At 62.3% G+C, this 52,907-nt stretch carries 64 protein-coding genes (1 of these 64 cut by a window edge); 10 read left to right on the forward strand and 54 right to left on the reverse strand.

Annotated elements, in window-relative coordinates:
• Positions 1-924 carry the 5' portion of an NAD(P)/FAD-dependent oxidoreductase gene (locus tag AC07SZ_RS27965; RefSeq protein ID WP_494916793.1) on the reverse strand. 342 nt of this gene lie to the left of the window's left edge, so only the first 924 of its 1,266 coding nucleotides appear in the window; its start codon is at positions 922-924; the stop codon falls past the left edge of the window.
• Between the two features lie 164 nt (positions 925-1,088).
• Between AC07SZ_RS27965 and AC07SZ_RS27970 the strand changes: the two genes are divergently transcribed.
• Entirely contained in the window at positions 1,089-1,751 is a 663-nt protein-coding gene (locus AC07SZ_RS27970; RefSeq protein ID WP_172373906.1) for a 5-formyltetrahydrofolate cyclo-ligase, read from the forward strand.
• A 132-nt stretch (positions 1,752-1,883) separates the two neighbouring features.
• Here AC07SZ_RS27970 and AC07SZ_RS27975 read toward each other — a convergent pair whose 3' ends face one another.
• Entirely contained in the window at positions 1,884-2,357 is a 474-nt protein-coding gene (locus tag AC07SZ_RS27975) for an Lrp/AsnC family transcriptional regulator (protein WP_010909317.1), read from the reverse strand.
• Between the two features lie 157 nt (positions 2,358-2,514).
• Between AC07SZ_RS27975 and ald the strand changes: the two genes are divergently transcribed.
• A complete protein-coding gene (ald, locus tag AC07SZ_RS27980) occupies positions 2,515-3,630 on the forward strand; it encodes an alanine dehydrogenase (protein ID WP_056567969.1) in 1,116 nt (371 codons plus the stop codon).
• 210 nt (positions 3,631-3,840) lie between these two features.
• Complete coding sequence (locus tag AC07SZ_RS27985) at positions 3,841-5,115, forward strand: outer membrane protein (protein ID WP_494916838.1); 1,275 nt, start codon at positions 3,841-3,843, stop codon at positions 5,113-5,115.
• 227 nt (positions 5,116-5,342) lie between these two features.
• Here the strand turns inward: AC07SZ_RS27985 and AC07SZ_RS27990 are convergent, their stop codons facing one another.
• From AC07SZ_RS27990 to AC07SZ_RS28015, 6 genes are all read right to left on the reverse strand, one after another.
• Entirely contained in the window at positions 5,343-5,810 is a 468-nt protein-coding gene (locus AC07SZ_RS27990) for a DUF1203 domain-containing protein (RefSeq protein ID WP_172375145.1), read from the reverse strand.
• A 179-nt stretch (positions 5,811-5,989) separates the two neighbouring features.
• Complete coding sequence (locus tag AC07SZ_RS27995) at positions 5,990-6,547, reverse strand: OmpA family protein (RefSeq protein ID WP_172373907.1); 558 nt, start codon at positions 6,545-6,547, stop codon at positions 5,990-5,992.
• A gap of 99 nt (positions 6,548-6,646) precedes the next feature.
• Positions 6,647-7,210, reverse strand: coding sequence for a GNAT family N-acetyltransferase (locus tag AC07SZ_RS28000; protein WP_056567979.1), 564 nt, complete (start codon positions 7,208-7,210; stop codon positions 6,647-6,649).
• Between the two features lie 5 nt (positions 7,211-7,215).
• A complete protein-coding gene (sseA, locus tag AC07SZ_RS28005) occupies positions 7,216-8,097 on the reverse strand; it encodes a 3-mercaptopyruvate sulfurtransferase (RefSeq protein WP_056567982.1) in 882 nt (293 codons plus the stop codon).
• Positions 8,098-8,132: 35 nt separating this feature from the next.
• Positions 8,133-8,876, reverse strand: a complete 744-nt coding sequence (locus AC07SZ_RS28010; RefSeq protein ID WP_494916796.1) for an alanyl-tRNA editing protein — start codon at positions 8,874-8,876, stop codon at positions 8,133-8,135.
• Entirely contained in the window at positions 8,876-9,910 is a 1,035-nt protein-coding gene (locus tag AC07SZ_RS28015) for a cysteine synthase A (protein ID WP_494916798.1), read from the reverse strand. The genes AC07SZ_RS28010 and AC07SZ_RS28015 overlap by 1 nt, the downstream gene beginning before the upstream one ends.
• Before the next feature lie 227 nt (positions 9,911-10,137).
• Between AC07SZ_RS28015 and AC07SZ_RS28020 the strand changes: the two genes are divergently transcribed.
• The gene (locus AC07SZ_RS28020; protein ID WP_494916800.1) at positions 10,138-10,959 is read left to right on the forward strand and encodes an SDR family oxidoreductase; all 822 of its coding nucleotides are present in this window, start codon (positions 10,138-10,140) and stop codon (positions 10,957-10,959) included.
• A gap of 93 nt (positions 10,960-11,052) precedes the next feature.
• Complete coding sequence (locus AC07SZ_RS28025) at positions 11,053-12,027, forward strand: alpha/beta hydrolase (RefSeq protein ID WP_172373911.1); 975 nt, start codon at positions 11,053-11,055, stop codon at positions 12,025-12,027.
• A gap of 107 nt (positions 12,028-12,134) precedes the next feature.
• Here AC07SZ_RS28025 and AC07SZ_RS28030 read toward each other — a convergent pair whose 3' ends face one another.
• The 3 genes from AC07SZ_RS28030 to AC07SZ_RS28040 all read right to left on the reverse strand — a co-directional run bounded on the left by AC07SZ_RS28030 (position 12,135) and on the right by AC07SZ_RS28040 (position 14,449).
• Positions 12,135-13,556 carry a DEAD/DEAH box helicase gene (locus AC07SZ_RS28030; RefSeq protein WP_056567996.1) on the reverse strand — a complete coding sequence of 474 codons (1,422 nt, stop codon included), beginning with the start codon at positions 13,554-13,556 and terminating at the stop codon, positions 12,135-12,137.
• Positions 13,557-13,918: 362 nt separating this feature from the next.
• Positions 13,919-14,206 (reverse strand): type II toxin-antitoxin system RelE/ParE family toxin, encoded by a 288-nt coding sequence (locus AC07SZ_RS28035; RefSeq protein WP_494916803.1) that lies wholly within the window; start codon positions 14,204-14,206, stop codon positions 13,919-13,921.
• Between the two features lie 12 nt (positions 14,207-14,218).
• A complete protein-coding gene (locus AC07SZ_RS28040) occupies positions 14,219-14,449 on the reverse strand; it encodes a transcriptional regulator (protein WP_494916805.1) in 231 nt (76 codons plus the stop codon).
• A gap of 63 nt (positions 14,450-14,512) precedes the next feature.
• On the opposite strand from AC07SZ_RS28040, the gene AC07SZ_RS28045 reads away from it, so the two are divergent.
• Complete coding sequence (locus AC07SZ_RS28045; protein ID WP_494916841.1) at positions 14,513-16,045, forward strand: acyl-CoA carboxylase subunit beta; 1,533 nt, start codon at positions 14,513-14,515, stop codon at positions 16,043-16,045.
• 30 nt (positions 16,046-16,075) lie between these two features.
• Here the strand turns inward: AC07SZ_RS28045 and AC07SZ_RS28050 are convergent, their stop codons facing one another.
• Together AC07SZ_RS28050 and AC07SZ_RS28055 are read right to left on the reverse strand one after the other, a co-directional pair.
• Positions 16,076-18,076: a hypothetical protein gene (locus tag AC07SZ_RS28050; protein WP_494916807.1), complete on the reverse strand. Its 2,001-nt coding sequence runs from the start codon at positions 18,074-18,076 to the stop codon at positions 16,076-16,078.
• Positions 18,073-19,611 carry an NAD(P)H-hydrate dehydratase gene (locus tag AC07SZ_RS28055; protein ID WP_494916809.1) on the reverse strand — a complete coding sequence of 513 codons (1,539 nt, stop codon included), beginning with the start codon at positions 19,609-19,611 and terminating at the stop codon, positions 18,073-18,075. The genes AC07SZ_RS28050 and AC07SZ_RS28055 overlap by 4 nt, the downstream gene beginning before the upstream one ends.
• 357 nt (positions 19,612-19,968) lie before the next feature.
• Here AC07SZ_RS28055 and AC07SZ_RS28060 point away from each other — a divergent pair, with 357 nt between their 5' ends.
• Together AC07SZ_RS28060 and glnA are read left to right on the forward strand one after the other, a co-directional pair.
• Complete coding sequence (locus AC07SZ_RS28060) at positions 19,969-20,307, forward strand: P-II family nitrogen regulator (protein ID WP_006205430.1); 339 nt, start codon at positions 19,969-19,971, stop codon at positions 20,305-20,307.
• Between the two features lie 64 nt (positions 20,308-20,371).
• Positions 20,372-21,781 (forward strand): type I glutamate--ammonia ligase, encoded by a 1,410-nt coding sequence (glnA, locus tag AC07SZ_RS28065; protein WP_056568012.1) that lies wholly within the window; start codon positions 20,372-20,374, stop codon positions 21,779-21,781.
• A gap of 893 nt (positions 21,782-22,674) precedes the next feature.
• Here glnA and AC07SZ_RS28070 read toward each other — a convergent pair.
• Positions 22,675-23,715 carry a glutamine synthetase beta-grasp domain-containing protein gene (locus AC07SZ_RS28070; RefSeq protein ID WP_065005076.1) on the reverse strand — a complete coding sequence of 347 codons (1,041 nt, stop codon included), beginning with the start codon at positions 23,713-23,715 and terminating at the stop codon, positions 22,675-22,677.
• A 316-nt stretch (positions 23,716-24,031) separates the two neighbouring features.
• Here AC07SZ_RS28070 and AC07SZ_RS28075 point away from each other — a divergent pair, with 316 nt between their 5' ends.
• On the forward strand, positions 24,032-24,223 hold the full coding sequence (locus AC07SZ_RS28075) for a DUF2735 domain-containing protein (protein ID WP_081294729.1): 192 nt from the start codon (positions 24,032-24,034) through the stop codon (positions 24,221-24,223).
• A gap of 83 nt (positions 24,224-24,306) precedes the next feature.
• On the opposite strand, the gene AC07SZ_RS28080 is transcribed toward AC07SZ_RS28075, so the two are convergent.
• Entirely contained in the window at positions 24,307-26,196 is a 1,890-nt protein-coding gene (locus AC07SZ_RS28080; protein WP_494916812.1) for an MFS transporter, read from the reverse strand.
• On the opposite strand from AC07SZ_RS28080, the gene AC07SZ_RS28085 reads away from it, so the two are divergent.
• On the forward strand, positions 26,132-26,341 hold the full coding sequence (locus AC07SZ_RS28085; RefSeq protein WP_162258900.1) for a hypothetical protein: 210 nt from the start codon (positions 26,132-26,134) through the stop codon (positions 26,339-26,341). The genes AC07SZ_RS28080 and AC07SZ_RS28085 overlap by 65 nt on opposite strands.
• Before the next feature lie 36 nt (positions 26,342-26,377).
• Here AC07SZ_RS28085 and AC07SZ_RS28090 read toward each other — a convergent pair whose 3' ends face one another.
• The 39 genes from AC07SZ_RS28090 to AC07SZ_RS28280 form a co-directional block, all read right to left on the reverse strand.
• Positions 26,378-27,169 (reverse strand): ATP12 family chaperone protein, encoded by a 792-nt coding sequence (locus AC07SZ_RS28090; protein ID WP_494916814.1) that lies wholly within the window; start codon positions 27,167-27,169, stop codon positions 26,378-26,380.
• A 12-nt stretch (positions 27,170-27,181) separates the two neighbouring features.
• A complete protein-coding gene (locus AC07SZ_RS28095; RefSeq protein ID WP_056568077.1) occupies positions 27,182-28,054 on the reverse strand; it encodes a DMT family transporter in 873 nt (290 codons plus the stop codon).
• A gap of 47 nt (positions 28,055-28,101) precedes the next feature.
• Positions 28,102-29,082, reverse strand: a complete 981-nt coding sequence (locus tag AC07SZ_RS28100; protein WP_056568026.1) for an RluA family pseudouridine synthase — start codon at positions 29,080-29,082, stop codon at positions 28,102-28,104.
• Between the two features lie 62 nt (positions 29,083-29,144).
• Positions 29,145-29,519 (reverse strand): fluoride efflux transporter CrcB, encoded by a 375-nt coding sequence (crcB, locus tag AC07SZ_RS28105; protein ID WP_494916817.1) that lies wholly within the window; start codon positions 29,517-29,519, stop codon positions 29,145-29,147.
• A gap of 45 nt (positions 29,520-29,564) precedes the next feature.
• Positions 29,565-29,930: a DUF779 domain-containing protein gene (locus tag AC07SZ_RS28110; protein WP_494916818.1), complete on the reverse strand. Its 366-nt coding sequence runs from the start codon at positions 29,928-29,930 to the stop codon at positions 29,565-29,567.
• A 105-nt stretch (positions 29,931-30,035) separates the two neighbouring features.
• Positions 30,036-31,553, reverse strand: a complete 1,518-nt coding sequence (adh, locus tag AC07SZ_RS28115) for an aldehyde dehydrogenase (protein WP_056568032.1) — start codon at positions 31,551-31,553, stop codon at positions 30,036-30,038.
• 141 nt (positions 31,554-31,694) lie between these two features.
• Positions 31,695-32,666, reverse strand: coding sequence for a helix-turn-helix domain-containing protein (locus AC07SZ_RS28120; RefSeq protein WP_494916820.1), 972 nt, complete (start codon positions 32,664-32,666; stop codon positions 31,695-31,697).
• Between the two features lie 392 nt (positions 32,667-33,058).
• Positions 33,059-33,889 carry an aspartyl/asparaginyl beta-hydroxylase domain-containing protein gene (locus tag AC07SZ_RS28125; RefSeq protein ID WP_056568035.1) on the reverse strand — a complete coding sequence of 277 codons (831 nt, stop codon included), beginning with the start codon at positions 33,887-33,889 and terminating at the stop codon, positions 33,059-33,061.
• Positions 33,890-34,065: 176 nt separating this feature from the next.
• Positions 34,066-34,737, reverse strand: a complete 672-nt coding sequence (locus AC07SZ_RS28130) for a DUF930 domain-containing protein (protein WP_494916822.1) — start codon at positions 34,735-34,737, stop codon at positions 34,066-34,068.
• A 5-nt stretch (positions 34,738-34,742) separates the two neighbouring features.
• Entirely contained in the window at positions 34,743-36,050 is a 1,308-nt protein-coding gene (locus AC07SZ_RS28135) for a replication-associated recombination protein A (protein WP_494916824.1), read from the reverse strand.
• A 39-nt stretch (positions 36,051-36,089) separates the two neighbouring features.
• Positions 36,090-37,583, reverse strand: coding sequence for a DegQ family serine endoprotease (locus AC07SZ_RS28140; protein ID WP_494916826.1), 1,494 nt, complete (start codon positions 37,581-37,583; stop codon positions 36,090-36,092).
• A gap of 181 nt (positions 37,584-37,764) precedes the next feature.
• The gene (gene rplQ, locus AC07SZ_RS28145; RefSeq protein ID WP_010909289.1) at positions 37,765-38,196 is read right to left on the reverse strand and encodes a 50S ribosomal protein L17; all 432 of its coding nucleotides are present in this window, start codon (positions 38,194-38,196) and stop codon (positions 37,765-37,767) included.
• A 104-nt stretch (positions 38,197-38,300) separates the two neighbouring features.
• Entirely contained in the window at positions 38,301-39,311 is a 1,011-nt protein-coding gene (locus AC07SZ_RS28150) for a DNA-directed RNA polymerase subunit alpha (RefSeq protein WP_006205443.1), read from the reverse strand.
• A gap of 104 nt (positions 39,312-39,415) precedes the next feature.
• Positions 39,416-39,805 carry a 30S ribosomal protein S11 gene (gene rpsK / locus AC07SZ_RS28155; protein WP_006205444.1) on the reverse strand — a complete coding sequence of 130 codons (390 nt, stop codon included), beginning with the start codon at positions 39,803-39,805 and terminating at the stop codon, positions 39,416-39,418.
• 140 nt (positions 39,806-39,945) lie between these two features.
• Positions 39,946-40,314, reverse strand: coding sequence for a 30S ribosomal protein S13 (gene rpsM, locus AC07SZ_RS28160; RefSeq protein WP_006205445.1), 369 nt, complete (start codon positions 40,312-40,314; stop codon positions 39,946-39,948).
• A 218-nt stretch (positions 40,315-40,532) separates the two neighbouring features.
• Positions 40,533-41,129, reverse strand: coding sequence for an adenylate kinase (locus tag AC07SZ_RS28165; protein ID WP_056568048.1), 597 nt, complete (start codon positions 41,127-41,129; stop codon positions 40,533-40,535).
• The gene (gene secY, locus AC07SZ_RS28170; RefSeq protein ID WP_056568050.1) at positions 41,126-42,466 is read right to left on the reverse strand and encodes a preprotein translocase subunit SecY; all 1,341 of its coding nucleotides are present in this window, start codon (positions 42,464-42,466) and stop codon (positions 41,126-41,128) included. Before secY ends, AC07SZ_RS28165 begins: the two co-directional genes overlap by 4 nt.
• A 194-nt stretch (positions 42,467-42,660) precedes the next feature.
• Positions 42,661-43,134, reverse strand: a complete 474-nt coding sequence (rplO, locus tag AC07SZ_RS28175; protein ID WP_027051778.1) for a 50S ribosomal protein L15 — start codon at positions 43,132-43,134, stop codon at positions 42,661-42,663.
• A 22-nt stretch (positions 43,135-43,156) separates the two neighbouring features.
• A complete protein-coding gene (gene rpmD / locus AC07SZ_RS28180) occupies positions 43,157-43,354 on the reverse strand; it encodes a 50S ribosomal protein L30 (RefSeq protein WP_006205449.1) in 198 nt (65 codons plus the stop codon).
• 23 nt (positions 43,355-43,377) lie between these two features.
• Positions 43,378-43,941: a 30S ribosomal protein S5 gene (gene rpsE / locus AC07SZ_RS28185; protein ID WP_032933400.1), complete on the reverse strand. Its 564-nt coding sequence runs from the start codon at positions 43,939-43,941 to the stop codon at positions 43,378-43,380.
• 77 nt (positions 43,942-44,018) lie between these two features.
• A complete protein-coding gene (rplR, locus tag AC07SZ_RS28190) occupies positions 44,019-44,378 on the reverse strand; it encodes a 50S ribosomal protein L18 (protein ID WP_010909284.1) in 360 nt (119 codons plus the stop codon).
• A 140-nt stretch (positions 44,379-44,518) separates the two neighbouring features.
• Positions 44,519-45,052 (reverse strand): 50S ribosomal protein L6, encoded by a 534-nt coding sequence (gene rplF / locus AC07SZ_RS28195; RefSeq protein ID WP_013895694.1) that lies wholly within the window; start codon positions 45,050-45,052, stop codon positions 44,519-44,521.
• An 88-nt stretch (positions 45,053-45,140) separates the two neighbouring features.
• Positions 45,141-45,539: a 30S ribosomal protein S8 gene (rpsH, locus tag AC07SZ_RS28200; RefSeq protein WP_006205453.1), complete on the reverse strand. Its 399-nt coding sequence runs from the start codon at positions 45,537-45,539 to the stop codon at positions 45,141-45,143.
• Between the two features lie 12 nt (positions 45,540-45,551).
• The gene (rpsN, locus tag AC07SZ_RS28205) at positions 45,552-45,857 is read right to left on the reverse strand and encodes a 30S ribosomal protein S14 (RefSeq protein ID WP_013895695.1); all 306 of its coding nucleotides are present in this window, start codon (positions 45,855-45,857) and stop codon (positions 45,552-45,554) included.
• Between the two features lie 27 nt (positions 45,858-45,884).
• On the reverse strand, positions 45,885-46,463 hold the full coding sequence (rplE, locus tag AC07SZ_RS28210; protein WP_056568059.1) for a 50S ribosomal protein L5: 579 nt from the start codon (positions 46,461-46,463) through the stop codon (positions 45,885-45,887).
• Positions 46,456-46,770, reverse strand: coding sequence for a 50S ribosomal protein L24 (rplX, locus tag AC07SZ_RS28215; RefSeq protein ID WP_006205456.1), 315 nt, complete (start codon positions 46,768-46,770; stop codon positions 46,456-46,458). The genes rplE and rplX overlap by 8 nt, the downstream gene beginning before the upstream one ends.
• Positions 46,771-46,782: 12 nt before the next feature.
• Positions 46,783-47,151 carry a 50S ribosomal protein L14 gene (gene rplN, locus AC07SZ_RS28220; protein WP_006205457.1) on the reverse strand — a complete coding sequence of 123 codons (369 nt, stop codon included), beginning with the start codon at positions 47,149-47,151 and terminating at the stop codon, positions 46,783-46,785.
• Positions 47,152-47,223: 72 nt separating this feature from the next.
• The gene (gene rpsQ / locus AC07SZ_RS28225) at positions 47,224-47,463 is read right to left on the reverse strand and encodes a 30S ribosomal protein S17 (RefSeq protein WP_010909280.1); all 240 of its coding nucleotides are present in this window, start codon (positions 47,461-47,463) and stop codon (positions 47,224-47,226) included.
• An 11-nt stretch (positions 47,464-47,474) separates the two neighbouring features.
• Positions 47,475-47,675 (reverse strand): 50S ribosomal protein L29, encoded by a 201-nt coding sequence (rpmC, locus tag AC07SZ_RS28230; RefSeq protein WP_006205459.1) that lies wholly within the window; start codon positions 47,673-47,675, stop codon positions 47,475-47,477.
• A 13-nt stretch (positions 47,676-47,688) separates the two neighbouring features.
• On the reverse strand, positions 47,689-48,102 hold the full coding sequence (rplP, locus tag AC07SZ_RS28235; protein ID WP_494916829.1) for a 50S ribosomal protein L16: 414 nt from the start codon (positions 48,100-48,102) through the stop codon (positions 47,689-47,691).
• A gap of 27 nt (positions 48,103-48,129) precedes the next feature.
• Positions 48,130-48,855, reverse strand: a complete 726-nt coding sequence (gene rpsC / locus AC07SZ_RS28240) for a 30S ribosomal protein S3 (protein WP_010909278.1) — start codon at positions 48,853-48,855, stop codon at positions 48,130-48,132.
• Positions 48,855-49,244, reverse strand: a complete 390-nt coding sequence (gene rplV / locus AC07SZ_RS28245; protein ID WP_010909277.1) for a 50S ribosomal protein L22 — start codon at positions 49,242-49,244, stop codon at positions 48,855-48,857. The genes rpsC and rplV overlap by 1 nt, the downstream gene beginning before the upstream one ends.
• Before the next feature lie 2 nt (positions 49,245-49,246).
• Complete coding sequence (gene rpsS / locus AC07SZ_RS28250) at positions 49,247-49,525, reverse strand: 30S ribosomal protein S19 (protein WP_006205463.1); 279 nt, start codon at positions 49,523-49,525, stop codon at positions 49,247-49,249.
• 16 nt (positions 49,526-49,541) lie between these two features.
• Positions 49,542-50,375 carry a 50S ribosomal protein L2 gene (gene rplB / locus AC07SZ_RS28255; RefSeq protein WP_010909276.1) on the reverse strand — a complete coding sequence of 278 codons (834 nt, stop codon included), beginning with the start codon at positions 50,373-50,375 and terminating at the stop codon, positions 49,542-49,544.
• Positions 50,376-50,397: 22 nt separating this feature from the next.
• Entirely contained in the window at positions 50,398-50,691 is a 294-nt protein-coding gene (locus tag AC07SZ_RS28260; RefSeq protein WP_010909275.1) for a 50S ribosomal protein L23, read from the reverse strand.
• A complete protein-coding gene (gene rplD / locus AC07SZ_RS28265) occupies positions 50,688-51,308 on the reverse strand; it encodes a 50S ribosomal protein L4 (protein ID WP_019857964.1) in 621 nt (206 codons plus the stop codon). Before rplD ends, AC07SZ_RS28260 begins: the two co-directional genes overlap by 4 nt.
• Positions 51,308-52,021, reverse strand: a complete 714-nt coding sequence (gene rplC, locus AC07SZ_RS28270) for a 50S ribosomal protein L3 (protein WP_056568062.1) — start codon at positions 52,019-52,021, stop codon at positions 51,308-51,310. Before rplC ends, rplD begins: the two co-directional genes overlap by 1 nt.
• A 61-nt stretch (positions 52,022-52,082) precedes the next feature.
• A complete protein-coding gene (gene rpsJ, locus AC07SZ_RS28275; protein WP_010909272.1) occupies positions 52,083-52,391 on the reverse strand; it encodes a 30S ribosomal protein S10 in 309 nt (102 codons plus the stop codon).
• Positions 52,392-52,460: 69 nt separating this feature from the next.
• Positions 52,461-52,907: EF-Tu C-terminal domain-related protein (locus AC07SZ_RS28280; protein WP_494916830.1), on the reverse strand; the 447-nt coding region annotated here is incomplete at its 5' end.

Genomic DNA, 52,907 nt, shown 5'->3' on the forward strand with positions numbered 1-52,907 from the left:
TGGCCTCAGCACAAGGGCGGCATCGCCGATGACAAAAATCTCCGGGCTGCCGGGAACGCTGAGGTCAGGCTCGACGAGCACCCTGCCCGCGCGGTCCGCCTTCGCGCCCAGCCATTCGGCGGCGGGTGAAGCGGCAACGCCGGCCGCCCACAGGATCGTTCGGGCTGCCAGCTGCTTGTCGCCAAACACAACGCTCTCGGCGTCGCAGCGCGTGACGGCGCGGCCGAGCTCAACCGTCACACCAAGACGTTCCAGCGCCTTGCTGGCGTAACCGGACAGTTTCGGCGCGAAATTGGCAAGGATGCGGTCGCCGGCCTCGATCAGCACCACGCGGGTTTGCCGCGTATCGATATCGCGGAATTCGCCGCGCAGCGTGTCTTGCGCCAGTTCGGCGATGGTACCGGCCAGTTCCACGCCGGTCGGGCCCCCGCCGACGATGGCGATCGTCAGCAGCGCCTGGCGCTTGGCGGGATCGGTTTCGCGTTCGGCCTGCTCGAAGGCCAGGAGAATGCGCCGCCGAATGGTGGTCGCATCCTCCAGCGTCTTCAAACCCGGCGCAAAAGGCTCCCATTCGTCATGGCCGAAATAGGCGTGCCGCGCGCCGGTGGCCAGCACCAGCGTGTCGTAGGCGACCGCGCTGCCGTCATCGAGCAGCACGCGTTTGCCGGCACGGTCGACGCCGGTGACATTGGCCAGCAGCGTCGTCACGTCCTTGCGCTTGCGCAGGAGGTGGCGGATCGGCCACGCAACCTCGGAGGTTGCCAGCGCGGTCGTCGCGACCTGGTAGAGCAGCGGCTGGAAAAGATGATGGTTGCGCTTGTCGATCATGGTGATGCGCACCGATGCGCCGGCGAGCGCACGGGTGAATTCGAGGCCGCCGAAACCCGCGCCGACGACGACGACATGATGGCTGGGTCGGGTCATCTCGTTCACCCCTGACGGCAGGATCGCCTGCGCTAGATGTAGGTATTTTTGTGCAATGCAGCAACAGAAGGGTGGTGCCCGGGACTCGTCGTCCCATGTCGTGAATGCACAAGATGTATCGTGTCGCGAGGTATAGCGTCATCGAACACGCGATGAGGTGACGCATGGCTAACGATCATGACGACCAGGGTCCGGCACAATATGCCTCGCCGCCCTGCTTCATGCATGAACTCGATCCCGCATTCCAGGCGCCGCTATCCGACTGGGCCGATGTGAGACGCTGGCGCAAAGCCGAGCGCGAGCGTCTCATCGCAGCGCGGCTGGCAGTTTCGGCCGACGCGCGAACGGGAATGTCCCATCGCATCGCCGAAGGGCTCGACGCGATCATCGGCGATATCGCCGGCCGCATGGTCAGCCTTTACTGGCCGTTTCGCGGCGAACCGGACCTGCGGCCGTGGATGGCGGCGATCAATGAACGAGGCGGCCGCACCGCGCTGCCCATCGTGGTGGAGAAAGCGCAACCGCTGATCTTCCGCGCCTACAAACCAGGCGACCGGCTGGAGAAAGGCGTCTGGAACATCCCGATCCCGGCCGAGGGCGATCCCGTGCTGCCGGACATCGTCATCTCGCCGATCGTCGGCATCGATCCGACGAACTATCGCCTGGGCTATGGCGGCGGCTTCTTCGACCGCACGCTGGCCGCCATGCCGTTCAAGCCACTGGTCATCGGAGTCGGCTACGAACTGCAGCGCATCGCGACCATCTATCCGCAGCCGCACGACATTCCGATGGACCGGATTGTCACGGAAGCCAGCCAGATGTGTTGAGATTCAGGTCAGCCGCGCCGAGAATGGCTGAGGGTCCGAGAACCGGAACGGAGCGGACATTTTGGTTCGTGGATGCCGGAAGCGCGGGACCTTGCCGTTCGCAGGCCGGCGTCACCTGAATATCAATGCCATCTAAGCCATTTCCGGCTTCATCCCCATGGCGGTGCGGTCGACGATCTCACGCAAGGCAAAGGACGAGTTGATCTTGGTGACATGCGGCATGGCCGACAGCCATTCCTTGTGGATGCGCTCATAATCGACAAGGTCCTTTGCCGCGATGCGCAGGATGTAATCGTATTCGCCCGACATCAGGTGGCATGACAGCACGTTGGGGCACCGCTTGATCGCCGCCTCGAAATCCGACAGCGTTTTCTCGAACTGGCCCGATAGCGATATATGCACTATCGCCGTCATCTGGTGACCGAGTGCCGCATTGGAAAGCCGGGCGTGGTAGCCGCGGATGGTGCCGGATTTTTCCAGGTTGTCGAGCCGGCGCGAGCAGGCCGATTGCGACAGGCCAACCTTCTCGGCGAGCGCCGCGTTGGGTATCCTGCCATCCTTCTGCAATGTCTCGAGAATGGCGATATCGATCCTGTCGAGCGGCATTTTTCGTGAATCCTGCGAATATCCTGCCATTTTGCGCAACAATTATCGAAACCTGCCTGTCCGCGCAAGCGCATTCGCAAACACTTGCGCGCCGATTCGTGGTTCACTCAGACGATACAGGGAGTGAGCCCAAAAGGGCCCGGATCAGGAGAAGACAATGCGCGTCGGCTGCCCCAAGGAAATCAAGAACCACGAATACCGTGTCGGCCTCACGCCCGGCTCGGTCCGCGAATATGTGGCGCACGGCCACGAAGTGCTGGTCGAGGCCGGTGCCGGTGCCGGCATTGGCGCCGATGACAACGCCTATCGCGCCGCCGGCGCCACCATCGCCAAGACCGCAGCCGACGTGTTCGCAAAGTCGGACATGATCGTCAAGGTCAAGGAGCCGCAGCCCAATGAATGGGTGCAGCTGCGCGACGGCCAGATCCTGTACACCTATCTTCACCTGGCTCCGGATCCGGAGCAGACCAAGGGCCTGCTCGCTTCCGGCGTCACGGCGATAGCCTACGAAACCGTGACCGACGATCGTGGCGGCCTGCCGCTGCTCGCGCCGATGTCCGAAGTCGCCGGTCGCCTGTCGATCCAGGCCGGCGCCACGGCGCTGCAGAAGGCCAATGGCGGCCGTGGCATACTGCTTGGCGGCGTGCCCGGCGTGCTGCCCGGCAAGGTCACCGTGCTCGGCGGTGGCGTCGTCGGCCTGCATGCCGCCCGCATGGCTGCCGGCCTTGGCGCCGACGTCACCATCATCGACCGGTCGATCCCGCGGCTACGCCAGCTCGACGACCTTTTCGCCGGCCGCGTGCACACCCGCTATTCGACCGTCGAGGCGCTCGAGGAAGAATGCTTCTCGGCCGACATCGTCGTCGGCGCCGTGCTGATCCCGGGCGCCGCGGCACCAAAGCTCGTCACCCGCGAAATGCTGTCGGGCATGAAGAAGGGCTCGGTGCTGGTCGACGTCGCCATCGACCAGGGCGGCTGCTTCGAGACCTCGCATGCGACGACTCACGCCGAGCCAACCTACGAGGTTGACGGCGTTATCCATTACTGCGTCGCCAACATGCCAGGTGCCGTGCCGGTCACCTCGGCCCATGCGCTGAACAATGCGACGCTGCACTACGGCCTGCAGCTCGCCGACAAGGGCCTGAAGGCGCTGGTCGACGACCATCATTTGCGCAACGGCCTCAACGTCCACAAGGGCAAGATCACCAACCGGGCGGTCGCCGAGGCGCTCGGCTACGAACTGGCCGAGCCGAAGGCCGTTCTGGCCGCCTGATACACCCAGAAAAAGTCAACTTACGGATTTTTGCCCGCCGGTTCTCTCCGGCGGGCTTTTTGCTGGCCCATCCAGGCCGATGCCCGATTACCCGGCAGATCGGTGTCCGCTGCAGAGGCAGGTTGCCCGAGACTGTTGCATTTTTGTCATACCCAAATTGACAGACTCCCTGTTAGGAACAGCCCGGGTTTATTATTAGGGGTACGGGCTATGCTTACTCGCGTTTCCGCGAAATCTTTTCTCCTCGGTGCTGTTTCTGTCGTGGCGCTAATGTCCGCGGCCCACGCGGCAGACGTCGTACAGCCGATCGAGGCAAGCGGCTTCAACTGGAGCGGCGCCTATATCGGCATCGGCGGGGGCTTTGGCGCGACCGTGCACAAGGTCAGCGCTCCGGGTGCAAGCTTCAACGGCATCGGTGGGAACGGCGTGTTCGGCGAACTGACCGCCGGCTATGACTACATGGTCAACGAGCGTTTCCTGCTCGGCGGTTTCATCGATGCCAACTACGGCAATATCGGCCCTTCGCTGAGCGTTCCAGGTGCCGATATCGACCTCACGAATTCCTACGGCTTCGACGTCGGCCTGCGCGCCGGCTATCTCCTCAATCCGAGCACGCTCGGCTATGTGCTCGGCGGCTACAGCTGGCAGCATTTCAAGCTGGACGGGTCTGGCGACGCCGATGGGCTCGATTTCACCGAGAATCGCGGCGGCTATGTTCTTGGCGTCGGCATGGAAACCGTGCTGCGCGGCAACTGGACGCTCAAGACCGAATATCGTTATGCCGACTACGGCGACAAGTCGGTTCTTGACTTCGGCGCCGGCTCGCTGAACGTGGAGCCGTCAACGCACACGTTCCATGTTGCTGCCAACTATCGCTTTGGCGCTCAGAATGGCGGCGGCGCTTCTTTCGTGGCTCCAGCCTACAACTGGACCGGCTTCTACGTTGGTGGCGCGCTTGGCGCCGGCACAATGGTGCATGATCTGACTCTCGGCGGCGCACTTGAGCTGAATGGCATCGGGGGCGAAGGTGTCTTCGGTGAAGGCAGCATCGGCTACGACCATGATTTCGGCACCTGGGTCGCGGGTGTCCAGCTTGACGGTCGCTACTCAGGCATCCGGACCAAGCTCGATATTTTTGGCGGATCGATCAAGGGTGACGCCGACTATGGATTCGATGCGCTCGCCCGAGTCGGCGCCAAGGTCAATGAGTCGACGCTTGCCTATGTGATCGGGGGCTATAGCTGGCAGCACTTCAACCTCCATGCATCTGCACCTGGCGGCCCCAGCGGCGATATCTATGACTGGGGTTCCAGTGGCTTCTCGGTTGGCGGTGGTCTTGAAACGGCCGTTTCCAACAATATGACCGTTGGCCTCGAATACCGCTATTCGCACTATGCGAAGGAAGATTTCGGCTCCGACGGCATCTTGGAAGATACCCCTTCGTTCCAGACCGTGCGTCTGGGCTTGAAGTACAAGTTCAACTAAAAGGCCCTCCAGGCAATAGTTGCAGCCCGTCGGCCCAGCCGGCGGGCTTTTTCTTTGCGTTGAAGACTTTCGTGCTGAACAGCAACAAAAAAGCGGAGCCAAAGCCCCGCTTCCTCGATATCGGGATTGCCGCCGGTTCATCCGCGGTCGGCCAATCCATCGACAATCGCTTTCTATCGTATCTATGCGACGGGAGTACGACAGAGCTTTCTGCCGGTCCGCGCGGTTCAGGCCCGTTCGATCCGGCATTGATAGCAGTTGTTGCGCGCCGAGCGGACATGCACATAGGCAATATCGTCGCGCTCGAACAAGATCTCGGCCCTTGCGGCAATCGCCCCGGTCGGGGTCACAGCGCCGCTGCCGTAGACGATACGGTCGTCCCTACCATAGCCGCGCACGATGTAGTCCGGACTTTCGAGGATTTCGGGTAGCGCATTTGTCTCGGCCGCGCGCTCGCACTCTTCCGCATGCAGGAAGATCGGGCCGGTCTCGGCATAGGGTTGAAGACGCGGGAAAGGCCGGAAAGCCAGGACAAGATAGGCGTCGCCGGCTGCGATGTTCTTGAGACAGTGCCTGCAAGGCACGCCATCGCCGTCGGAGATGTTCCGCTCTGGCGTGTGGCCGTAAGCATCGGGTCCACCACGCTGCAGGGCTCTGACATGTTCGGTGGATAGTGCCTTGAACTGAATGGTCATCATGTAAATCTCCGGCTCGTCGACCGGAAATTATGAGCTCTGGCCGATGCGTCCCACCCGATTCTTGCCAAGGATCGAGGGACCGATCCGATGTCTGCGATCGATCCCTCATGCCAACAACACTGATCGCGCCAGATCCATGAGATAAGCCGGCCAGATAAAGCCAGCGAAACCCCGAATCAGCGGATGAAATCGTCGAAGCGCCGCAACGTCACCCTGCGATTCTGCCAGTTTTCGTTCTGCGTCGGCACGAGCAGGAACTCCTCGCCGTAGCCGACGGTCTCGAGGGCATAGCCGGGCACGCCGAATTCGCGCACCAGCGTGCGCTTCAGCGAGGCGGCGCGCTGTTCGGACAGTACCTGGTTCGACTGAAAGGATCCGACGGCATCGGTATGCCCCTCGATCAGCACGCGCGCACCGGGATCGCGGCGCAGGATGCGCCGGAGCGCATTGGCGATAGTCTCGATCTTGTCGTATTGCGAGCTGGAAATCGCTGCCGAGCCGAATGCGAAATTGATCGACTGGATGTCGATCGAGCGCGCCATGCGGCGCAGATCCGGCCGGCGCTTGAATTCGCGGATGGTGACGCGCTCGTTCGGCCGCAGCTTCACCCGGGGCGCCGCCTCCAGCTTGCGCTCGATCGTGGCGGCGGAAGGCGTCGTCGCCTGGGCGGCGGCAAGGCTCGGCATGGCAATCGCAGCGATCAGCGCGGCGGCCAGTGTACGGCGTGTCAGCATATCTTTTCTCCTTCGGCATCTGCCGCATTGACGATGCGGGCAACATGCCAAAGGCAGGCTGAAGCGCCGATGAACGAAAGGTTCAGATTCCCGGTGGCGTTACGGCCGCATGACGCTGGCCGAACGCTCGGCGAAAGGCAGCGGGTGCACGACCTCTTTCTTCTGCGCGACCGGCCTGAAACCGAGCTTCTGGTAAAGTGGGAGTGCCGCCGGGTGGTCAAGCGTACAGGTTTGCACCGTCACCCGTTTCGGGCCATATGCCCACGCGGCCGCAATAGCCGAACCCAGGAACCAGCGGCCGAGGCCCTGCCCGGTGGCATGTTCCATCATGCCGAAATAGGCAAGTTCGACTTCCTCCGGCAAATGCGGCTTGATGTCGAAGAAACCCGCCGGCGCGCCGTCGAGATAAAGCACCCTGATGTCGCGATCCTCACGGTGGATGCCGGCCGAAAGTTCATCGTCATTCAGCCTGAGAACATTCACCCAGTGCCATTTGCGTCCAACCCGGTCCATCAGGTAGCGATAAAAATGCAAGGGAATGTCCCTGGTCTTCAACAGCGCAACCTGCCGGTTGTAGGGCACTGGCGGCGAGACGGCGGGAGGGGCATGCATTTCTAGAAAAGTCACCGTGACTTCAATATCCTGCAGCACGCCGTTTTCCATCGCGTTCATTCCTTGCCAGTTTTCGCTGGGCCGGTCTTCGCGGGGCCAGTTGCGACAGGTGTGTCGGAGAGCCCGCCCCACTCGGTCCACGAGCCGTCATAGAGCCTGTTGTCGGTGTGGCCAAGCGTCTCCAGGGCGAGCGTAATCACCGCTGCGGTGACACCGGAGCCGCAAGACGTGACGATGGGCTTCGACAGGTCAATGCCGGCATCCTCGATCACCTTGCGCAAACGGTCCTTCGACAGCAGCGAACCATTCTCCGACAGTGCGGAATACGGCACATTGCGCGCACCCGGCATATGGCCTGAACGGACGCCGGCACGGGGTTCGGGCTCCGCACCGGTGAAGCGGCCGGGTCCACGGGCATCGGCAATCTGGCTGGCGCCGGTTTCGACGATCCGGCGCATGTCGGCGAGGCTGGCGACGCGACCGGGGTCGAAATCGGCGTGGAACACACTCGGCGCGATCCTTGTCGGCTCGGCCGTGACGGGCCGCCCGGCCGCCTTCCAACCGTCGAAGCCGCCGTCGAGAATGTAGACCTGGAAAACACCCATGATGCGGAACATCCACCATGCCCGGGGTGCCGAGAAGAACCCCGGACCGTCATAAATGACGATGGTGTCGTCGGCCGAGACGCCCATCGCTCCGACATATTGCGCGAAATGCCGAGGCGACGGCAGCGTATGCGGCAAGGCGGCGTCAGGATCCGAAACCGCATCCTGGTCCAGAAAGCGGGCGCCGGGGATGTGGGCGGCTTCATACTCGGCACGCGCGTCACGCTTCTGCGCCGGCAAGTACCAGGATGCGTCCACGATTGTCAGGCCGGGCTCGCCCAGGCGTCCCTGCAGCCAGTCCGCATCGACGATAAAAGGACTGTCTTCTGCCATTTTTGGTTCTCCCGGGTAAGGCAAAGGGTTACGTGTCAGGCGGCCGGCATCGGGCCGAAGCGGATGCGGAAGCGCCTGTTCTCACGGCCTTTCTTTTCGATCTTGCCAATGTGGATTTCGCCGATTTCGCGCGTGCTTTTCACATGCGTGCCGCCGCAGGGCTGGCTGTCGACCGTGCCATTCTCACCGATGCAGACCAGGCGGATCTTGCCGGTGCCGACCGGCGGCCGGACGTTCTTGGACTTCACCAGGCCGGGATTCGCGGCGAGTTCCTCGTCGCTGATCAGCCTGGTGAAAATCGGATGATCGGCCCGCACCAGATCCATCAGCCTCGCGGTCACCTCTTCCCTGGTGAAGCTGGCGTCCGGAATGTCGAAATCGACGCGGCTGTCGTCCTCGGAAACCGCGGCACCCGTAATCGGGAACGGGCAAACGACTGTGAGCAGGTGACAGGCCGCGTGCATGCGCATCAACAGGTGCCGGCGTTCCCAGTCGATGGCGAGTTTGACCTTTTCGCCAGCCGCCGGGGCCGACTGCTCGGGCGCCGGCACATGGATGATCTCGTCCTTGGTCTCACCCGTGATGGTGGCTGCAATGGCGATGCGGCTGCCGTCGGCGCGTTCGAGATAACCGGTGTCTCCCGGCTGCCCACCCGAGGTGGCGTAGAAGATCGTCCGATCGAGAACGATGCCGCCACGATCGTTGACGGCAACAACCGTCGCATCCGCCGTACGCAGGTAGGCATCGTCGCGAAACAGCGCTTCCGTTTTGTGCGCCATCACGAGACCTTTTCGAACGGCACCGAAATCTTGCTCTGCAGTTCCATCCAGCCCGGCACGGGAAGGTTCTTCTCGCGCAGGAATTCCGGGTTGAACAGCTTCGACTGGTAGCGCGTGCCGTAATCGCAAAGAATGGTCACGATGGTATGGCCGGGGCCTAATTCCCTGGCCAGCCGGATCGCGCCGGCAATGTTGATGCCGGTCGAGCCACCGACGCAAAGACCTTCTTCCTGAATGAGATCGAAGACGATCGGCAGTGCGTCCTCGTCCTTGACCTGAAAGGAGAAGTCCGGCGTGAACCCTTCGAGATTGGCGGTAATGCGCCCCTGCCCGATGCCCTCGGTGATCGAGCTGCCCTCCGATTTCAATTCGCCGCTGGTGTAGAAACTGTAGAGCGCGGCGCCCAGTGGATCAGCGAGCGCGATCTTCACATCCTTGCTCTTGGCCTTCAGCCCGAAGGCAACACCGGCAAGCGTTCCACCGGAGCCCACCGCCGAGACGAAACCATCGACCTTGCCGCCGGTCTGGGCCCAGATTTCCTGCGCCGTGGTGCGGATATGGCCGTCGCGGTTGGCGACATTGTCGAACTGGTTGGCCCATATGGCGCCGTTCGGCTCGCTCCTGGCCATCTGCTCGGCCAGCCGTCCCGACAGTTTCACGTAGTTGTTGGGGTTCTTGTAGGGCACGGCCGGCACCTCGATCAGCTCGGCGCCGAGCAAGCGGATCGTGTCCTTCTTTTCCTGGCTCTGCGTATCCGGGATGACGATGACGGTGCGATAGCCAAGCGCCTTGGCGACCAGCGTCAGGCCGATGCCGGTATTGCCGGCCGTGCCCTCGACGATGACACCGCCCGGCTTCAACAGGCCGCGCTGTTCGGCGTCATGGATGATGAACAGGCCGGCGCGATCCTTGACCGATTGCCCAGGATTCATGAATTCGGCCTTGCCCAGGATTTCGCAGCCGGTTTCTTCGGAAGCCTTGTTGAGGCGGATCAGAGGCGTGTTGCCGATCGCGTCGATCACAGAACGGGGCATTCAGGATTCCTTGTGTGCGTGCGCCGAAACCCTAGAAACCCGAAGCTTCGGTTTCAAGGCAAGAATTTGCCTGGTCCAGTCGCATTTCCGGCTCTGCGGTGTATCTGCATCCCCTAGACCGGGCTCGATGTCGTACAGTTCATTTGCACCCGACGTCGAGAAGCACTCTTTTCATTCGATTTCCTGACCGCTAGAGCAAGGCACCAACAAACTCGGCAGGGCGCAGCATGACACTCTATCGGGCCGATCCGAAACATGGCGTTGCCTGGGTCACGGGCGGCTCGAGCGGCATTGGCCGCTCGCTGGCCAGGGATCTGGCGTCCCAGGGCTACGCGGTGGCGGTAACCGCGCTGGACGACGATCCGATCGACACGCTCATTGTCGAGACAGCGCAGATGCCGGGCAGCGTCACCGCTTTTCCCTGTGACGTGACCGACGAACCGCGCATGGCAAGGACGGTCGCCGCGATCGAGAAGGAGCTCGGGCCGATCGTGCTCGCCGTCTTCAATGCCGGAAACTACATCGCGACGCCCGGAGAGGCTCTTGTCGTCAAGGACTTTCGCAAGTCCTTCGAGGTCAATTATTTCGGCATCATCAACGGGCTGGTGCCGGTCGTGGAACATATGCGCGTGCGATCACGCGGCCATGTCGTGCTGGTTGGATCTGTCACCGCCTATTTCGGCTGGCCGACCACCGCCGCCTATGGCGGCACCAAGGCGGCGATCAACATCCTGGCAGAGTCCCTGAAGTACGATTTCGACAAGATGAACATCCGCGTCCAGGTGATAAACCCCGGTTTTGTCGACACGCCGCTGACTGAAAAGAACATGTTGCCAATGCCGGGCCTGATGCCAGTCAGCCGAGCGACGCGCCGCATGGTGAAGGCAATCAAATCCGGTGGCTTCGAAGTCACCTTTCCGTACCGCACGAGCTGGCCGCTGAAGTTTCTTGCCCTGTTGCCCCGACCCGTGTGCCGATGGGTGATCAGCTTGACGACAAGCTGGAAGGCAAGGCCACTGAACTACGACCGCAAACCGCAGAACGAATAGGATGCCCACAGGATTGGTGGTTTGGCTGCCTGGGCGGCCGTTGCCTGTTCAGGGCCACCGCCATAGGCTTGTTGTTGTTGCGTGGAGTCTGCAATGGGGCGACGGATCGTGCTTGCTGTGCTGGGCCTGATCGCCGTCCTTGCACTGGCCATCGTCCTTGGCCCACGCGTTCCCGTAGACACCACGATCCGCTTCGATCCTTCCGCCATCGGCGACGATCCGCAGGCCTATGTGGCGAAGGTGGAAGCCGCCGTGCCCGGTGTACGCGACGGGCTGGAGAAGGAGATCGTCTGGGCCAACCCGATGGTGCATGCCAAGACGCCGCTGTCGATCGTCTATATCCACGGGTTTTCCGCTTCCAAAGGCGAAGTCCGCCCCCTGCCCGACGAGGTGGCGGACCAGCTCGACGCCAACCTCTTCTACACCCGCCTTACCGGTCACGGGCAGGACGGCGCGGCGATGACGCAGGGCAGTGTCAATGCCTGGATCAACGACTATGAGGAGGCGCTCGCCATCGGCCGGGCGATCGGCGACAAGGTGATCGTCATCTCGACCTCGACCGGCGGCTCGCTGGCGGCGTGGGCGGCAACACAGCCCGGTGCGTCGGATGGCGTGGCGGCCATTGCATTCATCTCGCCCAATTTCGGCGTGAAGGCATCAGGCGCCGAGCTCCTGACCATGCCTTGGGGAAAGCAGATCGCCGAACTCGTCATCGGCAAGGAACGCAGTTTCGTGCCGCGCAACGCTCTGCACGAGAAATTCTGGACCACCAAATATCCGGTTGCCGCGACGCTGCCGATGCAGGCGCTGACTGAACTCGCCTATGGAGCGCCGGTGGAGAAAGCTGACATCCCTGCCCTGTTCATCTTCTCGGATTCGGACAGGGTGGTGCGGCCTGACCGCACCCGCGAAATCGCCGGCCGCTGGGGCGCGCCGCACGAGCTGGTTCCGCTCGACGATACCGGCGACCCAGATAACCATGTCATCGCCGGCGACGCGCTGTCGCCATCGACCACGGCCTTCCTGGCGCAACGGATTACCGTCTGGGTCGAGGCGGTGGCGAAGTAAGGTTCAAAAAACAAGAGGCGGCCGAAGCATCGCTTCAACCGCCCTCTTGTCTATCAGGCAGGCAACCAGCGAACCACCAAGGTTTGACCGGTTACCGCGAGGCGTCGTCAGGCAGCCCGCGCTGCCGGCCGCTTGCCCCCGAAGCGGCGCTTGTTGTTGCCCTTGAAGGGTTTCGCGCCTTCGGGCTTGCGCTCGCCGGCAAACGCCGGCTTGTCGCCGAAGCGCTTCTTGCCGAAGCCGTTGCCCTTGTTCTCGCCGCCCGGCCGCCTGCCGTCGCGGCGACCATTGCGGTCGTTGCGATCATTGGCGGGCTCGAAGCGCTCGTTCTTTTCAGCCGGATTGCGCTGCGGATCGGGGCTGCCGAGATGGTCGGCAACGATCGGCAGCTTGGTGCGGATGATGCGTTCGACCTGGCGCAGCTTGCTGTTTTCCGAAGGATCGCAAAGCGTGATCGCGATGCCATCCATGCCGTTGCGGCCGGTACGGCCGATGCGGTGGACGTAGCTTTCGGCCTCGTCGGGCAGGTCGAAATTCACGACATGGCTGATGCCGGGTACATCGATGCCACGCGCGGCGATGTCGGTCGCGACCAGAATGCGCACCGATCCGTCACGAAAATCGTTCAGCGCCTTCTGACGGGCATTTTGCGACTTGTTGCCATGGATGACGGCGGCCTTGAAGCCATCGCGCTCGAGGTCCTTGGTCACCCGGTCGGCGCCATGCTTGGTGCGCGAAAAGATGATGACGGACCTCATCGCCTCATCGGCGAGCATGGTCGACAGCACCTGGCGCTTCTGCTTGGTGCGGGCGAAGACGACGCCCTGCACGATCTCGGCCGCCGCCGTGCTTTGCGGCGAGACTTCGATGCGGACCGGGTTCTTCAACAGGCCCTTGGCCAGTTCGGCGATCTCGTCCGGCATGGTGGCCGAGAACAGCGCCGTCTGGCGGTCAGGCGCGGTCGCCTTGGCGATGCGCTTGACGTCGTTGATGAAGCCCATGTCGAGCATGCGGTCGCCCTCGTCCAGCACCAGCCATTTGGTGTCGGACAGGATGAGGTCGCCCTCACGCACCAGGTCGGTCAACCGGCCCGGCGTGGCAATGAGGATGTCGACGCCGGGAGCAACCTTCTTCACCTGGCTGAAGCGGGAAACGCCGCCCAACACGAGGGCCGTGGAGACATGCGCGCCCTTGGCGAGGATCTTGATGGTGTCCTCGATCTGCACCGCAAGCTCGCGGGTCGGTGCCAGGATGAGCGCGCGGGTCGTCTTGGCGCGCCGCTTGGTGCCGAGCGCGATGATCTTCGACAGGATCGGCAGCGCAAAGGCCGCGGTCTTGCCGGAGCCTGTCTGCGCGATGCCGAAAATGTCACGGCCTTCCATCTGCGGCGGGATGGCCTGCATCTGGATCGGCTTCGGTTCGGTGAAGCCGGCATTGTGGGTGGCCTTGAGCAGCGCACCGGTAATTCCCAGCGCCGCGAAACCGGAGAGTTCCGCGGATACGTTGCCGGGCAATGTGTTTTCGTTGGTCAAAATAATCTTCTTTCAAGCGGCTTCTCGGCCGCAAACATCAATGGCGGCAGGGCGCAACCTGCCGTCGAAAAATTTGATATGAAACGACAAGGCGGGCGGACGGTGTCGTCCACTCGGCTGCGCTGTCGTGCCCGCAGGCATCATGCCACGGGGCTTTTTCGCCACTTTATGATGTACCGGAAAAAGGGCCGATATACCGGAAAGAGGGAAAACAGACGCAACCAGTCTCATTTGTCGAGAAGGCCGGAATCTCCCGGCCCAAGCGCCTATGGGCTGCATATGGCTGAGTTCGCCCCAGAATGCAAGGGGCGCAATGTTGCAGCGCAGCAAAAACCGACTAGAGAGCGATCGGAAATGTCCGCTCAAACTTCATCCGGCCATTTCCTGGCGCCGTGTTGCACAAATAGAATTTCGATCTGAGTGTCCGCGACCCGATACGCGACGATGTAGGGCGTTCCGGGAATCACCAGTTCACGCGCGCCTTTGATCTCGCCAACCCGTCCGATGAAGGGGTTAGCGGACAACAGCCGGGCGGTCTTTGGATGGATATCATTGACAATCCGGGCAGCGGCCCGCGGGTTATGTTGGTTGATGTAGTCGCCGATTGACGCAAGCTCGATCGGATAGTGTCGGGTCCAGACAATTCGCACAGAGGCTCATGCCTAACTGTACTTGTTGAGAACCGTCGCGATTTCTTCCTCATTGGCAAAGTCGCCACGGTCGGCGGCCTCTATTCCCCCCTGAACGCCTGCGACCCACTTTTCCTGCCACGCCAGCGAACGTCCGTGGGAAAGGGCATTCTCGGTGATCTGATCGCGTGTCAGCGTCGAGCGCGACGTGAGCATGTCAATCCGGCGGCTCAAATCCTCGGATATTTCTACGTTGTTCTTCATAGGCTTATTCTGCCATATCTGGCGAATGCCTGCCAAGAAGTATGTCGCATGGGGGACCGAGTGATGAAGGATGTGCTGAAGGAACTCGAGCGTCGGCGCGAGATCGCCCGCATGGGCGGTGGCCAGGCCCGCATCGATGCCCAGCACAAGAAGGGCAAGCTGACCGCACGCGAACGCATCGAGGTGTTTCTCGACGAGGGTTCGTTCGAGGAGTTCGACATGTATGTCGAGCATCGCTCGACCGATTTCGGCATGGAGAAGACCAAGATCGCCGGCGACGGCGTCGTCACCGGTTGGGGCACGGTCAACGGCCGTCCGGTCTATCTCTTCGCCAAGGACTTCACCGTGTTCGGCGGCTCGCTGTCGGAAGCCCATGCCGAGAAGGTCATCAAGGTGCAGGAGATGGCGCTGCGCAACCGCGCGCCGATCATTGGTCTCTACGATGCCGGCGGCGCCCGCATCCAGGAGGGTGTGGCAGCCCTCGGCGGCTATGCCGAGATTTTTCAGCGCAACGTGCTGGCCTCCGGCGTCATTCCGCAGATTTCCGTGATCATGGGCCCATGCGCCGGCGGCGACGTCTATTCGCCGGCCATGACCGACTTCATCTTCATGGTGCGCGACACCTCCTACATGTTCGTCACCGGCCCGGATGTGGTGAAGACCGTCACCAACGAGACGGTGACGGCCGAAAGCCTCGGCGGCGCCTCGGTCCACACCACGAAATCCTCGATCGCCGACGGCGCCTATGACAATGATGTCGAGGCACTGCTGCAGATGCGCCGGCTGGTCGATCTTTTGCCCGCTTCGAACACGTCGGAGATTCCCGAGATCGAATGCTACCAGTCGGTGACCGACCACGACCTGTCGCTCGATCGGCTGATCCCCGACAATGCCAACAAGCCCTACGACATCAAGGAACTGATCCTGAAGGTCGCCGATGAGGGCGACTTCTTCGAGATCCAGCAGAATTTCGCCAAGAACATCGTCACCGGCTTCGGCCGTGTCGAGGGCCGCACGGTCGGCTTCGTCGCCAACCAGCCGATGGTGCTGGCGGGCGTGCTCGATTCCGACGCCAGCCGCAAGGCGGCGCGCTTCGTGCGCTTCTGCGATTGTTTTTCGATCCCGATCGTCACCTTCGTCGACGTTCCAGGCTTCCTGCCGGGTACCGCGCAGGAGTATGGCGGGCTGATCAAGCACGGCGCCAAGTTGCTCTTCGCCTATGCCGAGGCGACCGTGCCGAAGATCACCGTCATCACCCGAAAAGCCTATGGCGGCGCCTATGACGTGATGGCCTCAAAACATCTGCGCGGCGACATGAACTATGCCTGGCCAACGGCGCAGATCGCTGTGATGGGCGCCAGGGGCGCGGTGGAAATCATCTACCGCAAGGACATTGGCGACGCCGAAAAGATCGCGGCCCATACAAAGATTTACGAGGATCGCTTCCTGTCGCCCTTCGTCGCCGCCGAGCGCGGTTATGTCGACGAGGTGATCATGCCGCACTCGACCCGCCGCCGTATCGCGCGCGCGCTCAGGATGCTGCGCAACAAGGACATGCAGAACCCCTGGAAGAAGCACGACAACATCCCGCTGTGAAACGGTCTACGGAGGTAGCTGTCGAACAGCTCACTCCTCCTCCGCCGCGCCGAACCCCGCCCCCATCGTGGCGCTGGTAGCGCTTGCCCAAGGCGTCGCATGGTTGTCGATGCGCATCTGGAAGATGAAATAGGTCGGCGAACAGAAGCCGATGCCTTTGACTTTGGGGGCGCCCGGCGTGTCCGGCGGCAGCGACTGGCACATATAATCCTCGCGGCAGAAATGATCGGCCGAACACGCCGGCCGGTTGCCGCGATTGACCGCGCCGCCGAGGCACTGGTCGAAATTGTTGGTCGCCACGCAAGTGTCGAATTTCTTGCCGCCGACCAGCCCACAGATTTCATTCGGCATCGGCTTGCCCTTCTTGAAGGCGGCAAAGTCGCGATCCTTGTCGTCGCAAGCGCGGTAGGCGATGCCGGCCGGCACGCCGATCTTCGGCGGCCGGCAGGTATAGGCGGTGCGCGAAATCCCCGGTGCGAACGCGGCGAACCGGCCTGATATCGTGTAGCGGTCGTTGAAAGGCCGCGACTGGTTGCTGGCGATCGACCCGGTCAGGCAGGGATGGCCGGAGAACATATTTTCGCTCCCCTTGGGCAACAGGCATTGCGCCAGCGTAGTGTGCACGCCAGACGCGGTCGCCAGCGGCGTGCAGACAGTGCCGCCGCCACATTGCCAGGTCGCGCCGAAACGCTTGGCATCCTCGGGCATCAGGCACGGCATCGCCATTTCGGCTGGTGCGTAGTCGACGTCGCCGGTATCAGCCCAGGTGGCTGGCGGCGCAAAGGACAGCGGCCGATAACGGTTCGGCTCCTTGCCTTCCTGCGTTGCGCGCAGCCAGGCCTGACGCCGGGGAATCTCGGCATGGAGATGCGGCGAGATGCCGACCTCGATGCGGTTGAGCGGCGACGTCGTCTTGTCGTCGACGCCGATCAGGTGGAAGCCGGCCGTGGAACCCGCCTGGTGGCAGCCCTGGCAGGCGCCATTGTCCAGCCGCTCGACCAGCGCCTCCGGCGTGCGCACCAGCTTCATGGAGGAATAGTCGAGCGATACGAATTCCTTGGGTTGGAATATTTGCGTAAACGGATGGTTGGCCTGCCGCGCGCTGCCGAAGGTCGACCACGAGACGACCTTTTTGGCCAGGAATTCGTCGGGGATTTCGTAGACGCCGAGATCGACCGCCGCAACATTGGCGCTGACATAATGGGCAAGCTCTTTCTTCAGCGCCGCATCTTGCGAGAGCCGCACGGTATCAGGTGTGTTTTCCAGCGGCTTCTCGCTGACGGTAGCGCCATCGATGCCGAATATCCGCATGAGGTAGGCGGCCTGCCCGCCAAATTCGGTCTCCTGACCGGAGGGAAAGCGCACGACTTGCGCATTGAGTTCGAGCTGCTTGAAGGTGAGCCCGGCCCGCTCCAGCGGCCCGCCGTTCAGCCAGCCAGCGTCGATGCTCTCATCCAGTTGCGGCGTCCAGCGTCCGGCAACACCGACGCAGCCGCCATCGGCATCCGGTGCCGCACTGTAGACCGCGTTGAAATTGAGCGGCAGCCGCGAAGCCAGGACCTTGCCGTCCTTCTTGAAGCTGTAGGCGAGGCGATAGATGAAACGCACCTCGCCGCAGCTCTTGTCGCCTTCCAAGGCAGCGAAATCACGCCGGTCGAGCCGGTTGACGACGCCGACCAGACGGAAGCGTGCCGCCTCCGTCTTCAGCCAGCGCATGTCCATGATCCGGCCGACATTGCCGTCGGTGACCTCGTAGAGCGTGCGCCCGCCGGCCTTCATCTCGGCCCGCAGCGTGGCAATGTCTGATGCCACCGTATCGACGATCGCATGATAGGCCGGCGCCTTGTCATAGAGCGTCTTCAAATCGCCCGCGCCATCGACGGCAAAAATGCCGGCGAAGCCAAAGCCCTTGGCATCGAGTGTAGCGAGAACCGCCGCATCGTCGACGATGGTCACCGGCTGCTCGGCGCGCACGCCATGCGAGATGAGCAGCGTGATGAAGGCCGCAACGGTGAGCGCGAAACGCTTCATCCGTTGGGCACCTTGCGCCGTGCCTCGACCAGTTCGCGCAAAACCGGCACCAGCGCCAGCGGCAGATCCTCGGCAATCAGCCCCGGTCCAAACCGGCTGCCGGCCTCGGCATGGATCCAGACCGCCGCACAGGCTGCTTCGAACGCCGGCATGGCTTGCGCCATCAGGCCGGCTGATATGCCCGACAGCACGTCGCCCGACCCGGCGGTGGCAAGCCAGGCCGCGCCGTTGGCATTGATTGCCGCCCGGCCATCAGGCGCGGCGATCACCGTGTCGGCGCCCTTGTAGACGATAATGGCATTGGCGCGTGCAGCCGCCGCGCGCGCCTTGTCCAGCTTGGACGAGGCGTCATCGCCGGCTATGTCGGGAAACAGCCTGGCAAACTCCCCTTCGTGTGGTGTCATCACCAGCGCCGGCGCATTCTGCCTGCGCGCCGCTTCGAACAAGACGTCCTGCGCCTCACGAAACGAGGTGATCGCGTCGGCATCGAACACAAGGCCGTCGACCTGTGCGGCGGCATTCCGTGGCTGGCCGGCGGCGAGGAGTGCCAGCCCAAAGGTCCGCGTTTTTTCGCCGACGCCAAAGCCGGGCCCAAGCACGAAAGCCGAAGGACGGCGTTCGCCGGCAAATTCCTCGATGTCCGCGACATCGTCTGCCTTGCGCAGCATGATCGAGGTCAGATGGGCGGCATTGACCTGCATGGCGTTGCCCGGCGACAGCACGGTCACCGCCCCTGCCCCGCTTCGGGCCGCGGCCAGCGCCGACAGCCGCGCCGCGCCGGTGGCGCTCGGTCCGCCTGAAAAGACGCCGACATGGCCGCGTTTGTATTTGTGCGCGTCGACGGCCGGTACCGGAAAATCGCGCAGCCAGCGCGCCGGCCTGTTCTCGAACGCCCGGGACCGGAGCCGTGCAATGATGTCGTCGCCGATGCCGATATCGGCAAGCACGATCTCACCGCATCGCTCGCGGCCCGGCAGCAGCAGATGGCCGGGTTTCTTGCGCGCGAAGGTCACGGTGACGGCCGCGGTGAATGCGATGCCCAGAACCTTGCCGCTGTCGCCGGAGACGCCCGAAGGCAGATCGACCGCGATAACCGGCAAACGTCGGTTGGAGGCGATATCGGCCGCCCTTGCGGCGTCGCCCGATAGCGGCTTGGACAGCCCCGCCCCATAAAGCGCGTCGACCACGATCGAGCCGGGCTCGGCTTCAAAGCCAGACAGTGGCCGAGGCGCGATCGGGCATTCCGCGGCGGCGAGCGCCGCATCGCTTTCCGGCCTCGGCGCTGCGGACGCCCAGATCGTCGTGGCGACGCCGCTGTCGGCCAGGATGCGGGCGACGACATAGCCATCGCCGCCATTGTTGCCCGGCCCGCAAAGCACATGGACATAGGTCGCTTCGGGATAGCGGTTGAAAACCTCGGCCGCGACCGCTTCCCCGGCGCGCCGCATCAAGCCGATGCCGGCGACTGGACCGGAGGCAATCGCCATTCGGTCCGCCTCGCCCATTTCGACGGAAGTAAGAAGTTCATCGCTCATGGATTGCCGATCCGCATTCGATCAAGCATTGTCCAGTTTTCGATCCGAAGCAAACCAAGAGGAGTTGGCGCGATTGCGGCCATAGTGTTCGGATGGGAGGCATTGCAGACGGCAAATGCCTGCTATTTAGGCGACATGCCCAATTATTGTGCCGCAATACCCCTTGGCACTGTGGAGACTCAAGGGACCGGTGCCGCATCCGATGCAGTGAATGACGTGAATTTGCATCCCGGCGCGGTACGGCTTTGAAATCGTATGAGACCGCTTCTGCTCCGCTGAATTGGCACAGTTCGTGCTTGATGGAGGCGCAAGCGGGGCTCACAACCCGTTTTTTTGGCAGTGGAGGCCACTTTTTACATGAAAAAGATCGAAGCGATCATCAAGCCATTCAAGCTGGACGAAGTGAAGGAAGCGCTTCAGGAGGCCGGACTGCAAGGCATCACCGTCACCGAGGCCAAGGGCTTCGGACGCCAGAAAGGCCACACCGAGCTCTACCGTGGCGCCGAATATGTCGTCGACTTCCTGCCCAAGGTGAAGATCGAGGTCGTGCTCGGCGACGATGCGGTCGAAGGCGCCATAGAGGCCATCCGCAAGGCGGCGCAGACAGGCCGTATCGGCGACGGCAAGATCTTCGTCTCCAACATCGAGGAAGTCGTGCGCATCCGCACCGGCGAAACCGGAATGGACGCGGTCTGATCGGACCCGGCCACCGTTCGAAACGTCATCCATCAAAAAACGTCATCACACAGGGATACATGACATGACGACAGCCAAAGACATCATGAAGCAGATCAAGGACAACGACGTGAAATTCGTCGACCTGCGCTTCACTGACCCGAAGGGCAAGCTGCAGCACGTGACGATGGATGTCGTCGAGGTCGAGGAAGACATGTTCGCCGATGGTGTCATGTTCGACGGCTCGTCGATTGCCGGCTGGAAGGCCATCAACGAGTCCGACATGGTGTTGATGCCCGATCCGGACACGGTCCACATGGACCCGTTCTTCGCGCAGTCGACCATGGTCATCCTGTGCGACATCCTAGATCCGGTCTCGGGCGAATCCTATAACCGCGATCCGCGCGGCACGGCCAAGAAGGCCGAGGCCTATATGAAGTCGGAAGGCATCGGCGACACCATCTATGTCGGTCCGGAAGCCGAATTCTTCGTGTTCGATGACGTCAAGTACAAGGCCGATCCCTACAACACCGGCTTCAGGCTCGATTCCACCGAGTTGCCGTCCAATGACGACACCGATTACGAAACCGGCAACCTTGGCCACCGCCCGCGCGTCAAGGGAGGCTATTTCCCGGTACCGCCGATCGATTCCGCGCAGGACATGCGCTCCGAGATGCTGACCGTGCTCGCCGAAATGGGCGTCCGCGTCGAAAAGCATCACCATGAGGTCGCCGCCGCGCAGCACGAACTCGGCATCAAGTTCGACACGCTGGTCCGCAACGCCGACAAGATGCTGATCTACAAGTACGTCGTGCACCAGGTCGCCAACGCCTACGGCAAGACGGCCACCTTCATGCCGAAGCCGATATTCGGCGACAACGGCTCAGGCATGCACGTTCACCAGTCGATCTGGAAGGGCGGCAAGCCGACCTTCGCCGGCAATGAGTATGCAGGCCTCTCCGAAGCCTGCCTGTTCTACATCGGCGGCATCATCAAGCATGCCAAGGCGATCAACGCCTTCACCAACCCGCTGACCAATTCCTACAAGCGCCTGGTGCCTGGCTACGAAGCGCCGGTTCTGCTCGCCTATTCGGCGCGCAACCGCTCGGCCTCCTGCCGCATCCCATTCGGTTCGTCGCCGAAGTCGAAGCGCGTCGAGGTCCGTTTCCCGGATCCGGGCGCGAACCCCTACCTCGCCTTCGCCGCCATGCTGATGGCCGGTCTCGATGGCATCAAGAACAAGATCCACCCTGGCCAGCCGATGGACAAGGATCTCTACGACCTGCCGCCGAAGGAGTTGAAGAAGATCCCGACGGTCTGCGGCTCGCTGCGTGAGGCACTCCAGAGCCTCGACAAGGACCGCGGCTTCCTGAAGGCCGGCGGCGTCTTCGACGACGACCAGATCGACAGCTACATCGAACTGAAAATGGCCGAGGTGATGCGCTTCGAGATGACCCCGCATCCGGTCGAATACGACATGTACTACTCGGTCTAAGAACCCGTTCGGATAGCTTGCGAAGCCCTTGAAGGATCTCCCCTTCAAGGGCTTTTTGCCGCGCTCAACACTCACTGATGGATGTGTGTGGTCAGTCAGATCAGTGAATTGCTTTTGGGTGTTGGGATCGTATGGCCTTGCCCGCTTGTGCCCGCCGGCGAAACACACGGCTTCATGATCGCACTATAAAACCATGGCAGGGCGTTGGCGGATGGCTCCAGGGCGTAGCAAGCCGCCAGGAGCGAGCGGCGCACTGCCTCAGGCTGCAATGCCCGCTCGTCCGGCGCCCCCGCCAATGCCGTCGTTCAAGAAACCCCGCCCCGTTCGAACAGCATCGCTTTGGCGTAACCCCAAAGGCACGATACGCATGCCGCGGCGCGATCTGTCAACGTTGCCAGCCACCGGGGCAGACGGTCGATCCTGGTGTTTTAACAGAGACTTATATAAGAGCCTTTGAGTGCAAAAACACGCTCGAACCGGCGGTTTTCCGGGCTTTTCAGGCAATTTCCGCGCCTACGACGCGGGGGTATGGTTGACCAAACGTCAGCCGGGGCTGACTGGTGCCGCGGTTTTGGCCGCCCCTTTTCAACCTGACTTTTTTTGGGGGAATTCATTCCACCCGGCCGGCGCCGCCCAAAACGGCCCTGGCAAGGACCAAGGTTCTCACGGAACAGGATGGCGCAGGGAGGCATCTTATCGGCATGGCGGTCGGTGCCGTCGGCTGCGTCCAGAACAAACATCAAGCGGATAGCCGTCGACGCCCTGAATCCCCGTCATGGCGGATTCGTGCGCTGCCCGCCCCAAAAGCACAAAAGCCCCGGCGTTTTCCCGCCGGGGCTCTTGTCACTGCAATTGCGGCGCGGGTCATCTCATGGCCCGCGCCGCGAAAACAATCAGGCGGCGGCCGAAACCGACGCGTCGGTCGCAACCTGCGAAATCGTCTTCAGAACCTGCGAGGCGATCTGGTAGGGGTCGCCCTGGGAATTCGGACGGCGGTCTTCGAGATAGCCCTTGTAGTCATTCTTGACGAAGGAATGCGGTACGCGGATAGAAGCCCCGCGGTCGGCGACGCCGTAGCTGAACTTGTTCCACGGCGCGGTTTCGTGCTTGCCGGTCAGGCGCTTGTCATTGTCCGGACCGTAGACGGCGATGTGGTCCATGAGGTTCTTGTCGAACTGTGCCATCAGGGCCTCGAAGTAGGCCTTGCCGCCGACTTCGCGCATGAACTTGGTCGAGAAGTTGCAGTGCATGCCCGAGCCGTTCCAGTCAGTGTCGCCAAGCGGCTTGCAGTGGAACTCGATGTCGATGCCGTAAGTCTCGGTCAGACGCAGAAGCAGATAGCGCGCCATCCAGATCTGGTCGGCGGCCTTCTTGGAGCCCTTGCCGAAGATCTGGAATTCCCACTGGCCTTTGGCCACCTCGGCGTTGATGCCTTCATGGTTGATGCCGGCCGCAAGGCACTGGTCAAGATGCTCTTCGACGATCTTGCGCGCGACGTCGCCGACGTTCTTGTAGCCGACGCCGGTATAGTACGGGCCCTGCGGCGCCGGGTAGCCGCTCTCGGGGAAGCCGAGCGGACGGCCGTCCTTGTAGAAGAAATACTCCTGCTCGAAGCCGAACCACGCATCCTCGTCGTCGAGGATGGTCGCGCGGCTGTTCGATTCATGCGGGGTGACGCCATCGGGCATCATGACTTCGCACATGACCAGAATGCCGTTGGTGCGGGCCGGATCCGGGTAGAGCGCCACCGGCTTCAACACGCAGTCGGAGCTGCGGCCCTCGGCCTGCATGGTCGAGGAACCGTCGAACCCCCACAGCGGCAGCTGTTCGAGCGTCGGGAATTCGGCGAATTCCTTGATCTGCGTCTTGCCGCGAAGGTTGGGGACCGGGGTGTATCCATCGAGCCAAATGTACTCGAGCTTGTATTTCGTCATTCTAGCCTCTCGTTGCTTGATCACCGAACACCAAACGGCGTCAACATGCGTTCGCCGTCGGCAGCCGGCGCTGCCGATCACTAAAATGCAATTCGTGTGCCACTCCGGCATTGGCGGGTGCGGCAAAATGGCTGCGATATCGCGGCGAATTTGCTGTGCCGCCTCATCACTGGGTCCCGATCGATCATACGGGCAGATCGCACAAATATTAGGCAAATAATGATCTTTTCGTAGGCATATTGCCTAAAGGAATCGCAGGACCTATCTTCTGGGAAAGCTGAATCGACAAGCTCCTGAAGAAGAAAGGAGACGGCCCATGGAAATCGCTCCCACCCGTCCGTCGGCGAAAATTCTGATGTTCCCTCTGGCAGCAAGCAAATCTGCCTCAAATTTAGGCGCGAAGGCGAAATTCGCGGCAGAGCTCGCTTCGTTGCGTACCACGTACGCCGATTTTGACGGCTGGTATCACGAAGCAGCCGTCGAGGAAGAAAATCATCGGAAAAGCTGATCCGCTTCTTTCGGCCACTGACATGAAAAGCCCGGCGTGATTGCTCACGCCGGGCTTTTTCGTTGGCACATGGATCCGATCGGCTAATCCTTGGCGTGCAAGTTGGTGCCGAGCGTGTCCTTGACGAAGAGCATGCCGATGACGAGCGTGATCGCCGCGATCACCACCGGATACCAAAGGCCGTAGTAGATGTCGCCCCTATAGGCGCTGAGCGCGAACACCGTCGCAGGCAGCAAGCCACCGAACCAGCCATTGCCGATGTGATAGGGCAGCGACATGCCGGTGTAGCGGATGCGGGTCGGGAACATCTCGACCAGGATCGCCGCGATCGGGCCGTAGACCATGGTAACGAGCAGCACCAGGAGGAACAGGATGCCGATCGTCATCGGCCAGTTCACGGCCGCCGGATCGGCGAACATGGCGAAGGCGCCGCCGCCGGGGATATTATAGACGGTGACCTCTGGCGCGCCCGCCGCCTCATCCGTGGTCAAGAGCTTGTCCTTGACCGCCTGATCGGTCGGCATTGCTGCCTTTTCGCCGCCGCGGATGGCGGCGGCATCAAGTTTCAGCTCAGGGTTGGCCGCGATGAAAGCGTCGAGCTTCTGGTCAGCGACCTTGATCGCTGACCGCTTCAACGGATAACCGCCGTCCTGCAGCGACATGTTGACGGCCTTGACGAAGGCAGCGTCCTTGGCCTTGGCCTGATCGCCGGCGGCAACCGCGTCGTAGGATGTCACCGTCTCGTTACCGATCTTGACCGACGCAGCCGTCCCGGGCGCGGCCGTCGACACCACGTCATAGGGAACCGAGTTCTTGGTCAGGAACGAAGTCGCGATGTCGCAGGACGTCGTGAACTTGGCTGTACCGACCGGATTGAACTGGAACCTGCAGTCTCCGGGTGCCGCCGTCACCGTTGCCCGCGTGCTCTGCTGCGCCTTCGCAAGCGCCGGATTGGCGGCCCAGGTCAATGCCTTGAACAGCGGGAAGGTGCTGACAATGGCAAGCGCAAGGCCAGCCATGATAATCGGCTTGCGGCCGATCTTGTCGGACAGCCAGCCGAAGACGACGAAGAAGATCGAGCCAAGCGCCAGCGCAACGGCGATCATGATGTTGACCGACTGCGCGTCGACCTTGAGCACGTTCTGCAGAAAGAACAGCGCATAGAACTGACCATTATACCAGACCACGGCCTGGCCGGCGGTAAGGCCGAACAACGCCAGCAGCGCGATCTTGGCATTCTTCCACTGGCCGAAGGCTTCCGAAAGCGGCGCCTTGGATCCCCTTCCTTCGTCCTTCATCTTCTGGAAGGTCGGCGATTCCGAAAGCGACAGCCGAATCCAGATCGAAACGGCGAGCAGCACGAAGGAAACGATGAACGGAATGCGCCAACCCCAGGCAGCGTAGGTTTCCTTGCTCAGTGATCCCTGGACGATGAGGATAACGATCAGCGACAGAAACAGCCCGAGCGTCGCCGTCGTCTGAATCCAGGACGTGTAGAAGCCACGGCGATCATCCGGCGAGTGCTCGGCAACGTAGGTCGCCGCCCCACCATATTCGCCGCCGAGCGCCAGACCCTGCAGCATGCGCAGGAATATCAGGATCACCGGAGCGGCGATGCCCAAAGTCGCATAGCCGGGCAGCAAGCCAACCAGGAAGGTCGACAGGCCCATGATCGTCATTGTGACGAGGAATGTGTATTTGCGGCCGACAAGGTCACCAAGGCGGCCGAACACCAGCGCGCCGAACGGGCGCACGAGGAAACCGGCGGCGAAGGCCAGCAGCGCGAAGATGTTGCGTGTCGCCTCGGGAATGGTCGGGCTGAAAAAGGTCGAGCCGATAAAGGCCGCCAGTGAGCCATAGAGATAGAAATCGTACCATTCGAAAACAGTGCCGAGCGAGGAAGCGAAGATGACCTTCTTCTCCTCTCGCGTCATGCCGCGGCTCGTTCCGCCGGCGGTCGATGCCATTGCCATTGATATGTCCTCCCGTGAGACCCTTGCCCTCGATGCCACGCCAACGCCCGCGTTCTCCTCCGAACGCAGACTCAAAAAAGCGGAGCCATCAGGCAAAAAATGGCAGAAAGCACCCGCCGACGGCAGAGCGACGATGGGATTATGACTTTGGTATTAGGTGCGGTGCGGTAACGGTCCGGGCTCAGGCCTTGAGCGCCTCGAGGAGGCCGACCGCGGCCATCATGTCGCGCTTGCGGGCGGCACGGCGCGCGACCGCCTCGGCGTCCTGCCCCCATTGCTCGATCTGCCAGTCCTCGTCGACATGGCCGGCGGCCCAGGCGGCCTCCGCGTCGAGTTCACCGAAATCGACGGCCAGCGCCAGCAGCGCCGAACCGGTCAGCGAGGTCATGAGGTGGATGGCGGCCAGCCGCAGCGGCTCGGCGCGCTGATTGAGATGACTGCCCAGAACGGCGATCGTCTCGCGCGGCTGCTCGACATGGATGACCCCTTCGGCAAGGTTGAATCGAGCCCCCAATGTAGCGCGCGCCCAATCGATGACGGGATCCCACTGCTCGTTCTGCCGGTCAACCAGCCCCTGCGGCGCGTCGGCGCGGTAGCAAAGCAGGTCCGATGAGGCAAAACGCAGTATGTCTTCCAGCACCGCCTGCGGGTCACTGGCGACGCCATCGATGGCGGTGTTGACCAGTCGCATTACCGGCATCGCCACCGGATTGATCGTCTCGCCCTGTTCAGCGAATTCGTCGGCAACCAGCACTGCCGTCGCCTCGGTCGGCAGCGCCAGCAGCGCCTTGCCCGGCGTGCGCACCGGCTTGCCATCGAGATGCACGGCGAAACCTTCCTCTACCGGCGCAACCGAAACGGTCTTGTAGAAGCGCTTGGGCAGCGGTGTCTTCATCTGGATCTGGGCGCGCCGCACCGGATCCGGATCGGAAAGATACTTACCCGCTTCGAGGTCGTTGAGGATGTCACGCATGAAAAATCTCTCTCACACCGGTGTCAGCTTGCGCGCCGGCCGGTTGACGATGATCAGGCCCGCCGCAATCAGGCCAAGCGCCAGAAAAATGCGAATGGTCAGCGGTTCGTTCAAGATGATTGCACCGCACAAAACACCAAAAACCGGCGACAGGAACGTGAAGCTGGACAGGCTCGACGCGGGATAGCGACGCAGCAGCCAGAACCAAAGGACATAGGTGAAAGCGACAATGTAGATCGCCTGGAAAAGCAGCGCCAATGTCGGCAACAAGGAGGCATCGCGCACTGGCGGACCAGCGAGAGGCAACACCAGTATGCCGACGACCGCCGCGCCGGCGAGTTGATAGAGCAGCAGCTTCTCGGCGCTGGCTTCAACCAGTTTCGAGCGTTTGATGAGAATATTGGTCAAGGCCCAGAAAAATCCGGAGCCGAGACTGAGGAGATCGCCGAACAGCATGTCCCCGCCGCCGCCAAGCTTGTCTGAAAAGACGGCGGCAAGGCCGGCGAAGGCCAGCAGCAGGCCAAGGAACTTGCGCATGGTGATCTGTTCGCCAAGCAGGAGGTGACCGCCAATCAGCATCCAGAACGGCATTGTGTTGACCAGCAGCGTGTTGCGGGCAACCGTCGTATGCTCCAGGCCGACATAGAGGCAGAGGAACTCGACGCCGAAAAGCGCACCCACGACAAGGCCGGCAAGCAATGTGCCATCGCGGGTGAACAGAGCGATGCCACGCCATCGGCACCAGAGGAAGACGCAGAAACCGCCAATGATCGAGCGTGCGATCGACAGGAAGACGGGATCGTAGCCGGCATAGGAGATCTTGGCGGCGACGTAGTTCAGGCCCCAGGAAAAGGTCAGGCCGACCATGATGGCGGCGGCGGCCATGTCGACTGTGTCGCGCCGATCGAGCGCGTCGGTGGCGCCGCTCAAGGTCAGTCCTCCGCGCTGGCGTCGTCGAAGCCGATCAGGTTCCAACTCTGGCGCATATGCGGCGGCATCGGCGCGGTCACATCGATGACGCCCTTGTCCGGGTGCGGAATGATGATGCGGCGCGCATGAAGATGCAGTCGGTTTTGAATACCGCCCGGAAAGTCCCAGTTGGTGTCGGCCTCGAAATATTTCGGGTCGCCGATGATAGGGCAGCCGATATAGGCGGCGTGGACACGGAGCTGATGGGTGCGGCCGGTATAAGGCTCCATCTCCAGCCAGGTCATGGTCTGCGCCGCCTGCTCGATGATGCGGTAGTAGGATACGGCGTGATCGGCGCCCTTTTCACCATGAGCAGCGACCCGGACACGGTCGCCGTCCTCAGTCGGCTCCTTGATCAGCCAGGTCGAGATCTTGTCCTCGCGTTTCGGCGGCACGCCCTTGACCAGCGCCCAGTAGGTCTTCTTGGTTTCGCGGGCGCGGAACGATTCTGACAGCTTCATGGCGGCCAGCCTCGTGCGGGCCACGACCAGCACGCCCGACGTGTCGCGGTCGAGCCGGTGAACCAGCCGCGGCTTTTCGCCTTTCTGGTTGCGCCAGGCTTCCAGCATGTCGTCGACATTGCGGGTGACGCCCGAACCGCCCTGCACCGCAAGGCCCGCCGGCTTGTTGAAGACGAAAACCTTCGGGTCCTCATGGATAAGCATTTTCGCCAGGACGTCGGCATCGCCTTGGTTGCGGATCGAATGGCCGGTCAGCGCGCTTTCGCCCTTCTTGTCGACCTCGAGTGGCGGGATGCGCACGACCTGGCCAGGCTCGACACGGCTGTCAGCCTTGACGCGGCCGCCATCGACGCGGATCTGGCCGGAGCGCAGCAGCTTCTGCAAATGGCCGAAACCAAGGCCCGGGAAATGGGTCTTGAACCAGCGATCGAGCCGCATGCCCGCCTCGCCGGCCTCCACCGTGATCTGTTCAACGCCTGCCATTTTTTCTTCGCTTACCCATTTCCAAAAGCAGGGCTCGGCCTGCGCTTGGCGCGGCAATAGCACTAAGGCAGGCTTCTTGCGAGCCAAAGACCCAAAAACAGGGCGATGATGGCGCCAACGACGCTGGTCAGTGCATATCCAAACGACGGCAACGTGGCTCCTCGTTCCCACAGCGTGGCGAAATCGAGCGAAAAGGCGGAAAAAGTGGTGAAGCCGCCCAAGATACCAGTGGCGACAAACAGCCTGACTTCGTTCGGCCCGCCGCGACGCGCCATGGTGGCGATGAACAGGCCCATGGCAAAGGAGCCGAGGATGTTGATCGCCATGGTGCCCCAGGGATAGTTGGGGCCGACAAGGCGCAGCGCGCCCATGTTGGCGAGATGGCGGATGCCGGCGCCGATACCGCCGCCGAGGACAACAAGAAGCAGATTGAACATCGCCGTTTACTGCCCTTGCAAGGGCGGCGGCGTCAACCCGTCCCGTCAAGCCGCCGGCGTCTCCGGAACGGCACAGATGGCCGAACGCGTCAGGAACCGTCTCTCGCGCCCATTGTCGAGCGAGAACATGCCACCCCTGCCCGGCACCACATCGATGGTAAGGTCGGTGTGCTTCCACGCTTCATATTGCGAAGCGCTGATGTAGACCGGCGTTCCGCCGATCTCGCCCAGCATGACGTCATTGTCGCCGACGATGAAGTCACCGCGGGGATAGCACATTGGCGAGGAGCCGTCGCAACAGCCGCCCGATTGATGAAACAGCACCGGGCCGTGGTCGGCGACGATCTCCGCCAGGAAAGCAATGGCTTCCGGCGTGGCCGAGACTTTTCCGAGCGAAACCTTGTCGGACATGCCTTTCTCCTTCTTCATCCCCAAACCATCCAAGGCGCGGCTGATGGAGCCGCGCCTTGGATCACGCATGATACCCGGGGGATCATGCGCCGCCTCGGGAGGCAATCAGAAGAAACCCAGCTTTTTCGGGCTGTAGCTGACCAGCATGTTCTTGGTTTGCTGATAGTGGTCGAGCATCATCTTGTGGTTTTCCCGTCCGATGCCGGACTGCTTGTAGCCGCCGAAAGCCGCGTGCGCGGGATAGGCGTGGTAGCAGTTGGTCCAGACACGACCGGCCTGGATGGCGCGGCCGAAGCGGTAGCAGCGGTTCGCGTCACGGCTCCAGATACCGGCACCAAGGCCATAGAGCGTGTCATTGGCGATCGACAATGCCTCGTCATCATCCTTGAAGGTCGTCACCGAGACCACCGGCCCGAAGATCTCCTCCTGGAAGATACGCATCTTGTTGTGACCCTTGAACACGGTCGGCTTGACGTAATAGCCGCCGGCCAGATCGCCCGGCAGATGGTTCTGTTCGCCGCCGGCCAGCACTTCGGCGCCTTCCTTGCGGCCGATGTCGAAGTAGCTCAGGATCTTTTCCAGCTGTTCGCTCGATGCCTGTGCGCCGATCATGGTTGCCGGATCGAGCGGGTCGCCCTGGACGATCGCCTCGACGCGCTTCAATGCCTTTTCCATGAACCTGTCGTAGATCTTCTCATGAACCAGTGCCCGGCTGGGACAGGTGCAGACCTCGCCCTGGTTCAGCGCGAACATGACGAAGCCTTCGAGGGCCTTGTCGAAGAAGTCGTCATCTTCCGCGGTCACGTCCTGGAAGAAGATGTTGGGTGACTTGCCGCCGAGTTCGAGCGTCACCGGGATGAGGTTCTGGCTGGCATATTGAGAGATCAGCCGGCCCGTCGTGGTCTCTCCGGTGAAGGCGATCTTGGCGATGCGGTTCGATGAAGCGAGCGGCTTGCCGGCCTCGAGTCCAAAGCCGTTGACGATGTTGAGCACACCATCCGGCAACAGGTCGCCGACCAGGTCCGCCCACAGCATGATGGTGGCGGGTGTCTGTTCGGCGGGCTTCAGCACCACGCAGTTGCCGGCGGCAAGTGCCGGCGCCAGTTTCCACACCGCCATCAACAGCGGGAAGTTCCAGGGAATGATCTGACCAACGACGCCAAGCGGCTCATGGAAATGATAGGCGACGGTGTCGTGGTCGATCTCCGAGATGCCGCCTTCCTGGCTGCGTACGGCACCGGCAAAATAGCGGAAATGGTCGATCGCCAGCGGCAAGTCGGCCGCGGTCGTCTCGCGGATCGGCTTGCCATTGTCCCAGGTTTCGGCAAGCGCCAGGAGGTCGAGATTGTCTTCCATGCGATCGGCGATGCGGTTGAGGATCAGCGCGCGGGCGGCGGCGCTGGTCCTGCCCCACGCATCCTTGGCCTTATGCGCGGCATCGAGTGCCGCCTCGATGTCCCTGGCGTCCGAGCGAGCGATTTCGCCCAGCGGCCGGCCGGTCACCGGCGATATGTTCTCGAAATATTTTCCGGAAAGCGGGGCAACCCATTTGCCGCCGATATAATTGTCATAGCGCTTGGCGAAGGGAACCTTGGCCGTGCGGGAAAATTCCACCTTGTTCATCGTCTTCCTCCCAAGTGGCAGCGTCACGGGATGTGGCGCCTCGTTGGGAAGAGTTGCGGACGGGGTCAGCTTTGTCAGCCCCGGCTCCGGCATCCGCCAGCGCGGACTGTCGCAGATCTGCGACAGTCACCGGCTCAAAGCTCAGTGCGGACGACGGATGCCGAAGCGGGCAAGCTTGCGGTGCAGGGTCGCCCGCGAAATGCCGAGGCTGCTGGCAGCCGCCGACACGTTGCCCTCGGCGCGCGCCATGGCCCTCTGGACCACGCCACGCTCGGCTTCGTCCAGATCTTCCGCCGCCCTGGCCAGGTTGCCCAGAATGTCCGCGGCGGGGAGACCCCTTGCCAGGATCTGCTGGGTGATGCCGAGGCCAAGACGCGCCGAGCGTGTTGCGCCGATCACCAAATCATCGCCATTGACGGCGATCAATGCGCTGGCGCTGCGCTCGGCGACCGGTGCCAGCAGGATGCGGGCATCTGAAAACACCAGGCGGAAATTCTCGGCCTCGATGCGACGCGCGGCGTCCCCCACCGCGATGGCGATCAGGTTGACGAAGCCTTCGGTCAGGTCCGACCGGCAAGATGAAACATCGAGGGCGGCCGCCAGATTGCCTTCATGATCAAAGATCGGCGCCGTGGTGCAACTGAGCAATGTGTTGCGCGAAAAGAAATGCTGGTCGCGGTGAATGGTGAGCGCACGCTGATCGGCAAGGCAGGTGCCGATGCCATTGGTACCCTCGGAATCCTCGCTCCATACCGTGCCCGTCCACAACCCCCACTCGTCAAACGTATCGTCATCCGCAACGGCGCCGCGGCGCTCGACAGGAATGCCGTCACGGTCCGCAAGCAGCACACAGCAGCCAACGCCGCCCACGGCGAGGTAGAGACGATCGAGGCTCGCATCCGCGGCGCGCAGCAGCGGCTCTATGCGTTGCCGGGCCTCGCTCAACTCGCTTTTGGTGAGACGCTGCGGCGCCTTTCGTTCGGCTGGATCAAGGCCGTGCAATGTGAGCGATCGCCGCCAGGACGCAACCAGCGCCGAACGCGCGGCATCGCTGCCGGCGATGGCTGACTGGATGAAATCCGCATGATGAACCGTAGGCTGCCGTCCGCTCACCTTATCCTCCAAAGGCGATTGTCGCTTCCAACCCGAGCTGCGTTATATCCACTCAGACATATCCGCAGTATGGAGTTGTAGGCACGGAAGCGCGGCGGCGCTATTGGACGATGGTGCAACAGGTGAGAAGGAGGGCGTGATCGTAGTCTGCCCGAAACCGCCAACATGACCGTGACCAGTCAGGCGTTGCCCAGCCCGGATACTTTTTCCTGAACTCGCTGTACAGGGCATCGACTTCGGTTCTGCTGACCGGGGGCCACGAAGCGTTGGTGCCCAGAATGGCGTGTAGAGGATGGCCGCGATCCAGACCGCAAAAGCGGGCCGCGCACGAGCGGCCTTCAGGCCCAGCCACATAGCCGCCGGCGAAGCCGGCAGCGTCAGCGAATTTCAGTTCAGGTGGTTTCGACCTTCTTCGGCTTGGTCGAGCCGATCATTTTCCAGTTCTTGTAGAACATCGAATTGATGCGTTCGACGCTGACCGACACGACAGCGAGCATGCCGGCGATGAGTCTTGGGAACGGGGACGGCCTGATAATGTCCATGAACACGCAGTAACGGCGGCCGTCATACTCGTTGACCGAACGGTGCAACAGCGTGTCGTCGAAAATGAACTGCGGATTGTCGTACCAGTAGTTCTTGACGTTGCCGCATTCGACGAAGATTTCCGCCTTCACCGGGATCAGATTGTAGAGGATGCGCAGGCTGAGCCGCAGCGGCCCGAAGTGCCAGGAGGTCGATTCGCGCTTGCTGAAAACCGAAACGGCGATGGTCTTGATGTATTTGAAATCCTTGTTGAATTCGGCGACGTTGTCTATTCTGTGCTTGCCGTACCATTGATAGACATACATGCCGCGCCGACCGGCACCGAAATTGGCGTCGATGTCGGCGATGATCTCGTCCTTGCGCGCCTTGAAGATGTCCAGGACCTCATTGACCTCGCGCTGATAGTCCTCCGGAAACTGCTCCAGCTTCCACACGCCGGGGTTCCTGTAGCACAGGAGATCAACCAGTAGGTTGAACGGCGAAAGCAGCCAGGTGAAGAGGCCGTTGCCAAGAAAATAGCCGCTGAACAGCGCCAGATCCTTCCGGTCGTTGCGCAGCACGTCAATCAGCCCGCAAACGATGAAGATCGTCGTGAGGATGGGGATGAAGTAAAAGCCAAGGGCGAGAAGTGGGATGGCGATGGCGAATTTGCGAAGGGATTTGCGAAGGGTTTTTGTCATTTTTCCACGCGCGAAGCGCGATCCTGTTGCGAATGAGTGTGCCAAATCTCGACAACGGCCACCGCCCGGCCGTGCGCCTTGATAAGATTTTTTGGGTCGCCGCACAACGCCACGACTGCGTGGCTTGGCAGCTGCCTGGTGGAATTTGCCAGACTTCGGTCAATGAACCACTGGGGTCAATGCACCGCCGGCAAGCCGAGCTCGTCCCATTTCTCCCTGGCCACGGGATCGCCGACCAGGAACTCAAAGCCGATGACGCTTTCGCCGTCTTGCGCGAGCTGGCATTTGAACTTGAGATTATACCAGTTTTTGCGACTGCGGAAAGCCGCGCCATCCGCGGCGATCGTGGTGCTGCGGACCTTCTCTTCGGCCGTTGCGTAAGCCACGACGCGCTCCGGCTGAAAGTCCGCGCGCCATCGCCGGATCTGGTCCATGGCTTCGAGATTGCACAACTGCACCATGCGCTCATCGGAAGCGAAGGTCGCAAGATCGGCACGCGCCTGCCGGCTGCGCGGATCGGCGAGCGTCTTGCCCGACAGCATGTCGGTCGGCCGGACCATGGCCGGCGCGGTGGGTGATTGAGATCGAGGAGCACTCGGCGGTGGTGACGGCGCTGGCGCCTCTGGTGCCGAAGGTCGTGCTGGCGCTGGCGGCGGCCTTGTCGACGCCTCGAACTGCTGGGGCGTCAGAATGCCGACCGACACCCGCTCCTCTTCCAGCCGCTTCGGCAGCTTCGGCAGCGGCATGAGAGCCAGCGTCGCGGCAAGCAGAGCGTGGAGAACGACGGAGGTCGAGATACCCCATGGCGAGGCCTCGCTTCGAAGCGTGACGACCACCGGGCCGCGCAAGTCAGCTAGTCCCGTTCCTTGCGCAGCTTCGCCCAGTAGTCGAGCCGCTTCCTGATGTCGCGCTCGAAACCACGCTCGGGTGGATCGTAGAAGGTCTGGCGGCCCATCTTCTCCGGGAAATAGTCCTGGCCCGAAAAAGCGTCCGGCTCATCGTGATCGTAGCGATAGCCCGCGCCGTAATCCTCTTCCTTCATCAGCTTGGTCGGGGCGTTGAGGATGTGCTTTGGCGGCAGCAGCGAGCCATGCTCCTTGGCAGCGCGCGTGGCCGCCTTGAAGGCGGTGTAGACGGCGTTGGATTTGGGCGCTGTTGCGAGATAGACAGTGGCCTCGGCAAAGGCCAGTTCGCCCTCCGGCGAGCCCAGATAGTCATAGGCGTCCTTGGCGGCATTGGCGACGACCAGCGCCTGCGGGTCGGCAAGGCCGATGTCCTCCATCGCCATGCGCACCAGCCGGCGGCCGAGATAGAGCGGATCCTCGCCGGCATCGAACATGCGCGCGAGATAGTAGAGCGCGGCGTCCGGGTCCGAGCCGCGCACCGACTTGTGCAGCGCCGAGATCAGATTGTAATGGCCGTCCTGGCCCTTGTCGTAGATCGGCGCGCGGCGCTGGACGATGCGCTGCAGGCCTTCGGGATCGAATATCTCGCCAGGCTTGGCCGCGCGCCAGACCTCCTCGGCGAGTGTCAGCGATGCACGTCCGTCGCCATCGCTCATGCGGATCAGCATCGCCCGCGCCTCGTCGTCGAGCGGAAGCGCCCTGCCCTCCGTGGCCTCCGCGCGCATCATCAGCTTGGCGATGCTCTCCTCGCCGAGTGAATGAAAGACCATGACGCGCGCGCGCGACAGCAACGCGGCGTTCAATTCGAAGGACGGGTTCTCGGTTGTGGCGCCGACCAGGACGACCGTCCCATCCTCCATGACAGGGAGAAACGAATCCTGCTGGGCGCGGTTGAAGCGGTGGATCTCGTCGACGAAAAGCAGGGTCTGGCGGCCTTTGGCGCGGCGCAGCTTCGCCGCCTCGAACACTTTCTTCAGGTCGGCGACGCCGGAAAAGACCGCCGATATCTGTTCGAAGGCCAGGCTGGTCTCGCCGGCAAGCAGCCTTGCCACCGTGGTCTTGCCGGTGCCCGGCGGGCCCCAGAAGATCATCGAGCCCAGCGAGCCGGAGCCGATCAGCCGGGTCAGCGCGCCATCGGGGCCGGTCAGATGCTCCTGGCCGACCACCTCGCCAAGGTTTCTGGGCCGCAGCCTGTCGGCCAGCGGCCGTCCGGGCGGCGCCTTTTCCGGTTCATCGACGCTGAACAGATCGGCCATTTATGTCTTCAGGTTGGAGCACGACCGCTCGGGCCGAACTCAGTAACGCAACACCTGGCGCAGTATCTGCCCGCCGCGCTCGACGGTAAAGCGCCACCAGCGCGTATCCTGCTGGGCTACCTGCGCCAGCGTCGCGGCGGTGTCGATGGTGGTGCCGTTGACCTCGCGCACGATATCGCCCGGCTGGAAGCCGAAATCCGCGGCCGGCGAATCGCGGTTGATATCGATCACCGTGACACCTTTGAGATCCGTACGCAGGCCAAGCTTCTGGGCAAGCCTTGGCGACAGTTCCGCGACCTTGGCGCCCGAAAACGGGCTGCGGCCATGCAGCGTCACTTCCGAGGCTTTTGCACCCTCCGGCGCGCGCTCCAGCGCAATGTCCATGGCTGCTTGCTGGCCCTTGGTCAGGATCGCGAAATTCGCCTTGGTGCCGATCGACAGCGTCGCCATGCGATAGTCCAGCGCCTCGATGCTCTCGACGGGCTTGCCGTTGATCTGCAGCACGACATCGCCCGCCTTCAGCCCAGCCTTACCCGCCGGTCCGGTCGCTTCGACGGAAGAGACAAGAGCTCCTGCCGGTTTCTCCATGCCAAGCGATTCGGCGATCTGCGGCGTCACCGCTTCGAACTCGGCGCCGATATAGGGCCGTTCGAAGAAGTCGAGGCCGGCCTTGGCGGCATCGGCAAAAGCCCGCACCATATTGGCGGGGATGGCAAAGCCGATGCCGATCGAACCGCCGCTGCGGCTGTAGATGGCGGTGTTGATGCCAACCAGTTGGCCACCCATGTTGATCAGCGCGCCGCCGGAATTGCCGGGATTGATGGCGGCGTCGGTCTGGATAAAGTAGCCCGAATCCGAGACGCCGATATGGCTGCGGGCAAGGGCCGAAACGATGCCGCTGGTGGTGGTTTGGCCGACGCCGAACGGGTTGCCGATAGCCAACACAAGATCGCCGACCTCGAGCGCGTCGGAATCGCCGATGGCGATGACCGGGAACGGCTTGTCGGACTCGATCTTGAGCACTGCGAGATCGAGCGTCTCGTCCTTCAGCATCACCTTGCTGGTGAATTCCCGCCCGTCGGCCGTCGCCACCTTGACCTCGTCGGCATCCTTGATGACGTGGAAATTGGTGACGATGACACCGCTCGGATCGACAAGCACGCCCGAGCCGAGTGAGGACTGCGCGCGCGGCTGCGCGCGGCCGAAAAACTCCTCGAAGAACGGATCGCCTTCAAAAGGCGACGTGACCTTGGCCGTCTGCGAAGCATAGACGTTGACCACGGCGGGCGCGGTTTGCTTGACCAGCGGCGCGAACGAAAGCTGCACCTCCTCGCGGCCGAACGGCACGCGCTTGTCGGGCCCAGAGGTGGCATTCTCGCCTTCAACGCCATGCAACAGATCGGTCAGCACGTCCGACAGGCCCGGATCGGCTGGCTTGGCGACGTCCTCGGCCAGCGCCTGCCGGACTGCCGGTGCGGCTGCGACCACCATGAAGGCGCAGAGCAGAACAAAGGACAGTCTTTTGGCGCGCATTCGCGAATCCTCCAAGGCAAGTTCGGGCGCATTGTCCCGACGATTGTGCAAAATGAAAGGCTAAGCCGCTGAAATCCGATTATTTTCACGCCAGAACATGGTGATGGGCGCGCCCCGACGCATGCAGAACATGAAAAAGGGGCCCGCAGGCCCCTTCAATTCATTCCGGAACGACGGGGCCTTATGCGGCCGCGGCTTCCGCGTCAGTGCCTTCGGCTTCGAGGCGGGCGCGGTCGCCGGCGCCCTTGGCCGAGGTGTCGCGATCGACGAACTCGATGACAGCCATCGCGGCATTGTCGCCGTGACGGAAGCCCGCCTTCATGATGCGCAGATAGCCGCCGTTGCGGTTGGCGTAGCGCGGGGCGATGGTGTCGAACAGGCGCTTGACGACGCCTTCATTGCCGATCTGCGCGATCACCTGACGGCGGGCATGCAGGTCGCCGCGCTTGCCGAGCGTCACCAGCTTCTCGACGATCGGACGCAGGTCCTTCGCCTTCGGCAGGGTAGTGACGATCTGCTCGTGCTCGAGCAGCGACACGGCGAGGTTGGCGAACATCGACTTGCGATGGCTAATGCTTCGGGCGAAGCGGCGGCCTTTGAAACCGTGGCGCATGGCTCTTTTCCTTCTTCAGTTGTTCAAGAGGCCAAGGCCTCTGATGGTTTTCCGCATGACCGTCGGATCGGGCGGCCCACGCCGCCGATCCTTGGAATTCATGCTCAATATTGATCTTCGTAACGCTTGGCGAGGTCTTCGATGTTCTCCGGCGGCCAGTCCGGCACTTCCATGCCGAGGTGCAGGCCCATCGCCGCCAGGACTTCCTTGATCTCGTTCAGCGACTTGCGGCCGAAGTTCGGGGTGCGCAGCATCTCGGCTTCGGTCTTCTGGATGAGATCGCCGATGTAGACGATGTTGTCGTTCTTCAGGCAGTTGGCCGAACGCACCGAAAGCTCGAGTTCGTCGACCTTCTTGAGCAGCGCCGGGTTGAAGGCGAGCTCGGTGACGGCTTCCGCCGCGACTTCCTTCTGCGGCTCGTCGAAGTTGACGAACAGGCCAAGCTGGTCCTGCAGGATGCGGGCGGCGAATGCCACCGCGTCCTCGCCCGAGATCGAACCGTCAGTCTCGATGGTCATGGTCAGCTTGTCGTAGTCGAGAACCTGGCCCTCGCGGGTGTTCTCGACCTTGTACGAAACCTTCTTGACCGGCGAATAGAGGCTGTCGACTGGGATCAGGCCGATCGGCGCGTCCTCGGCGCGGTTGCGCTCGGCCGGCACGTAGCCCTTGCCAGTGTCGACGGTGAATTCCATGCGGATTTCAGCGCCTTCGTCCAGCGTGCAGATGACGTGGTCGGGATTGAGGATCTCGACATCGCCGACCGTCTGGATGTCGCCGGCGAGAACCGCACCCGGGCCCTGCTTGCGAACGACCATGCGCTTGGGGCCGTCGCCTTCCATGCGGATGGCGATTTCCTTGATGTTCAAGACGATGTCGGTCACGTCCTCGCGCACACCGGCGATGGACGAGAATTCATGCAGAACGCCGTCGATCTGCACGGCGGTAACGGCCGCTCCTCGCAGCGAAGACAGAAGCACGCGGCGCAGCGCGTTGCCGAGAGTGAGGCCGAAGCCACGCTCGAGCGGTTCGGCGACCAGCGTGGTCAGCGTCTTCTTCTTCGACGAGAACTCGATCTTGTTCGGCTTGATCAGTTCCTGCCAATTTTTCTGGATCATGATGCTTTCCTTCCGTTGACCCGCCACCATCCAATCGTGGCGGGCGACCTGGAATGCCGCGGAGGAGCGCCCCGAGGGCGCTCACGCGACGTTCGATAAATTGCTTAGACGCGGCGCTTCTTGCGCGGGCGGCAGCCATTGTGCGGAATCGGCGTCACGTCACGGATGGAAGTGATGGTGAAGCCGGCCGCCTGCAGGGCGCGCAGTGCCGATTCACGACCGGAGCCAGGTCCGCAGACCTCGACCTCGAGCATGCGCATGCCGTGTTCCTGGGCCTTCTTGGCAACGTCCTCGGCAGCCATCTGGGCAGCGAACGGGGTCGACTTGCGCGAACCCTTGAAGCCCTGGGCACCGGCCGACGACCAGGCAATCGAGTTGCCCTGCGCGTCGGTGATGGTGATCATCGTGTTGTTGAAGGTCGAATTGACGTGGGCAACGCCCGACGAGATATTCTTGCGTTCGCGACGGCGAACACGAGCGGCTTCCTTGGCCATGATAGTCCTTTCAGTTGATCTCTACACCGCCGTAATGCCAGCGGCTCCACCTGGAAAGTGAGTAGCGAATTAGTAAGCAGTGACGAGATGCGGCCGTTGACGCTGCTTCTCACTACTCACTAACGGCTACTCACTCCAAATTACTTCTTCTTGCCGGCGATCGACTTGGCCGGGCCCTTGCGGGTACGCGCATTGGTGTGCGTGCGCTGGCCGCGAACCGGCAGCGAGCGGCGGTGACGCAGGCCGCGGTAGCAGCCGAGGTCCATGAGCCGCTTGATGTTCATCGACACTTCGCGGCGCAGGTCGCCCTCGACCTGATAGTCGCGGTCGATGGTCTCGCGGATCTGCAGCACTTCCGCGTCGGTCAGCTGGTTGACGCGGCGCTCGGCCGGGATGCCGACCTTGTCGACGATCTCCTGGGCGAACTTCTTGCCAATGCCGTGAATGTACTGAAGCGCGATGACGACGCGCTTGTTGGTCGGAATGTTGACGCCGGCTATACGAGCCATGTTCTTCTCTTCTCCATCTGGGCCGGCCAACCTTCAAAACAAGGAAGACCCGGCGCTGTAAAAGTTGCCCCGCGTCCGGTGGAGGCCGGCCCTTGCGGGAGTTTCCAGTTCAAAGCGACTGCCTTGCCCTTGCGGACAAGCAAAGTTCGCACCTGATAGGAAGACGGGCCGCCATACCGCAGCGGACCGCCCCCGTCAAGCTTAATCTTTAAATTCCCTTACCGCGCCTTGGTGGCCGCCGCCAGCACAGCTTCGATCTCGGCGGTCACCGCATCGATACTGGCCATCCCGTCAACGGTCTTCAGCTTGCCTTTGGCGTAATAATAGCCGGTCAGCGGAGCGGTCTTCTTGTAGTACTCGCGCAGACGCTCTTCGAACACCGCCGGGTTGTCATCCTTGCGCACCGGCTGGCCGGCGGCCTTGGCATCCTCGGCACGCTTGACGATGCGGCCGACCAGGGCCCGGTCGTCGACGACCAGCTCGATGACTGTGTCGAGGCTGATGCCACGTTCGGAAAGCATCGATTCAACCGCATCGGCCTGCACCAGCGTGCGCGGATAGCCATCGAGGATGAACCCCTTGGCGCAATCGGCCTGATCGATCCGCTCGGCGACGATCGCGTTGACGATGGCATCGGACACCAGTTCACCGGCATCCATCACCGCCTTGGCACGCTTGCCGACCTCGGTTCCGGCCTGGACGGCGGCACGCAGCATATCCCCCGTCGAGAGCTGGGGTATGCCGTGTTTTTCTACCAGTCTTTGTGCTTGTGTCCCCTTGCCCGCTCCTGGCGGCCCAAGCAAAATCAACCTCATCTGGCTTTCTTCCCCCCGCGCAGCTTCGACTTCTTGATCAGGCCTTCATACTGATGCGCGATCAGGTGACCCTGAATCTGCGCGACCGTATCGAGCGTGACACTGACCACGATCAGAAGCGATGTGCCACCAAGGTAGAATGGTACGCCAGTCGCCGAGATCAGGAACTCCGGCAGCAGGCACACCAGCACCAGGTAGATGGCGCCGACGACGGTGATGCGGGTGAGAACGTAATCGATATAATCGGCGGTGCGTTCGCCCGGACGATAGCCCGGGATGAAGCCCGAATGCTTCTTGAGCTGGTCGGCGGTGTCCTTCGGATTGAAGACAATCGCTGTGTAGAAGAAGGCGAAGAAAACGATCATCGCCGCGTAAAACAGCATGTAGAGTGGCTGGCCGTGGCCAAGCGAAGCCAGGATGGTGCTTGCCCAGGCCGGCATGTTGGTCGTCTGCGAGAAGCCGGCGATGGTGGCAGGCAGCAAGAGCAGCGACGAAGCGAAGATCGGCGGAATGACGCCCGACGTGTTGAGCTTCAGCGGCAAATGCGAGGTGTCCCCCTGGAACATGCGGTTGCCGACCTGCCGCTTCGGATACTGGATCAGCAGGCGGCGCTGGGCGCGCTCGAAGAACACGATGAGCGCGATGACCACGATGGCCAGAACGATGATGGCCAGGATCAGACCGGTCGACAGGGCGCCGGTGCGGCCGAGTTCCAGCGTGCCGGAGATGGCATGCGGCAGGCCCGCGACGATGCCGGAGAAGATGATCAGCGAAATACCGTTGCCGATGCCGCGCGCGGTGATCTGCTCGCCGAGCCACATCAGGAACATGGTGCCGCCGACCAGCGTGACGACGGTCGAGATGCGGAAGAACATGCCGGGATCGCTGACGATGCCGTTACCGCCTTCCAGGCCCACCGAAATGCCATAGGCCTGCACAAGTGCTAGCAGCACCGTGCCGTAGCGCGTGTACTGGTTGATGACCTTGCGGCCCTGTTCGCCTTCCTTCTTCAGCGCTTCCAGCGATGGGATGACCGAGGTCATCAGCTGCATGATGATGGAGGCGGAGATGTAGGGCATGATGCCGAGCGCGAAGATCGCCATGCGCTGCACGGCGCCGCCCGCGAACATGTTGAACATGCCGAGGACGCCCTTGCTTTGCGAGGAGAAGGCCTGGGCGAAGGCGTCGGGGTTGATGCCGGGAAGCGGGATGTAGGTGCCGAGTCGGTAGACGAGCAACGCGCCGATGGTGAACCATATGCGTTTCTTCAGGTCCTCCGCCTTGGCGAAGGCCGAGAAATTCAGATTCGAGGCTAGTTGTTCAGCAGCCGAAGCCATGCCTGATTCTCCGCTTGGTAACGCTTGATGGCCCGTGAGGTCAGGCGGTGCGTTTCACCGAAGCTCACGAGATAAGCTCCGGGCTGTAAACATGCAAGCGGCCGCGTTGACGCGGCCGCCCAATTGATCAGGTCAAAGCGCAATCGTGAGCAAAAACAGGATCCCACTCTTGCCGGTCGCGCTTCAAATCGCCGTTACTCGGCAGCTGCCTTTTCCGGCAACTTGACCGAGCCGCCGGCCTTCTCGATCTTCTCGATCGCGGCCTTGGAGGCGCCGGCCACGTCGAAGGCGAGCTTTGCCTTGAGCTCGCCGTCGGACAGCACGCGTACGCCATCCTTGACGCGGCGGATGACGCCGGCGGCGACAAGCGCCTCGGCCGTCACGGTTGCCTTGGCGTCAAGCTTCTTGGCGTCGACGGCTTCCTGGATACGAGCCAGCGAGACGACAACGAAGCTCTTGGCGAAGAGGTTGTTGAAGCCGCGCTTCGGCAGGCGCCTGTAGAGCGGCATCTGGCCGCCCTCGAAGCCGTTGATGGCGACGCCGGAGCGTGCCTTCTGGCCCTTGACGCCGCGACCGGCGGTCTTGCCCGAGCCGGAACCGATGCCGCGGCCGAGACGCTTCTTGGAGTGCGTCGCGCCGTCCTTGTCACGCAGATCGTTGAGTTTCATCTGGGTTCTCCTGCGCTTTGGCTCAGCCCTCGTCCACGACGCGGACGAGATGCTGAACGGCGGCGATCATGCCGCGCACGGAAGGCGTATCTTCCAGCGTGCGCTGCTTGTGCATCTTGTTGAGGCCGAGGCCGACCAGCGTCGCGCGCTGTTCCTTCGGACGGCGGATCGGCGAACCGATCTGCTCAACGGTGATGGTCTTGGTTGCTTTCTTGGCCATGGTCAAAATCCCTGGTCAGTCGACTATTCTTCAGCCGCAACGGCGGTGCCGCGGCGGGCCTGAAGGGTCGAATACTTGATGCCGCGAGCGGCAGCGACATCCTTGGGATGCATCTGGCTCTTCAGCGCGTCGAAGGTGGCGCGGACCATGTTGTAGGGGTTCGACGACCCCATCGACTTGGCGACCACGTCATGCATGCCGAGCGTCTCGAAGACGGCGCGCATCGGGCCGCCGGCGATGATGCCGGTACCCTGCTTGGCGGCACGCAGCAGAACGCGTCCGGCGCCCCAGCGTCCCTCGACGTCGTGATGCAGCGTGCGGCCCGAGCGCAGCGGCACGAAGATCATGTCGCGCTTCGCGGACTCGGTTGCCTTGCGGATCGCTTCCGGCACTTCGCGCGCCTTGCCGTGACCAAAGCCGACACGGCCCTTCTGGTCGCCGACGACGACGAGTGCGGCGAAGCCGAAGCGACGGCCACCCTTGACGACCTTGGCGACGCGATTGATGTGGACCAGCTTGTCCACCATGCCGTCGTCGCGCTCTTCACGCTCGCGGCCGCGGCCGCCTTCCCTACGTTCCTGTGCCATATCCTGTTCCTTGTTCTTTTCCGGAAGCACGGGTTGATGATTGTCGACGCCACTTTGGGTCGCCGACGGTGAAAGAATCAGAAGCTGAGACCGCCCTCGCGAGCAGCTTCAGCCAAGGCCTTGACACGGCCGTGATAGATGTACGGGCCGCGGTCGAAGACGACTTCCTTGACGCCGGCCTTGGTCGCGCGCTCGGCGATCAGCTTGCCGATCGCGGCGGCGGCAGCGGTGTCGGCACCGGTCTTGAGCGAACCCTTGAGGTCCTTCTCCAGCGTCGAGGCAGCGGCGATAGTGTGGCCCTTGGCATCGTCGATCACCTGCACATAGATGTTCTTCGAGGTGCGGTGGACCGACAGACGCGGACGCTCGCCGGCGACCTTCCTGATCTGACGACGGACGCGCTGCGCACGACGCTGCGTGGATTCCTTGGTACCCATTGTGGTCTTCCTTGCCTTCAAAAAACGGGGGCCGCCATGTGCGGTAGGCGAAAGCGCCTCCCGCGACCGCTCCCCGCGGCGTTACACTTCCTTGGCTTGGCCCTTTTCGAAAAGTCCGAGACTTTTCGGGGCCAGGCCCACTACTTCTTCTTGCCTTCCTTGCGGACGATCTTCTCGCCAGCGTAGCGGACACCCTTGCCCTTGTAGGGCTCGGGACCGCGGTATTCGCGGATCTCGGCAGCCACCTGACCAACCTGCTGCTTGTCGATGCCGGCCACGGTGATCTCGGTCGGCTTCGGCACGGTGATGGTGATGCCGGCCGGCGTCTCGTAGACGACGTCATGGCTGAAGCCAAGTGCCAGCTGCAGGTTTTTGCCCTGAAGTGCGGCGCGGTAGCCGACGCCGGTGATCTCGAGCTTCTTCTCGAAGCCGTCCTTCACGCCCTGCAGGATGTTGACGATCTGCGTGCGCGACATGCCCCACTTGGAGCGGGCGGTCTTGGTCTGGTCGCGCGGCTGGACAGCGATCTCGCTGCCTTCCATCTTGACCAGGACTTCGTCGTTCACCACGAACTTCAGCTCGCCCTTGGGGCCCTTCGCCGTAACGGTCTGGCCGTTGACGGTCGCGGTCACGCCCTGCGGCAGCGAAACGGGTTTCTTTCCAATACGAGACATTTTGTTGTCCTCGTCACTTCTCTTGTTTCAGGTCTCTGTCTTCGGAACGATCCGAAGACCGGATTCCACTTTGCGCTCAGCTGCCGGATCAGAAGATCTGGCAGAGAATCTCGCCGCCGACGTTCTGTTCGCGTGCTTCGTGATCGGCCATCACGCCCTTCGGTGTCGAAAGGATGGCGATGCCGAGGCCGTTGGCGACGTGCGGGATCGACTTGGCCGAGACGTAAACGCGGCGGCCCGGCTTCGAGACGCGGGCGATTTCGCGCACGACCGGCGCGCCGTCGAAATACTTCAGCTCGATTTCGATTTCGGACTTGCCGTTGTCGAAGTCGGTCTGGCTGTAGTCGCGGATATAGCCTTCAGCCTTCAGCACGTCGAGGACGCGGGTGCGCAGACGCGAGGCCGGCGTCGAGACACTCGACTTCTTGCGGCCGTAGGCGTTGCGGATGCGGGTCAGCATATCGCCGAGAGGATCGCTCAATGACATGTTATGTCCTCCTTACCAGCTCGACTTGACCAGGCCCGGGATCTGGCCGTTGTTGCCGAGATCACGAAGCGCGATGCGCGATACTTTGAGCTTGCGATAGTAGGCACGCGGACGGCCGGTGACTTCGCAGCGGTTGCGGATGCGGATCTTGGCCGAGTTGCGCGGCATGGCAGCAAGCTTGAGCTGAGCGCGGAAGCGCTCTTCCATCGGCTTGGACTGATCCATGATGATCGCCTTCAGGGCAGCGCGCTTGGGACCGTACTGGTCGGCAAGCTTGCGGCGCCTGTTGTTCTTCTCGACTGAGCTGGTCTTTGCCATTTCAGATTTTTCCTTTTCTCGCTGCCGTTACTGGCGGAAGGGGAAGTTGAAGGCCTTGAGCAATGCCCTGGCTTCGTCGTCCGTCTTCGCAGTCGTACAAACGATGACGTCCATGCCCCAGATCTGATCAACCTTGTCGTAGTTGATCTCCGGGAACACGATGTGCTCCTTGATGCCCATGGCGTAGTTGCCACGGCCATCGAAGCTCTTGGGGTTCAGTCCGCGGAAGTCGCGGACGCGCGGCAGCGCGATGTTCACGAGGCGGTCGAGGAACTCGTACATACGTTCCTTGCGCAGCGTGACCTTGGCGCCGATCGGCATGTTCTCGCGGACCTTGAAGCCAGCGATCGAATTGCGGGCGCGGGTGACGACGGCCTTCTGGCCGGCGATCAGCGCCAGGTCTTCGGCCGCAACCGACGGCTTCTTGGAATCGGCGGTCGCTTCGCCAACACCCATGTTCAGCACGATCTTGTCGAGGCGCGGAACCTGCATGTCGTTGTCGTAGCCGAACTGCTCCTGCAGCGCCTTGCGGATGGTCTCGTTGTAGACCTGCTTGAGGCGCGGCGTGTTGGTCGCGGTCGCCTGCTTGGTTTGAGCCTTAGCCATTGATGACTTCTCCCGAGCGCTTGGCGACGCGCACCTTCTTGCCGTCCTTCTGGAAGATGAAACCGACGCGGGTCGGCTTGCCATCCTTGGGGTCGGCCAGCGCGATGTTCGACAGCTGGATCGGCGCTTCCTTAGTGATGATCCCGCCCTCCTGGGACTGGGACTGCTTCTGGTGACGACGGATCATGTTGACGCCGCGCACCAGCGCGGTGTCATCCTTCGGCTGAACCGAGAGGACTTCGCCCGAACGGCCCTTGTCCTTGCCGGCCAGCACGACGACCTTGTCGCCTTTTCTAATCTTTTGCATTGGTCCGGCTCCTTACAGCACTTCAGGCGCGAGCGAGATGATCTTCATGTGGTTCTTGGCGCGGAGTTCGCGCGGAACCGGCCCGAAGATACGCGTGCCGATCGGCTCTTTCTTGTTGTCGACGAGAACGGCCGCGTTCTTGTCGAAACGGATCACGCTGCCGTCCGGACGGCGGATGTCCTTGGCCGTGCGAACCACGACCGCCTTCATCACATCGCCCTTCTTAACGCGGCCGCGCGGAATGGCTTCCTTGATGGACACCACGATGATGTCGCCCACGGAAGCGTATTTCCGCTTCGAGCCGCCCAGCACCTTGATGCACATGACACGACGCGCGCCGGAATTATCCGCCACGTCGAGGTTTGTTTGCATCTGAATCATGACTGGCCGCCTTCTTCTTTTCTAACGGGACGGGTTTTTCACCCCTCCCCGGTCTGTCCAAAATTCGTTTGTTTACGCCTGGTCCGAAGACACAACGATCCAGCGCTTATCCTTGGAAATCGGCTTCGATTCCTGGATGAACACCTGGTCGCCAACCTTGTGGGCGTTGTTCTCGTCGTGCGCCTTGTACTTCTTGGTCATGCGCACGGTCTTCTTCATCACGGGATGCGTGAAGCGCCGTTCGACCTTGACGACAACCGTCTTCTCGTTCTTGTCGCTGACGACGGTGCCCTGCAGAATGCGCTTTGGCATGGTTTTCGTCCTTAAGCCTTCTTGGCCGCGGACTTTTCCGCAGCGATGGTCTTGATACGCGCAATGTCCTTGCGGACCTGCCTCACGCGCGCGGTCTTCTCGAGCTGGCCGGTGGCCTTCTGGAAGCGCAGGTTGAACTGCTCCTTCTTCAGGCTGGCCAAATCGTCGGTCAGCTGGTCCTGGGTCTTGGTCCGGATGTCTTCGGCTTTCATGATCAGCCCGTCCTTATTCTGCGATGCGCTGTACGAAGCGCGTCTTGACCGAGAGCTTGGCCGCGCCGAGACGCAGCGCCTCACGGGCGGTTTCTTCACTGACGCCGTCGATCTCGAACATGATGCGGCCCGGCTTGACGCGCGCCGCCCAGTAGTCGACGGCGCCCTTGCCCTTGCCCATGCGGACTTCGGTCGGCTTCGACGTGACCGGCAGATCCGGGAAAATACGGATCCAGACGCGGCCAGCGCGCTTCATTTCACGAGTGATCGCGCGGCGGGCCGCCTCGATCTCACGCGCGGTGACGCGGTTCGGCTCAAGCGCCTTCAGTCCGAAACCACCGAAATCCAGGTTGGTGCCGCCCTTTGCGGTACCATGGATACGGCCCTTGAACTGCTTGCGGAACTTTGTGCGCTTTGGCTGCAGCATCGTTCTAACTCCAAATTCCTAAATGTCTCAGGCGTTTTCGCGACGACGACCGCGTTCGCGATCACCACCACCGCCATGCGCGGCATCACCCTCGGTCGCGCGACGTTCCGAAGCCATCGGATCGTGCTCGAGGATCTCGCCCTTGAATACCCAGACCTTGACGCCGCAGATACCGTAGGCCGTATTCGCCTCGGCCGTGCCGTAGTCGACATCGGCGCGCAGCGTGTGCAGCGGCACGCGGCCTTCGCGGTACCACTCCATGCGTGCGATTTCGGCGCCGCCGAGACGGCCGGAGCAGTTGATGCGGATGCCTTCGGCACCGAGACGCATCGCCGACTGCACCGCGCGCTTCATGGCGCGGCGGAACGCGATACGGCGCTCGAGCTGCTGGGCGATCGACTGGGCGACCAGGGTCGCGTCGATTTCCGGCTTGCGCACTTCGACGATGTTGAGGTGCGTCTCGGACTTCGTCATCTCCATCAGCTTCTTGCGAAGCTTCTCGATGTCGGCGCCCTTCTTGCCGATGATCAGGCCCGGGCGCGCGGCATGGATGGTGACGCGGCACTTCTTGTGCGGACGCTCGATCACGACCTTGGAGATCGCGGCCTGCTTGAGTTCCTTCTCAAGATACTTGCGGATCTTGATGTCCTCATGCAGCAGCTTGCCGTACTCGCCGGTGTTCGCGAACCAGCGCGAATCCCAGGTGCGGTTGATGCCGAGGCGAAGACCGATCGGATTGACTTTCTGGCCCATTATGCGGCCTCCCCTTTTTCTTCGACTTCACGAACGACGATCGTGAGGTGCGAGAACGGCTTCTCGATACGGCTGGCGCGACCACGGCCACGAGCGTGGAACCGCTTCATGACAATCGACTTGCCGACATAGGCTTCCGCCACCACCAGCGCATCGACATCGAGGTCGTGGTTGTTTTCCGCGTTGGCGATCGCCGATTCCAGCGTCTTCTTGACCGTGCCGGAAATCCGCTTGGCCGAGAATTCGAGGTCGGAAAGCGCTGTCGCGACCTTCTTGCCGCGGATCAGCGCGGCAACGAGGTTCAGCTTCTGCGGGCTGATACGGATCGTGCGCAACACGGCGCGCGCTTCGTTATCAGCAAGCCTGCGCGGAGCTTTGGCCTTGCCCATGATTATTTCCTCTTCGCCTTCTTATCCGCGCCGTGACCGTAATAGGTCCGCGTCGGAGCGAATTCACCGAACTTATGACCGACCATGTCCTCGTTCACCGAAACGGGAACATGCTTCTGGCCGTTGTAGACACCGAAGGTGAAGCCGACGAACTGCGGCAGGATGGTGGAGCGACGGCTCCACATCTTGATCACCTCATTGCGACCACCTTCACGAACCTTGTCCACCTTCTTGAGAAGGTAGCCGTCGATGAAGGGGCCTTTCCAAATAGAACGAGTCACTTGGCGTTACCTCTTCTTAGCTCTTGCGCTGATGGCGCGAGCGCAGGATGAACTTGTCGGTCGCCTTGTTGGACCGCGTCTTCTTGCCCTTGGTCGGCTTGCCCCACGGGCTGACCGGATGACGGCCACCGGAGGTGCGGCCCTCACCACCGCCGTGCGGGTGGTCGACCGGGTTCATGGTCACGCCGCGATTGTGCGGGCGCTTGCCGCGCCAGACCGTGCGGCCGGCCTTGCCGTCGTTGATGTTGCCGTGGTCGGGGTTCGACACTGCACCGACGGTGGCCATGCAGGAGCCGTGAACGACACGCTGCTCGCCCGAGTTGAGGCGCAGGATCGCCATGCCCTGGTCGCGACCCACGAGCTGGGCGTAACCGCCCGCCGAGCGGGCAACCTGGCCGCCCTTGCCCGGCTTCAGCTCGATGTTGTGGACGATGGTGCCGACCGGCATCGATGCCAGCGGCATCGCATTGCCCGGCTTCACGTCGACCGCTTCGCCAGCCACGATCTTGTCGCCGGCGGCAAGGCGCTGAGGGGCGATGATGTAGGACAGCTCGCCGTCATCATACTTGATCAGCGCGATGAAGGCGGTGCGGTTCGGATCGTATTCAATGCGCTCGACCGTGCCGACGACGTCGAACTTGCGGCGCTTGAAGTCGATGATGCGGTACGAACGCTTGTGACCGCCGCCGATGAAGCGGGCGGTGATGCGGCCGTAATTGTTGCGGCCGCCCGACTTGGTCAGGCCCTCGGTCAGGCCCTTGACGGGCTTGCCCTTGTAGAGGCCCGAGCGGTCGACAATGACCAGCTGGCGGGTGCTCGGCGTTACCGGGTTGAATTTTTTCAGTGCCATTGTTCTGTCCTCGCGGCCTTGCTCAGAGACCCGTCGCGACGTCGATCGACTGGCCGTCGGCCAGCGTCACGATCGCCTTCTTGACGTCGCTCTGGCGGCCGATCGTGCCGCGGAAGCGCTTGATCTTGCCCTTGCGGACAAGCGTGTTCACGGCCATCACCTTGACGCCGAACAGCGCTTCGACGGCGGCCTTGATTTCCGGCTTCGACGCCTTCTTGGCGACGTTGAAGACGACCTGGTTCTGCTCGGAAGCCATGGTCGACTTTTCGGTGATCGCCGGGCTGACGATCACGTCGTAGTGACGAAGGTCGGTCATTTAAAGCGCTCCTCGAGAGCCTCGACGGCGGCCTTGGAAAGGACCAGCGTGCCGCGGCGCAGAATGTCGTAGACGTTGATGCCCTGGATGGGCAGCACGTCGATGTTGGGGATGTTGGTCGCGGCCAGCTTGAAGTTCTTGTCAAGCTCGGCACCACCGATCACCAGGGCATTGCTCAGGCCCAGCGTCGCGAAATTCGCGATCAGCGCCTTGGTCTTGGCCTCGGTCAGCTTCAGCTCGTCGATGACGATGATCGACGCGCTCTTGGCCTTGGCCGAGAGAGCATGCTTCAGGCCCAGAGCGCGCACCTTCTTCGGCAAATCGTGCTCGTGGCTGCGAACGACCGGGCCGTGGGCCTTGCCGCCGCCGCGGAACTGCGGAGCGCGTGCCGAATGGTGACGGGCGCGGCCCGTACCCTTCTGCTTGTACATCTTGGCGCCGGTGCGCGCGATTTCGGCGCGGCCCTTGGCCTTGTGCGTGCCCTGCTGCTTCTTGGCGAGCTGCCAGCGCACGACGCGCTGCAGGATGTCCTCGCGCGGATCAAGGCCGAAAATCTCCTCGGAGAGTTTCACCTTGCCGGCGTCCTTGCCGCCAAGCGTTGTGATCTTGAGATCCATTATTCCGCTCCCTCTGTGGCCGGAGCCTCGTTCTTAGCAACAGCGCGGATCGCGGCGGGCTTCGGCGCATTGGCCGGCAGTGCCACCTTGGCCGCATCGCGGACCAGGATCCAGGCGCCCTTCGATCCGGGAACCGCTCCGCGGATCAGGATCAGGCCGCGGTCGGCGTCGGTCGAGACGATCTCGACGTTCTGCGTGGTGACGCGGGTGTCGCCCATATGGCCAGCCATCTTCTTGCCCTTGAACACCTTGCCGGGGTCCTGGCGCTGGCCGGTCGAACCGTGCGTACGGTGCGAGACCGAGTTACCGTGCGTCGCGCGGCCACCACCCATATGGTGGCGCTTGATGACGCCCTGGAAACCCTTGCCGATCGTCGTGCCCGTCACATCGACCTTCTGGCCGGCGACGAAGTGCTCGACGGTGATCTCGGCACCGACATCGATCATGTTGTCGGCGGAGACGCGGAACTCGGCGACCTTCGCCTTGGGCTCGACGGAAGCGGTTGCGAAATGGCCGCGCATCGCCTTCGACGTGTTCTTCACCTTGGCGAGGCCAACGCCGAGCTGAACGGCGGTGTAGCCATTCTTCTCCTGCGTGCGCTGCGCCACGACCTGGCAGTTCTCCATCTGGAGAACAGTGACGGGAACATGTTCCCCGGCATCGTTGTAGATGCGGGTCATTCCCACCTTCTTTGCAATCACACCTGAACGCATCGGTTCAATTCCTTTAGAGTTCCGGGCCAGGGGCACCGCCCCTTACCGCGCTCTCATTCCCTTAGAGCTTGATCTCGACGTCGACGCCGGCGGCCAGATCGAGCTTCATCAAAGCATCGACGGTCTGCGGGGTCGGATCGACGATGTCGAGCAGACGCTTGTGCGTGCGCATCTCGAACTGCTCGCGGCTCTTCTTGTCGACGTGAGGCGACCGGTTGACCGTGAACTTTTCGATCCGCGTCGGCAGCGGAATGGGGCCGCGGACGTTTGCGCCGGTGCGCTTGGCCGTCGACACGATTTCCTTCGTCGAGGCGTCGAGCACGCGGTGATCAAACGCCTTCAGGCGGATGCGGATATTCTGTCCGTTCATGCGTCACTTCCTTGTTCTGGCGCGGCGCGGGCAACTTCCGCGCCCGCGACAGATCGGTTTAAGTCCAAATTACTCTTTGATGGTGACGACGATGCCGGCACCGACGGTGCGGCCGCCTTCACGGATGGCGAAGCGCAGCTTCTCTTCCATGGCGATCGGCACGATCAGCTCGACATCGACCGTGATGTTGTCGCCAGGCATCACCATCTCGGTGCCGGCCGGCAGCGACACGATGCCGGTCACGTCGGTCGTGCGGAAGTAGAACTGCGGGCGGTAGTTGGTGAAGAACGGCGTGTGACGGCCACCTTCGTCCTTGGTCAGGATGTAGGCTTCGGCCACGAACTTCTTGTGCGGCTTCACCGTGCCCGGCTTGGCCAGAACCTGGCCGCGCTCGACACCTTCACGATCAACGCCGCGCAGCAGCGCGCCGATGTTGTCGCCAGCCTGGCCCTGATCGAGCAGCTTGCGGAACATTTCCACGCCCGTGCAGGTCGTCTTGGTCGTCGGACGGATGCC

This window comes from Mesorhizobium sp. GW821-FHT07A06, assembly GCF_059419085.1.

What these genes read in the sequence shown, in the direction of transcription:
- AC07SZ_RS28080 (WP_494916812.1), bottom strand. Translation starts at nt 26,196, where the DNA reads ATGGCAATGGCATCGACCGCCGGCGGAACGAGCCGCGGCATGACGCGA.
- AC07SZ_RS27995 (WP_172373907.1), bottom strand. Translation starts at nt 6,547, where the DNA reads ATGCTGACACGCCGTACACTGGCCGCCGCGCTGATCGCTGCGATTGCC.
- rpsQ (WP_010909280.1), bottom strand. Translation starts at nt 47,463, where the DNA reads ATGCCAAAGCGCATTCTGCAGGGCACCGTCGTCAGCGACAAGAACGAG.
- rpmD (WP_006205449.1), bottom strand. Translation starts at nt 43,354, where the DNA reads ATGGCCAAGAAAGCAACCAAGACCATCACCGTTGAGCAGATCGGTTCG.
- rplD (WP_019857964.1), bottom strand. Translation starts at nt 51,308, where the DNA reads ATGGATCTCAAGATCACAACGCTTGGCGGCAAGGACGCCGGCAAGGTG.
- AC07SZ_RS27975 (WP_010909317.1), bottom strand. Translation starts at nt 2,357, where the DNA reads ATGCCGCTCGACAGGATCGATATCGCCATTCTCGAGACATTGCAGAAG.
- rplQ (WP_010909289.1), bottom strand. Translation starts at nt 38,196, where the DNA reads ATGCGCCACGGTTTCAAAGGCCGCCGCTTCGCCCGAAGCATTAGCCAT.
- rplO (WP_027051778.1), bottom strand. Translation starts at nt 43,134, where the DNA reads ATGAAACTCAACGATCTGCGTGACAAGGACGGCGCGACGCACTCCAAG.
- secY (WP_056568050.1), bottom strand. Translation starts at nt 42,466, where the DNA reads ATGGCTTCGGCTGCTGAACAACTAGCCTCGAATCTGAATTTCTCGGCC.
- ald (WP_056567969.1), top strand. Translation starts at nt 2,515, where the DNA reads ATGCGCGTCGGCTGCCCCAAGGAAATCAAGAACCACGAATACCGTGTC.
- rplB (WP_010909276.1), bottom strand. Translation starts at nt 50,375, where the DNA reads ATGGCACTGAAAAAATTCAACCCGGTAACGCCGAGCACCCGCCAGCTG.
- AC07SZ_RS28050 (WP_494916807.1), bottom strand. Translation starts at nt 18,076, where the DNA reads ATGAAGCGTTTCGCGCTCACCGTTGCGGCCTTCATCACGCTGCTCATC.
- AC07SZ_RS28075 (WP_081294729.1), top strand. Translation starts at nt 24,032, where the DNA reads ATGGAAATCGCTCCCACCCGTCCGTCGGCGAAAATTCTGATGTTCCCT.
- AC07SZ_RS28060 (WP_006205430.1), top strand. Translation starts at nt 19,969, where the DNA reads ATGAAAAAGATCGAAGCGATCATCAAGCCATTCAAGCTGGACGAAGTG.
- rpsM (WP_006205445.1), bottom strand. Translation starts at nt 40,314, where the DNA reads ATGGCTCGTATAGCCGGCGTCAACATTCCGACCAACAAGCGCGTCGTC.
- rpsK (WP_006205444.1), bottom strand. Translation starts at nt 39,805, where the DNA reads ATGGCCAAGGAAGCCGCTCGTGTTCGCCGTCGCGAACGCAAGAATATC.
- AC07SZ_RS28055 (WP_494916809.1), bottom strand. Translation starts at nt 19,611, where the DNA reads ATGAGCGATGAACTTCTTACTTCCGTCGAAATGGGCGAGGCGGACCGA.
- AC07SZ_RS28095 (WP_056568077.1), bottom strand. Translation starts at nt 28,054, where the DNA reads ATGGCCGCCGCCGCCATCATGGTCGGCCTGACCTTTTCCTGGGGCCTG.
- AC07SZ_RS28125 (WP_056568035.1), bottom strand. Translation starts at nt 33,889, where the DNA reads ATGACAAAAACCCTTCGCAAATCCCTTCGCAAATTCGCCATCGCCATC.
- AC07SZ_RS28040 (WP_494916805.1), bottom strand. Translation starts at nt 14,449, where the DNA reads ATGAAGAACAACGTAGAAATATCCGAGGATTTGAGCCGCCGGATTGAC.
- rpsH (WP_006205453.1), bottom strand. Translation starts at nt 45,539, where the DNA reads ATGTCATTGAGCGATCCTCTCGGCGATATGCTGACCCGCATCCGCAAC.
- rpsC (WP_010909278.1), bottom strand. Translation starts at nt 48,855, where the DNA reads ATGGGCCAGAAAGTCAATCCGATCGGTCTTCGCCTCGGCATCAACCGC.
- rpsE (WP_032933400.1), bottom strand. Translation starts at nt 43,941, where the DNA reads ATGGCACAGGAACGTAGGGAAGGCGGCCGCGGCCGCGAGCGTGAAGAG.
- rpsN (WP_013895695.1), bottom strand. Translation starts at nt 45,857, where the DNA reads ATGGCAAAGACCAGCTCAGTCGAGAAGAACAACAGGCGCCGCAAGCTT.
- rplX (WP_006205456.1), bottom strand. Translation starts at nt 46,770, where the DNA reads ATGCAAAAGATTAGAAAAGGCGACAAGGTCGTCGTGCTGGCCGGCAAG.
- rplP (WP_494916829.1), bottom strand. Translation starts at nt 48,102, where the DNA reads ATGCTGCAGCCAAAGCGCACAAAGTTCCGCAAGCAGTTCAAGGGCCGT.
- rpmC (WP_006205459.1), bottom strand. Translation starts at nt 47,675, where the DNA reads ATGAAAGCCGAAGACATCCGGACCAAGACCCAGGACCAGCTGACCGAC.
- AC07SZ_RS28100 (WP_056568026.1), bottom strand. Translation starts at nt 29,082, where the DNA reads ATGGCAGGCGTTGAACAGATCACGGTGGAGGCCGGCGAGGCGGGCATG.
- rplN (WP_006205457.1), bottom strand. Translation starts at nt 47,151, where the DNA reads ATGATTCAGATGCAAACAAACCTCGACGTGGCGGATAATTCCGGCGCG.
- rplV (WP_010909277.1), bottom strand. Translation starts at nt 49,244, where the DNA reads ATGGGCAAGGCCAAAGCTCCGCGCAGGCTTGCTGATAACGAAGCGCGC.
- AC07SZ_RS28045 (WP_494916841.1), top strand. Translation starts at nt 14,513, where the DNA reads ATGAAGGATGTGCTGAAGGAACTCGAGCGTCGGCGCGAGATCGCCCGC.
- AC07SZ_RS28000 (WP_056567979.1), bottom strand. Translation starts at nt 7,210, where the DNA reads ATGGAAAACGGCGTGCTGCAGGATATTGAAGTCACGGTGACTTTTCTA.
- glnA (WP_056568012.1), top strand. Translation starts at nt 20,372, where the DNA reads ATGACGACAGCCAAAGACATCATGAAGCAGATCAAGGACAACGACGTG.
- AC07SZ_RS28020 (WP_494916800.1), top strand. Translation starts at nt 10,138, where the DNA reads ATGACACTCTATCGGGCCGATCCGAAACATGGCGTTGCCTGGGTCACG.
- AC07SZ_RS28150 (WP_006205443.1), bottom strand. Translation starts at nt 39,311, where the DNA reads ATGATCCAGAAAAATTGGCAGGAACTGATCAAGCCGAACAAGATCGAG.
- rplE (WP_056568059.1), bottom strand. Translation starts at nt 46,463, where the DNA reads ATGGCTAAGGCTCAAACCAAGCAGGCGACCGCGACCAACACGCCGCGC.
- AC07SZ_RS28090 (WP_494916814.1), bottom strand. Translation starts at nt 27,169, where the DNA reads ATGCGTGACATCCTCAACGACCTCGAAGCGGGTAAGTATCTTTCCGAT.
- AC07SZ_RS27970 (WP_172373906.1), top strand. Translation starts at nt 1,089, where the DNA reads ATGGCTAACGATCATGACGACCAGGGTCCGGCACAATATGCCTCGCCG.
- crcB (WP_494916817.1), bottom strand. Translation starts at nt 29,519, where the DNA reads ATGTTCAATCTGCTTCTTGTTGTCCTCGGCGGCGGTATCGGCGCCGGC.
- rpsJ (WP_010909272.1), bottom strand. Translation starts at nt 52,391, where the DNA reads ATGAACGGACAGAATATCCGCATCCGCCTGAAGGCGTTTGATCACCGC.
- rplC (WP_056568062.1), bottom strand. Translation starts at nt 52,021, where the DNA reads ATGCGTTCAGGTGTGATTGCAAAGAAGGTGGGAATGACCCGCATCTAC.
- AC07SZ_RS27985 (WP_494916838.1), top strand. Translation starts at nt 3,841, where the DNA reads ATGCTTACTCGCGTTTCCGCGAAATCTTTTCTCCTCGGTGCTGTTTCT.
- rplR (WP_010909284.1), bottom strand. Translation starts at nt 44,378, where the DNA reads ATGGGTACCAAGGAATCCACGCAGCGTCGTGCGCAGCGCGTCCGTCGT.
- AC07SZ_RS28110 (WP_494916818.1), bottom strand. Translation starts at nt 29,930, where the DNA reads ATGTCCGACAAGGTTTCGCTCGGAAAAGTCTCGGCCACGCCGGAAGCC.
- sseA (WP_056567982.1), bottom strand. Translation starts at nt 8,097, where the DNA reads ATGGCAGAAGACAGTCCTTTTATCGTCGATGCGGACTGGCTGCAGGGA.
- AC07SZ_RS28165 (WP_056568048.1), bottom strand. Translation starts at nt 41,129, where the DNA reads ATGAGGTTGATTTTGCTTGGGCCGCCAGGAGCGGGCAAGGGGACACAA.
- adh (WP_056568032.1), bottom strand. Translation starts at nt 31,553, where the DNA reads ATGAACAAGGTGGAATTTTCCCGCACGGCCAAGGTTCCCTTCGCCAAG.
- AC07SZ_RS28260 (WP_010909275.1), bottom strand. Translation starts at nt 50,691, where the DNA reads ATGACCGACCTTCGTCACTACGACGTGATCGTCAGCCCGGCGATCACC.
- AC07SZ_RS28135 (WP_494916824.1), bottom strand. Translation starts at nt 36,050, where the DNA reads ATGGCCGATCTGTTCAGCGTCGATGAACCGGAAAAGGCGCCGCCCGGA.
- AC07SZ_RS28085 (WP_162258900.1), top strand. Translation starts at nt 26,132, where the DNA reads ATGACCTTCTTCTCCTCTCGCGTCATGCCGCGGCTCGTTCCGCCGGCG.
- AC07SZ_RS28140 (WP_494916826.1), bottom strand. Translation starts at nt 37,583, where the DNA reads ATGCGCGCCAAAAGACTGTCCTTTGTTCTGCTCTGCGCCTTCATGGTG.
- AC07SZ_RS28025 (WP_172373911.1), top strand. Translation starts at nt 11,053, where the DNA reads ATGGGGCGACGGATCGTGCTTGCTGTGCTGGGCCTGATCGCCGTCCTT.
- AC07SZ_RS28015 (WP_494916798.1), bottom strand. Translation starts at nt 9,910, where the DNA reads ATGCCCCGTTCTGTGATCGACGCGATCGGCAACACGCCTCTGATCCGC.
- AC07SZ_RS28070 (WP_065005076.1), bottom strand. Translation starts at nt 23,715, where the DNA reads ATGACGAAATACAAGCTCGAGTACATTTGGCTCGATGGATACACCCCG.
- AC07SZ_RS28010 (WP_494916796.1), bottom strand. Translation starts at nt 8,876, where the DNA reads ATGGCGCACAAAACGGAAGCGCTGTTTCGCGACGATGCCTACCTGCGT.
- rplF (WP_013895694.1), bottom strand. Translation starts at nt 45,052, where the DNA reads ATGTCTCGTATTGGAAAGAAACCCGTTTCGCTGCCGCAGGGCGTGACC.
- AC07SZ_RS27990 (WP_172375145.1), bottom strand. Translation starts at nt 5,810, where the DNA reads ATGACCATTCAGTTCAAGGCACTATCCACCGAACATGTCAGAGCCCTG.